Source organism: Bradyrhizobium sp. URHD0069, assembly GCF_000701345.1.
Taxonomy (GTDB): Bacteria; Pseudomonadota; Alphaproteobacteria; order Rhizobiales; family Xanthobacteraceae; genus Bradyrhizobium.
This window is the reverse complement of sequence record NZ_JNIJ01000038.1, coordinates 1-57,671: the sequence shown is the minus strand read 5'-3', so window position 1 is coordinate 57,671 and position 57,671 is coordinate 1. Positions and strand designations below refer to the sequence as shown.

Genomic DNA, 57,671 nt, shown 5'->3' with positions numbered 1-57,671 from the left:
AATCGCGCCGCGCGTGCGCTGGTGCAGGATAGCCAGCGGATTTTGATCGGGCCCGTAATTGACGCCCAGCATGACGACCGAACGCACGCCTGACCATAGCACGCGCGGATCGGCGCGGCGTTCCGGATTGGCAGCGAGCCAGTCCATGTCGCCATGCGCGCCGGCATCAAGGAAGCTGCGGAAATGCCTGGCCGCCTTCGCAATCGCATCCGGATCGGCAACGCCAACGCAATCGAATCCAAGGGCGCGCGCTTCGCTGGCGAGCGCGGTTTTCAGGTCGGCGGGAGAAAGCTTGACAGCTGCGTTCAGAAGTCGAGATCCACGTAGGTGCGCGACGCCGGCACGCCCGCCAGCCACTCGCTCAGCAGCGGACGGAACGACGGGCGGGATTTCACCCGCGCGTACCACGCCTTTGCCGCGTCGTCCTCGATCCATGGCACGTCGCCCAGATAGTCGATCGCCGAAAGATGCGCCGCGGCGGCGAGATCCGCATAGGTGAGGCGGTCACCGGCCAGATAATTCCGCCTCTGCGCCAGCCAGCCGATATAGGCCAGATGATAACGCACATTTGCTTTCGCGGCGCGGATTACATCCGCTGCCGGCGCGCCGCCGCCATGATCCTCCCTCATGAAGCGCTTATAGATGCGCTCGGTGACCAGCGGACTGGAGGCCTCCTCGAAAAATTTTTCGTTGAACCACGCTATCAGCCGGCGCACCTCGATGCGCTCGCTCATCGTGGTGGGCAGCAGCCGCCGGTCACCCATGCCAGCACCATGGGTTTCATCGAGATACTCGGCGATGATTGCGGCGCCGGGAATTGCGGGCTGGTCCTCGGGGACCAGTACCGGTGTGGTGGCCGCGGGATTGAGCGCCAGAAACGCCTCGCGCCGCTCCCAGACCCGCTCTTCCACCAGCCGCACATCGAGACCGTGCTCGCCCAGCGCCAGGCGAATGAAGCGCGAATGCGGACAGAACGAGTGATGAAACAGCGTGAACATGAATCCCTTGGTAGTTTCGCGGTGCTTAAGAAAGCCTCAATCGCCTAAAGCGGCGCCAAACTACCGAAGCACGCGATTCAGGCAACCCGCATCTGATATTTTTCACGTTGCGGCAGAGAAGCGAATAGGCGAGAAGGACCCGGCTTTTTCGGTCGATATCGATCATCACGGGACCGCATCCATAATGGGCCAATGTCATGATGTCTGATGCATTCAGCGCAGTGATTCTCGGCATCATTGAGGGTGTCACGGAATTCCTGCCCGTTTCCTCGACGGGCCATTTGTTGCTTGCAGAACGCTTCTTCGATCTCGGCGAGGGCAGTTTCTGGGAGAGCTTCGCGGTGCTGATTCAGCTCGGCGCGATTCTCGCCATTGTCGCCCTCTATTTTGCCAAATTGTGGCGGATCGCGCTCGACACCTTCAACGACCCCTATGCGCGACGGTTCGTGGTCGGCGTGCTGGTGGCGTTCCTGCCTGCGGCGGTAATCGGCGCCTTGGCCGGCGGTTACATCAAGGCATTCTTGTTCAATCCGTGGGTGGTGTGTTTTTCGCTGATCGTCGGCGGCGCGATCCTGTTGTGGGTCGACCAGCTCGATCTCAAGCCGCACGAACACGAGGCCACGACATTCCCACTGCCGATGTATCTCTACATCGGGTTCGCGCAATGCGTTGCGATGATCCCGGGCGTGTCGCGTTCCGGTGCCAGCATCGTCGGGGCGATGCTGTTGGGGGCCGACAAGCGCGCGGCGGCGGAGTTTTCGTTCTTCCTGGCGATCCCGACCATGGTCGGCGCCTTCGCCTACGATTTTTACAAGAACCGCGCCGATATGACCACCGATCACTTAGGCATCGTCGCGATCGGCTTCGTGGTCTCATTCGTCACGGCGATGATCGTGGTGAAGACTTTTTTGACCTACGTTACCCGCCACGGCTTCACGCTGTTCGCGTGGTGGCGCATCATCGTCGGTACGCTGGGCCTGATCGCACTGGCGATAGGGAAGTAGGCTTCTCTTGGGTCGTCACCGTTCTTGGGTCGTCACCGTGAAGGCGGGGAGGGTTGCACTTCGTTTGTGAACTTAAGGGTACCCAGAAGCCCGGCATTAGTGCAACGGAAGCTATCTGCCACACTGCCACAATGAGAGTTCACGGGGTATGGGTCCCGGCTCGCGCTACGCGCCGTTCCTTTGAAACTGCCCGGCAGCGCGGAAGCGCCAAAGGTATAGCGGCGCGATGGCTTCCAGCGTATCCGCTGCGATTCCCAGTCCTTCGAGGGTCAGGCCGGCGGCTTTCGCCGCGTCCGAGACCACATTGTCGGAGCGCAGCAGCTCTACCTGGTCCGGTGTCAGTTTTAGCGGCCCCGGCGCGAACTGCAGGAACAGCGCCTGGAGTTTAGCCAGCCCAAACGGCAGCGAAATCATCGTGCGCCGGCGTTCGATGGTCGCCAGGATAATTTCCATGATCTCGCGCATGGTCAGCACTTCCGGGCCGCCGAGCTCATAGGTCGCGCCGGGCTTTGTCTTGCCGTCGACGGCGTCGGCAACGGCGGTCGCGACATCGCTGACGTAAACCGGCTGCAGCCTGGTGACGCCGCCGCCGATCAGCGGCAGCACCGGCGAAATTCGAGCCAGCGACGCAAAGCGGTTGGTGAACTGGTCCTCCGGACCGAACATGATGGAAGGCCGCATGATCGTGGCCGAAGGTATAGCCGACAGCACCGCTTTTTCGCCCGCGGCCTTGGAGCGCGCGTAACCCGATAGCGAATTCTCGTCGGCGCCGATTGCGGAAACATGCACCATCCGCGCATCGACCGCGCCGGCGGCCCTTGCCACCGTGCCGGCGCCTACGCCCTGCACCGCGTCGAACCTCTGCGCGCCACCCTCGGTCAGGATGCCCACGAGATTGATGGCAACATGCGAGTCGCGCATCGCGGCCTCGACGGAAGCCGGGTAGCGCAAGTTCGCCTGCACGGCGTGGATCTGGCCGACCTTGCCGAGCGGCTGCAGATGCCCGGCCAGTTCCGGCCGCCGCACCGCGACCCGGATCCGGTAGTCGCGCTTGGCGAGCGCGCGGACCACGTTTCGCCCCAGAAAGCCCGATCCTCCGAAAACCGTGACCAGGGTGTCCAGATTCGATGCCATCGCGTCAATTTCCTAGCGTCAGATTCGAGAGATCACGGCGGTATTTGGTGGTTTCGCGATACGCCAACGTGTCAGCGCTGTACAGCGTATTAGCACGATCCGGAAAAGCGGGGACCGGGTTTTCCGAAAAGATCATGCTCCAATAATAGCTTGGCGGGCATTGAAGCAATTTGACAAGCGCGCAGCCGCTCCGTACTAACCGCCCCGGGCCCAGGTGGCGGAATTGGTAGACGCGCTGGCTTCAGGTGCCAGTGGCTTCACGGCCGTGAAGGTTCGAGTCCTTTCCTGGGCACCACACATTTTTGGATGCCCTCGCGGTCGTCATTGAAGGAAACCGGACGCTCGCCTGTTTGGGGTTTGAGCGGTAGCTTGGTCCGCAGCGATTCGATGAGGTTCTAAAGATTATGACCGTACGCCTGCATCGCGGCGATCTGCCCGATTTCACACGCTATACCGACCAGGTGGCGATCGATACCGAGACCATGGGGCTTAATCCGCATCGCGACCGGCTCTGCGTGGTGCAACTGTCGAACGGCGACGGCAGCGCCGATGTGGTGCAGATCCCTAAAGGTCATACCGACGCGCCGAACCTGAAGGCGCTATTGACCAATCCCAACCTCACAAAAATTTTTCATTTCGCGCGGTTCGATGTCGCCGTTCTCTACAACACGTTCGGTGTGATGCCGCAGCCGGTCTATTGCACCAAAATCGCCTCGCGGCTCTGCCGCACCTATACCGATCGCCACGGCCTGAAAGACCTGGTGCGCGAAGTGCTCAACATCGATTTGTCGAAGCAGCAGCAATCGAGCGACTGGGGTTCGCAAACTCTCAGCGAGGCGCAACTGGCCTATGCGGCATCCGACGTGCTGCACCTGCATGCGCTTCGCGAACGGCTCGATGCCATGCTGGCGCGCGAGGACCGCATGGAGTTGGCGCAGGCCTGTTTCGAATTTTTGCCGACGCGGGCGAAGCTCGACCTGCAGGGCTGGGGCAGCGAGGACATTTTTGCGCATTCGTAGTGAAGGTGCCCCGACAGCGCTGCTGAGCCATGAGATCCGGGATACATGACAAATTGCCGGGTTTCGAGTGATCTTGGCTCAGCGATGTGTTGCCATGTCGCACCGTCCGCCCCGCTTCGGTCACACTCGTCACGCGACTCCGGGCTGCATAATCCCGCGATCCCGGGTAGAATGGTCAGCGAAGCCAGCGCCTTGGAGCAGCGGTGAATTCAGTTCAAAACCCAGCCTATCAAGCCGGTCTAGAGGCGCGCTTTGCCATCGCTGCGCGCCACAGCCGCATGGTGCGGGCGCTGCGCATCGCGGTCCCGACGGCTGTGATCCTGGCGATGGCGGCCATCATTGCGGTGTCGGTCTTCAATCCGTTCCGGATGCTGTTGCCCAAGCTGCCGCTCGACATGGAAAACCTGGTCGTCTCCGGCACCAAGGTCACGATGGAATCCCCGCATCTGTCCGGCTATACGCCCGATCATCGGCCCTACGAACTCTGGGCCAAAACCGCGACCCAGGATCTGACTGATCCGGATCACGTCGATCTCAGGACATTGCGGGCAAAGGTCTTGATGGAAGATCAGACGACAGTCACGCTGGATGCCCAGAACGGCTTGTTCAATACCAAGCAGCAATTGCTGGACCTGCATAAGGACATCTTCTTGCAATCGTCGAGCGGCTATGAAGCGCGCCTGACCCAGGCGTTTGTCGATATGGGCAAGGGTACGGTGACCTCCAATGAACATGTCGATGTCAAATTGCTCAACGGAACGCTGACTGCCGACAAACTCAGGATCACTGGGGGCGGAGAGGTGGTGCGGTTCGAAGGCAACGTCGTGATGAATTTGGACAATCTGCCTGCCGGCGTGTCCGGCCAAGCCGCCGACGAATCCGCTGCACCCGAAGAGCCCGCCCAGCCAGCCCCGCCTGCCAAAACGCGGTCGATCTCGGGCAAGCCCGCAAACCCGAAATGATTTTCATGATGATGTTTTCCCCTGGCAGCATCCGGACCAGTCGGATCGCGCACTGCGCCTGCGCGGTCGCATTTGCAGTTGCCGTGATCGCCGCAGGCGAGGCCGGCGCGCAAAGCACGATGCAGGGTGTGCCCAATGCAATGCAGGGGTTTTCGCAAAATCGCGACCAGCCGATCCAGATCGAAGCGGCCTCGCTTGAGATGCGTGACAAGAAAAAGGAAGCGACCTTTGCCGGCAATGTGAAGGTTGTGCAGGGCGACACCACCATGACCTCGAAGACGCTCGTGGTGTTCTACGATTCGACCGCGGCCCCCGCCGCGGCGCCGGCGGCCAATCCGAAGGCCGCGGCAAAATCGGCGCCGATCCAGTCCGCAAGTCCCGGTCCCGGCGGCAGTTCGTCGATACGCCGGCTCGAGGCGCGAGGCAGCGTGGTGGTCACGCAAAAGGATCAGGTCGTGACCGGCGAGACCGCGGTGTTCGACACCAAGACCAACCTGATCACCATGCTCGGCGGAGTGGTGCTGACCCAATGCAAGAATGTGCTTCGCGGCGATCGCCTGTTCGTGGACATGACCACGGGTGTATCGCGGGTGGAATCCGACAGCGGAAGGGTCCAGGGCCTGTTCATCCAGTCGGGGCAGGCCTGCGGGCCGGCTTCGCCCGGCTCGGGATCGCCCCTGCCGTCATTTGGCGCCCCAAATAAACCGAAATAGTATCAATTACTTGTGCGCTATGCGCGAGCGGCGAGGTTGAAGGCCGCTGCGCGAGCCTGTATCTACGGGAGCGGGCGGCGTGATCCATCCCTCGAATGGAGGGTGTTCCGCTGGGCAGGGGACATCCATTCATTCATGTTGCGCGAACGAATCGCCGCGGCGAGTCGCGGGATCACCGTGAAAGGCTAAGCTAAGCGGGGATGGTGGACTTATTCGGCATGTTCCGTCGACGCCTGGCAAAACGCAGTGCGCCAGGATTTGCGCGCTCGCGCGTGGATATCACCGCGCTCGGCGACTCGCTCGGCGAGATGCTGACGAGCCCGGTGCGTGACGGGCCGCCGATTGTCCGCGGTGCGCCGCCGCCGAAATTGCATGCGCCTGGGACAGCAAAACCACGCGCGCCGCGGGCCAAGGTCACCGGCGCGGCCGCTCGGCAGCGCACGGGCTATCTGGCTGTGCATAGCGTGGAAAAGAGTTTCGGCACCCGCCAGGTCGTGCGCGGCGTCAGCATCTATGTGCGCCGTGGTGAAGCCGTGGGTTTGCTGGGTCCGAACGGCGCTGGCAAGACCACGGTATTTTACATGATCACCGGCCTGATCAAGGCCGATCGCGGCACTATCGAGCTCGATGGGCACGATGTCACCAGGCTACCGATGTATCAGCGCGCCCGATTAGGCATCGGTTATCTGCCGCAGGAAGCTTCAATCTTTCGCGGTCTCACGGTGGAACAGAATATCCGCGCCGTGCTGGAGGTCGTGGAACCCTCAAAGAAAAAACGCGAGGCGGAACTCAATTCACTGCTCGACGAATTCAACATCGCAAGACTGCGCAAATCGCCGTCGATTGCACTGTCGGGCGGCGAGCGGCGTCGCGTCGAGATCGCACGCGCGCTTGCGACCCGCCCCAACTACATGCTGCTCGACGAACCCTTCGCCGGCATCGATCCAATCGCTGTCGGCGACATTCAGGATCTGGTCCGCCATCTCACCAATCGTGGCATCGGCGTGCTGATTACCGACCACAATGTGCGGGAAACGCTGGGACTGACGGATCGCGCCTATATCGTCTACGCCGGCGAAATCTTGACCGAGGGTAATCCAGACGAGATCGTCAACGATCCGGATGTACGCCGTCTTTACCTTGGCGAGGAATTCCGACTCTAGCCCGATTTTCGCGCTCGTCGGGGCGTGTACATCGGCTTTCGACTAGTTTAAGCAAGAATCGGACCAACTTGGGATCGATCTTGCCTCCATGGCGTTGACGCAGAGACTAGAGTTCCGCCAGTCGCAGTCGCTGGTGATGACACCGCAGCTGATGCAGGCGATCAAGCTGCTGCAACTGTCCAATCTCGATCTGTCCGCCTTCGTCGAGGAGGAACTGGAGCGAAATCCGCTGCTCGAGCGCGCCAGCGACGGCACCGAGCCCCCGGTTCCGGGCGAGCCGATGCCGGAGGCAGCCGAATTTTCCGATTCCGAGGATTCCGGTTCCAGCTATGAGGCCGCCGGCGAACGTTCCGAGATGACCGGCGGCTCCGCCGGCGACGGCTTCGAGCCGGTCCAGGAAGAGTGGCTGACGCGCGACCTCGGCAGCCGCACCGAGATCGAGCAGACGCTGGATACCGGCCTGGACAATGTGTTTTCCGAGGAGCCGGCCGAGGCCGCCGCGCGGAATGCGCAGGACGCGGCGCCGACCGCGTACACTGAATGGGGCGGCGGCGCCTCCAACGACGACAGCTACAATCTTGAAGCCTTTGTCGCCGCCGAGATCACGCTCGGCAGCCACCTCGCCGAACAACTGGCGGTGGCTTTCACCGCGCCGGCGCAGCGCATGATCGGCCAATACCTCATCGACCTCGTCGATGAGGCCGGTTACTTGCCGCCGGATTTGGCGCAGGCCGCCGAACGGCTTGGCGCGTCGCAACAGGACGTCGAAGCGGTCGTCGCAGTGCTTCAGAAATTCGATCCGCCCGGCGTCTGCGCACGAAGCTTGAGCGAGTGCCTTGCGATCCAGCTGCGCGAGCTCAATCGCTACGACCCTGCAATGCAGGCGCTGGTCGAACATCTGGATCTGCTGGCGAAACGCGATATTGGCGCCTTGCGCAAACTTTGCGGTGTCGATGATGAGGACATCACCGACATGATCGCTGAAATTCGCCGCCTCGATCCCAAGCCCGGTCTGAAATTCGGCGCGGCGCGGATGCAGACCATGGTGCCGGACGTCTATGTGCGGCCCGGGCCCGACGGCGGCTGGCATGTCGAACTCAACAGCGACACTCTGCCGCGCGTGCTGGTCAATCAGGTCTATTACACTGAGCTGTCGAAGACGATCCGCAAAGACGGCGACAAATCTTATTTCACCGATTGCCTGCAGAACGCGACGTGGCTGGTGCGTGCGCTCGACCAGCGCGCTCGCACCATCCTGAAAGTCGCAACCGAGATCGTGCGACAGCAGGACGGCTTCTTCACCCAAGGCGTGGCGCATCTGCGGCCGCTCAATCTCAAGGCGGTGGCGGACGCCATCCAGATGCACGAATCGACGGTGTCGCGGGTGACTGCCAACAAATTTATGGCGACCAATCGCGGCAGTTTTGAATTGAAGTATTTTTTCACCGCCTCGATCGCGTCGGCCGATGGCGGCGAAGCCCATTCGGCGGAGGCCGTGCGTCACCACATCAAGCAGCTGATCGATGCGGAAGACCCGGCGGTGATCCTCTCGGACGACACCATCGTGGAACAATTGCGCCAATCGGGCATTGATATCGCCCGCCGCACGGTCGCGAAGTACCGCGAGGCCATGCGAATCCCCTCCTCGGTACAACGCCGCCGCGATAAACAAAGCATGCTCGGTAATGCGCTCTCCGCCCCCTCTGTAGCCGCCGACCGGTCGCGGGACACCGCCCCGGCCTGATTGCGCCCCAACCAAATCGGGGTAGTGTCGGCTTCCAGACAAAGCGAGGCATCAAAATGACTCTCCGGATCTCGGGAAAAAGCATCAATGTCGGCGAAGCCCTGCGCGGTCGAGTCAGCGAGCGCACCGACGAAGTCCTGCGCAAATATTTCGACGGCAACTATTCGGGCCACATCACCCTGAGCAAGGATGGTTTCGGTTTCCGCACCGACTGCGCGCTGCATCTGGATTCCGGAATAACGCTGGAGGCCGATTCCAATGCCCCCGACGCCTATGCCAGCGCCGACCAGGCGCTGGTGATGATCGAAAAGCGCCTGCGCCGCTATAAGAGCCGTCTCAAGGACCGCTCGGCCCGCAAAGCGTACGCCGAAGCGGCTGCCGTTGCTGAGCTGACCGCGCCCACCCTTAACGTTCCAAGCTACGTCATCGAGGCGCCGGCGGGAGACGAGGAGCACGATGACACCGGCTACAACCCGGTCATCATCGCCGAGGCGACCACGTCGCTGAAGCGGCTTTCGGTGAGCGAAGCGGTGATGGAACTGGACCTGACCGGCGCCGCCTGCATCGTGTTTCAGCACGGCTCAAGCGGTCGGGTGAACATCATTTACCGGCGGCCGGACGGCAATGTGGGCTGGATCGATCCCCCTGTGGTTAATCCTGCGAGTTAGGCGCCGGTCGGCATTGACGCCCGGGGGCGCCCTCCCTATGGTCCGCCGCCCTTGGCGGGAGAGGTCGTGAACCCAATTCGCCGCAGTTGGCACCGGCCTTGCGTTGGAGTAGAAGCGCCCCAATTAGGATCCGGGTGTAAGCCCGCCTGCCGCCTCACCTTCTTGACGCCGCCCCGCTGAAGCCTATTTCGCAACCTGACGGTCAATTCACCTCGGAACGCCCCATGACGATTACCGATCTGGTCGCACCCGAGGCGATTCTCCCGGCTTTGAAGGTCAACAGCAAGAAACAGGCGCTGCAGGAACTGGCGGCGCGCGCCGCTGACCTGACCGGGCAGAATGAACGTGCGATTTTCGAGGTTCTGCTGCAACGGGAGAAGCTCGGGACGACCGCCGTCGGCTATGGCGTCGCCATCCCGCACGGCAAGCTTCCCAAGCTGGAGCGGCTGTTCGGGCTTTTTGCGCGCCTCGAACGCCCGATCGATTTCGAGGCGATGGACGGCCAGCCGGTAGATCTGGTGTTTCTGCTGCTGGCGCCGGAAGGCGCGGGCGCCGACCACTTGAAAGCTTTGGCACGGATTGCCCGGCTATTGCGCGATCAGGACGTCGCCAAGAAGCTGCGCGCCTCGCGCGATGCACAAGCCATTTATTCGGTGCTGGCTCTGCCGCCGGCGAGTGCGGCGTAGCAGTACAATTGGACCATTGGCTGCGAACCGTCCGCCAGCGTCAGATTAGAAGTTGATATCCCCAGCCTTTGACTCGATCGTGGGACGACCGAATATTCGGAGCGCCAAAAAATTCGGGCGCCTGTCCCCAGCCCTGCTGAGGATAGACGCCCGACTATCGTCAATTCTGCTATGCGGCTCTGTTATGCGGCGTCAGTGCAGCAAGGGCTGTGACGCCTCAAAGGGGCCTTGCGTTCAGTGAACGCTGACCGCCTGCAACTCGTTGCTCCATGCGTTTGCGATCGCCGCTTCGCGGCTGTTGGTGAGCATGATCGGCGTGCCGTCAGCGGCATGTAGTGCGAACAGCTTCAGTCCCGGCGCAATCTTCGGCGCCTGAGGGAACAGCCCCGGGACGTCCTCGGAACGGATCTGCTTCACATAGGCGATATGGCCCTCGCCCAGGGTCGCCAGCGCCTCCAGGGAGACGTTCTTCGGCTCAAACTCAACATTACCTTCAGTCATGGTCTCGACTCCTCTGTCAGACTAAGCGGTCGAGTCCGCTACTCGTTCCATTATTCGTGTTCATTGATAGCAATTGTCTTAACGATCTTTTCCGGCTCAGGCCGGGCCAAATCGATCGACAACAGCCCGTTTTTCAGATCCGCGCCCAGCACCTGCATCCCCTCCGCCAGCACGAAAGTACGCTGGAAGTGGCGCGCGGCTATGCCGCGATGGATGTATTGCCGGGCCTTGTCGTCCTGCTGGCGGCCCCGGATCACGAGCTGGTTTTCCTCAATGGTGACATCGAGTTGGTCGCGGGTAAAACCCGCCACCGCCAGCGTGATCCGCAACCGTTCGGGCTGGCCGTTGCTGCGGTCGCACCTCTCGATATTGTAGGGAGGGTAACCGTCGGCACCCTTGACGACGCGATCGAGCGCACGCTCGATTTCGTCGAATCCAAGCAGGAACGGGCTGGATAACGAGGGAACACGAGACATATTTCTACAAAGCCCTCTCGAAGCGACTTTGACGTTTGAGGGCCCTTGCGGCGCCCCATTTGGCCGGTCGGCGGATTTGCCACCCGGTCGAACCGAATATGGGCATGATTTGGAACGCGTTCAAGCTCCGCGCGGAACCTGCCGAGGTGCTCTCCCCAAGCGTCCTTCCGGGCGGCGCGAAGCGTCGAAGCCCGAAGCTGGAGCGCGTTGGACGAGGTTCCGGGTTCGCGTGCCCCAAAATGGTCAGAGATCGATCCGCTGGCGGCCGTCCGCGCTGAACAAATGCAATTTCTCGCGCGGCGCAGTGGCGCGGATGCGCTCGCCGATGGCGGGTGCGATTGCGCCGGGAACCCGCACGATCACTTCGCCGGGCGGCAGCTCACCCGGTTTGGCGCTGACGGTGGGTGCATCGCCCTGCTGCGAGCGGACGCCATATATATAGGTCTCCGCGCCGACGCGCTCGATCGCCTCCACAGTGAGATTAAGTGCAAGTCCGCCGGCAGGCGCCTCGTTCAAAAGGAGGATATCCTCCGGCCGAATGCCAAGGATGCCGTCGCCGCCTGCGGCTTTGAAGCCGCCTGCGTCGCGCAGCGGCATCAGGTTCATCGGCGGCGCCCCGATAAACGACGCAACGAAGGTCGTCGCCGGTTTCTGATAGATCTCGAGCGGATTGCCGATCTGCTCCACCCGGCCGCCATTCATCACGACCAGAATATCGGCGAGCGTCATCGCCTCCAGCTGGTCGTGGGTCACGTAGATCGACGTCGTCTTGAGCCGCCGCTGCAATTTCCGGATTTCAACGCGCATCGCGATGCGCAGCTTGGCGTCGAGGTTGGACAGGGGTTCGTCGAACAGAAACACTTTCGGCTGCCGCACGATGGCGCGGCCCATCGCGACGCGCTGACGCTGCCCGCCGGAGAGCTGCCGCGGCTTGCGATCCAGCAACGCACCGATTTCCAGAATCCGCGCGGCTTCCTGCACGCGGGTGTCGATCTCGGGCTTGGGCATGCCGCGGTTGCGCAGGCCATAGGCCATGTTGTTGTAGACGCTCATATGCGGATAGAGCGCGTAATTCTGGAATACCATCGCGATATCGCGATCGGCCGGCTCGATCTGATTGACGATGCGCCCGCCGATGTCGATGTCGCCGCCGGTGATGGTCTCGAGCCCGGCGACCATCCGCAGCAGCGTGGACTTGCCGCAGCCGGAGGGGCCGACCAGCACGCAGAACTGGCCGTCGCCGACTTCGAAGTCGATCCCTTTGATGGCCTCGACGCCGCCGGGATAGGTTTTGTGGACGTTGCGGAGGGCGACGTTAGCCATGGGGGTTACCGGCGAATGGCGAATAGCGAATGGCGAATGGGGAAGAACAAGGACGTGCAAGTATTGGCCGACTTTCCATTCGCCATTCGCCACTCGCCATTCGCCCTGACCACTCGCTACTCACCACTCGCCCCCTCATTTTTCCGTCTCTACCAGTCCGCGCACGAACAGGCGCTGCATGAACACCACCACCGCCACCGGCGGCACCATGGCGAGGACGGCGGTCGCCATCGCCAGCTGCCATTCAGCCAATTCGTCCGTCGTGGTCAGCATTTTCTTGATGCCGGTCACGATCGTTTGCATGGAATCCTGCGTGGTGATCAGCAACGGCCAGAGATACTGATTCCAGCCATAGATGAACTGGATCACGAACAGCGCCGCGATGGTCGTCATCGATAGCGGCAATAGCGTATCCTTGAAAAACCGGAAGGGCCCGGCGCCGTCGATGCGCGACGCCTCCAAGAGCTCGTCCGGCACGGTCATAAAGAATTGCCGGAACAGAAGCGTACCGGTCGCAGATGCGACCAAGGGCAGTATCAGCCCGGCATAGGTATCGAGCATATGCAGATCGGATACCACCTTGTAAGTGGGATAGATGCGTACCTCCACCGGCAGCATCAGCGTGACGAAGATGATCCAGAATGCGGCCTTGCGGAACGGAAAGCGGAAATACACCACGGCATAGGCGGACAGGATGGAAATGAAGATCTTGCCCATCGCAATGCCGAGCGCGGAAACAAACGAATTAAACAGCATATGGCCGACCGGCTCGCGGCTGGTGCGCGACCCGCCGACAAAGACGGCCCGGTAGTAGTTCTCAAGAGTATGGCTCCCCGGCAAGAGCGGCATGTTGCCACTGATCACGGTCGCGGCGTCATGGGTCGAAGCGATCAATGCGAGATAGACCGGAAAGGCGACGATGAATACGCCGAGGGTGAGGATGGCGTAGGCGATGATGTCGTTCAGCGGGCGGTGCTCTACCATCAGTATTGCACCTTGCGCTCGACATAACGAAACTGAACGGCAGTCAGCGCGATGACGATGATCATCAGCACCACCGATTGCGCCGCCGAGCTGCCGAGATCGCCGCCGAGCCGTCCGTCCGCATACACCTTGTAGACCATGGTCGTGGTGGCGCCGGCCGGGCCGCCGCCCGTCACCGCATCGATGATGCCAAACGTGTCGAAGAAGACGTAGACGACGTTCACAACCAGCAGAAAAAAGCTTGTCGGCGACAGCAGCGGGAAAATGATGGTCCAGAACCGCCGCATCGGACCGGCGCCGTCGATTGCGCCGGCTTCAATGACGCTTTTGGGGATCGACTGCAGCCCAGCCAGAAAGAACAGGAAATTGTAGGAGATCTGTTTCCATATCGCGGCCATCACCACCAGCGCCATGGCGTGATTGCCGTTGAGCAGCGGATTCCAGTCGAAATTCATCCAGCGTAGCGGCCGCGCCAGGGTGCCGAGCGAAGGATGAAACATGAAAATCCACAGTACGCCGGCAACCGCCGGAGCAACCGCATAGGGCCAGATCATGAAGGTCTTGTAGGCCGGAGCCGCCTTGAGGCTCTTGTCGGCTTGCGTTGCAAACAGCAGAGCGATGGTGAGCGACAAACCCGCGACCAGCGTCGAGAACACCAGTGTTGTCAGCATGGCCTTGTAGTATTCGGGCTGCGCGAACAGGGCTTGATAATTCTCCATGCCGATGAATTCGGACGAGAGGCCGAACGCATCCTCGCGCAGGAACGATTGCCAGAGCGCCTGGCTGGCCGGCCAGTAGAAAAATACGAATGTAATGATGAGCTGCGGCACGAGCAGCAGGTACGGAAGCAGCTTGCTGCTGAAAACGGCAGACTTTTCCATTCAGGGCGTCGTGGCCTTGGTGTGATGCGAGACTTCCTCTCCCGAATGGGAGAGGAAGTCTGCAGAAGGTGGCTTACTTTGCGGTCTTTTCAAACGTTCGCAATATAGCATTGCCGCGCGCCACGGCGGCATCGAGCGCTTCCTTGGCTGTTTTCTGTCCGCCAAGTGCAGCCTCGATTTCCTCGGCCCAGATGTCGCGCATTTGCACCATGTTTCCGAAACGCAGGCCGCGCGAATTCTCCGTCGGCTCCTTGTTGGTGAGCTCCTTGAGAGGGGTCTGCAAAATCGGGTTCTTCTCGTAGAAGCCGTCCGCCTTGGTCTTTTCATAGGCCGCCTTGGTGATGGGCAGGTAGCCGGATTCCTGATGCAGCTTGGCTTGGCGGTTGGTGTCGGAAAGGAAAGCGAAGAACTTCGCGACGCCTTTGTATTCCTCGGGCTTCTTGCCGCCCATGACCCAAAGGGACGCGCCGCCGATGATCGAATTCTGCGGAGCGCCGGCGACATCGGGATAGTAGGGCATCGGCACTGAGGTGAAATCGAACTTGGCGGTGCCTTTAGCGGTTGCGTAATAGCCCGAAGAGGTCAGGAAAATCGCGCATTCTCCAGAACTGAAGCGTCCTTCGCTGGCGCTGGCGCGGCCGGAATAGTCGTAGGTCTTGTCTTTCTGCAGGTCGATCAGGTTCTGCAGGTGCTTGATGTGCAGCGGCGAGTTGAACTTCAGTTCGGTATCGAAGCCGTCGAGTCCGTTCGCCTTGGTGCCGATCGGCACGTTATGCCACGCGGAAAACTGCTCGATATGTGCCCATGTCGCCCAGGCATTGGAGAAGCCGCAGGTCGTGTGTCCCGCCGCCTTCAGCTTTTTGGCGGCATCGAAGACTTCCGGCCAGGTCTTCGGGATCTCGGCGACGCCGGCCTTCTTCAGTTCATCCTTGTTGATCCACATCACCATCGACGAAGAGTTGAAGGGAAACGACAGCATGTCTCCCTTGGAGGTGGAGTAGTAACCGGTAATGGCCGGAAGATACGCCTTAGGATCGAAAGGTTCGCCCGCGTCCTTCATCAACTGATAGACAGGCTTGATTGCGCCGGTGGCACTCATCATGGTCGCGGTGCCAACCTCGAACACCTGCATGATGTGCGGCGCGTTGCCGGCACGGAATGCAGCGATGCCGGCATTCATGGTGTCCGGATAGTTGCCCTTGTACGAGGGCACGACCTTATAGTCCGACTGGCTGGCGTTGAATTCTTCGGCCAGCTTGTTGACGATATCGTTGTTGCCGCCGGTCATCGCGTGCCACCACTGCAGCTCCGTCACCGCATGAGCGGGATTGGCCAGCGCGAGTGTGGCCGCCAGCGTGGTGGCAAGACCGAGGTGTCGAAATGCCATAGGTTTCCTCCAGGTTGAGCCGTCATCTTCAGTACGTTCATTGCGCGCGTTAACAGCGCCGGATGACGTGCAAATGACCGTATAAGCGAAAGGATCGTGTTGGGAAAGCGCGAGCCAAAGGGAAGCGGAAAATGGGGTGAGGCGGGGTTGTCGAGTCGTCCCGCCGAACGCCGGGACCATACGCCGTTGACGACGAGAAGCCGGTGGTTGTGGCGCCGGCGTCGCCGGCACGACTTCGCAACTACAATCTCAGCGCTTTCGTTCGGGCCCGCAGACCACGCCCTCGGCGATCAGCGCATCGATTTCGCCTTTGGAGTACCCGAATTCGCCGAGCACCGCGGTGGCGTGCTCGCTGAATTTTGGCGGGACGCCCCGCAGGCTCGGCTTGGTGCGTTCGAGACGGATCGGAGAGGCGACCCCTTTGTACCAGTCCTTTTCGATGATGTCGCCGCGGTAGGCAGTGTGGGCATTGGTCAGCGCGGTATCGATCGACTGTACCGGTCCGGCCGGCAGTCCCGCGGCGAGCAGACGGTCGCACAATGGCTCGGCGTCATGCTGGCGGAACACCGCGGCGAGTTCGGCGCGCAGTGCATCGCGGTTGGCGATGCGGTCCTTGTTGCGCGCAAACCGGACGTCGCTGCCGAGTTCGGGTTTGCCGATCTCCTTGCAGAGCTTGCGGAAGGTGCCGTCGTTGCCGACGCCGATGAAGATATCGGCGGTACGCGTCGGGAAAATCGCATAGGGCACGAGATTCGGATGCTCGTTGCCGGTGAGCTGCGGCGGTTTGCCGTGCATGAAATAATTCGCGGTGTGCGGATGCATGATGGCAAGGCCGGTTTCATACAGCGTGGTTTCGAGAAACTGCCCGACACCCGATCTTTGCCGCTCCGATAGCGCCATCAGAATGCCGATCGCCGCGTAAAGCCCCGTGGTTATATCGACCAAAGGCACGCCGATGCGCATCGGCCCGCTTTGCGGCGAGCCGGTTGCGGCGATCATCCCGGTCATGGCCTGAATGATCGCGTCGTAGCCGGGATTGCCGCCGCGCGGCCCGTCGGCGCCGAAGCCGGAAATCCGGCAGTGAACCAGTTTCGGGAATTTCGCGCGCAGCACGTCGTTGCCGATGCCCCATTTGTCGAGCGTGCCCGGCTTGAAATTCTCGATCAGGACGTCGGCGCGCTCCAGCATCTTTAGCAGCACGGCGCGCCCGCCCTCGGAGGCGAGATCGAGACCGATCGAACGCTTGTTGCGGTTGATGCCGACGAAATAGGCCGCGTCCTCGCCATGAAAGGGAGGTCCCCAGTCGCGCACCTCGTCGCCGGCGGGAGGCTCCACCTTGATCACGTCGGCGCCGTGATCGGCGAGGATTTGCGTACAGTAAGGTCCACCGAGAACGCGCGTCAGGTCGATCACGCGCAATCCGGCCATTGCGCCGGAAGCAGTTTCAGGGGGCATGGGGCGGTTTCTTGGCGTTTCCGGTGAATGCTTTTGTGGTCTGGAGGTTTAATCACTCCAGACGCTTCTTCGCAAATGCCCGGCCGGAATGGGATTTGAGATATTTCTCGAAAGCCAGCGCTTTGTGTTTGTCCGGAAAGGCGCAGTACCAGACCAATTCCCAGGGCTTGAACTTTGCAGTGTGGGTGGATTTGCCGGCGTTGTGGTCGGGCAGCCGTTGCTTCAAGTCCGAAGTTGCGCCGACATATTCCTGTTCGGGAAAATTGATGCTGCGGATGATGTAGAAGTGCCACATGGGCGCTCACGCGACGGCGAGCCCAGATGGTAGATGAGATCCGATGACCTCTCCAGCCCGTCTTCGCTCAAGAGGGCTACGCCGGGCACGCTTCGCTCTCCGGGCCTGTGCGTGGCTGCGCCACGCGTAGCCCGAAGGGCGAAGCGTGGTGGAGCCAGGCGGGATCGAACCGCCGACCTCTTGCATGCCATGCAAGCGCTCTCCCAGCTGAGCTATGGCCCCTTAACCTGCCGCGCGCCTTGGGCGACGCGCGGAAAAACCCTGAACACAGTTCAGCGCCGATCTCAAGTCTCCTCGTCGCCGCCGACGTCACCGATGATATCGGTCACATCCTCGTCGCCCTCTTCCTCATCGGCGATGAAGGTCGAATCGTCATCATCATCGCCTTCGATGGTCTCGTCGATTTCGATGTCATCTTCGGACTCGGGAACGACGGCCTTGACCTTGCCGGTGTTCTCCTCGGCATCGGCTTCCTCGAGCGGCACCAACTCTTCAGCCTCGGCCGGCTCCGGCGTTGCTTCGGCGGCAGAGGCGGCGGCTGCGGCGCTAGCGCGCGCCGCGGCATCGGCGCGGGTTCGCGGCGGCGGAATCGGCGCAATCGGCACCACCTCGCCGGTGTAGGGCGAGATCACTGGGTTCTTGTTGAGGTCGTAAAATTTCTTGCCTGTCGTCGGGCAAATGCGTTTGGTTCCGAGATCGGATTTGGCCACGTGGGGATCCCTGGGAATTTCTGGAAAACGGTGCTTCACTTGGCTAGTTGCCGCGCCGCTGTCAATAGCGCTCTGCGCGAGAAAGACAGCCGCGTGACGCCGCGCGGCCCATGTGTTACCTGCCGCGCGCGCAGAGGACACAATCTTGACCCATTCAGAAGGCTTCGCCAACCATCCGACGCCGCTTGAAGCACGTTCGAGCGGCCCTCTGACCGGGAAGGTCCGCGTTCCCGGAGACAAGTCGATTTCCCACCGCGCCCTGATTTTGGGCGCGCTGGCGGTCGGCGAAACCCGGGTTTCGGGCCTGCTCGAGGGCGAAGACGTGCTGAATACCGCCAAAACGATGCGGGCGCTGGGCGCACAAGTGGAGCGAACCGGTGATTTCGCCTGGTCGGTGCGCGGGGTAGGTGTGGCCGGCTTCGCGCAGCCCGAGGTTCCGCTCGATTTTGGCAATTCCGGAACCGGCTGCCGGCTGGTGATGGGTGCGGTGGCGGGTTGTCCGATTACCGCAATTTTCGACGGTGACGCCTCGCTGCGCGGCAGGCCGATGCGGCGGGTGCTCGATCCCTTGGCGTTGATGGGCGCGCGGGTCGGGGCGAGCGGCGAAGGCGGCCGCCTGCCGCTGACGCTTCATGGCGCGCGCGATCCGCTGCCGATCCTGTACCGGACGCCGGTGCCCTCAGCCCAGATCAAATCCGCCGTGCTGCTGGCGGGGCTGGCAGCGCCCGGCGTCACCACCGTGATCGAGACCGAGGCCAGCCGCGACCATACCGAGCTGATGTTGAAGCATTTCGGGGCGCAGATCGTCTCGACGCGCGACGGCAGCCATGGGCGCAAAATCGCGCTCACCGGTCAGCCCGAACTGCACGGCGCCGAGGTCGTGGTGCCGGCCGATCCGTCATCGGCGGCATTCCCGATCGTGGCGGCATTGATCGTGGAAGGTTCCGACATCGTACTGTCGGATGTCATGACCAATCCGCTGCGCACCGGCCTGTTCACGACACTGCGCGAGATGGGCGCGTCGATCGAGGAAAGCCAGTTGCGCGGCGATGCCGGCGAGCCGATGGCGCAGTTGCGGGTGCGCGCCTCGAAGCTGCGCGGCGTCGAGGTGCCCCCCGAACGGGCGCCCTCGATGATCGACGAATATCTGGTGCTGGCGGTGGCCGCCGGCTTCGCCGAAGGCACCACAATCATGCGCGGATTGCACGAATTGCGCGTCAAGGAGTCCGACCGGCTGGAAGCCACCGCTGCCATGCTGCGCGTCAACGGCGTCAAGGTCGAGATCTCGGGCGACGACATGATGGTCGAAGGCAAGGGCCATGTTCCGGGCGGCGGGCTCGTCGCCACCCACATGGATCACCGCATCGCGATGTCGGCCTTGGTGATGGGGCTGGCGTCCGACAAGCCTGTGAGGGTCGACGACACCGCGTTCATCGCCACCAGCTTTCCGGATTTCATCCCGATGATGCGCTCGCTTGGGGCGGAGTTGTCATGATCATCGCCATCGACGGACCGGCCGCGTCAGGCAAGGGCACGCTCGGGAAGCGGCTCGCCCACCACTACGGCTATCGCCACCTAGATACCGGGGTGATCTACCGCGCGGTCGCCAAGGCGCTGCTGGATGCCGGCGCCGACCTGACCGACGAGATGCTCGCCGTCTCGGCGGCGCGCGAGCTCGATCCTGAAAAGTTCGGAAATCCTGCCCTGAAGACGCAAGTCGTGGGCGAGGCCGCTTCGGTGGTCTCGGCTTTTCCGAAAGTACGGGAGGTATTGCTGAATTTTCAGCGGCAATTCGCGGCGGATCCGCCGGGCGCGGTGCTGGATGGCCGCGATATCGGTACCGTGATTTGCCCGCATGCCGACGTGAAGATCTTCGTCATGGCCGACCCGAAAGTCCGCGCCCGCCGCCGGACCCTCGAAGCGAGGGCACGGGGGGAGGATGCCGACGAGGCTTTGGTGCTGGCCGATATCCTCAAACGGGACGAACGCGACCGGAACAGGGCCGTTGCACCTTTAAAACCCGCCGCGGATGCTTACTTGCTCGATAACTCGCATTTGGATATAGAAGGCGGCGTCCGGGCCGCCATCGACATCGTCGAGGCCGTCCGAGCGGGCCGGCAGCGGGTTTGAACCCGTAGCCGTCATTGGAGGAAAGCCCGCTCCAGGTCTTGAATGTCGGTACCTCGAACTCGATTTCTCGAGATCGATCCATTCAAAGTCCGGACATCAAAGTCACGCGCATTCTTTTCGCAAGACCGGTTTTCACTTTTGCGGAATGCGCGACATCAACGTATCGAACGTGCAGGCATGCTGCCGGCCCGCTCTTGCGATTTTCGCAATGGGCGGTCGTTAGGGTTTGCGGAGCTCTAACACTTCACGCGCGATACGCCCTTTAACCCGAATGGCCGGCGATACCCGCATCTGGAGAACAAATGGCTTCGACTGCTGCTTCCTATAATCCTTCCCGCGACGACTTTGCCGCGATGCTCGACGAGAGCTTTGCCGGCGGCAATCTGCAGGAAAGCTCCGTCATCAAGGGCATCGTTGTTGCGATCGAGAAGGACATGGCCGTCATCGACGTCGGCCTGAAGACCGAAGGCCGCGTGGCGCTGCGTGAATTCGCAGGACCCGGCCGCGAAAGCGAACTCAAGGTCGGCGATGAGGTCGAGGTGTTTCTCGACCGCATCGAGAATGCGCTCGGCGAGGCCGTGCTGTCGCGCGACAAGGCGCGCCGCGAGGAGAGCTGGGGCAAGCTCGAGAAGGCGTTCAACAATAACGAGAAGGTGCACGGCGTCATCTTCAATCAGGTCAAGGGCGGCTTTACCGTCGACCTCGACGGTGCAGTAGCCTTCCTGCCGCGCTCGCAGGTCGATATCCGGCCGATCCGCGACGTCGCGCCGCTGATGAACAATTCGCAGCCGTTCCAGATCCTCAAGATGGATCGCCGCCGCGGCAATATCGTGGTGTCGCGCCGCACGGTTCTCGAAGAGACCCGCGCTGAACAGCGCCAGGAGCTGGTGCAGAACCTCGAAGAGGGCCAGGTCATCGACGGCGTCGTCAAGAACATCACCGATTACGGTGCGTTCGTGGATCTCGGCGGCATCGACGGCCTCTTGCACGTTACCGACATCGCCTGGCGCCGGGTCAATCACCCGACCGAGGTGCTGACCATTGGCCAGACCGTGAAGGTCAAGATCATCAAGATCAACCACGAGACCCACCGCATCTCGCTCGGCATGAAGCAATTGCTGGACGATCCGTGGCAGGGCATCGAGGCGAAATACCCACTTAATGCGCGCTTCACCGGCCGCGTCACCAACATCACCGACTACGGTGCGTTCGTCGAACTGGAGCCGGGTATCGAAGGCCTGATCCACGTCTCGGAAATGTCGTGGACCAAAAAGAACATGCATCCCGGCAAGATCGTTTCGACCTCCCAGGAAGTCGAAGTGCAGGTTCTCGAAGTCGATTCCGTCAAGCGCCGGATCTCGCTCGGTCTCAAGCAGACCATGCGCAATCCCTGGGAAGTGTTCGTCGAGAAATTCCCGGTGGGATCGACGGTCGAGGGCGAGGTCAAGAACAAGACCGAGTTCGGTCTGTTCCTCGGGCTCGAGGGCGACGTCGACGGCATGGTCCATCTCTCCGATCTCGACTGGAAGCTCCCGGGCGAGCAGGTGATCGACAACTTCAAGAAGGGCGACGTGGTCAAGGCCGTGGTGCTCGACGTCGACGTCGAGAAGGAGCGCATCTCGCTCGGCGTCAAGCAGCTCGAGGGCGATCCCTTCGCCGAGCCGGGCGACGTCAAGAAGGGTGCGGTTGTGACCTGCGAAGTGCTCGAGGTGAAGGAAAGCGGCATCGAGGTTAAGATCGCCGGCACCGATTTCACCACCTTCATCAAGCGCTCCGAACTGGCGCGCGAGCGTTCCGATCAGCGCGCCGAGCGTTTCGCCGTCGGCGAAAAGGTCGATGCGCGAGTGATCCAGTTCGACAAGAAGGCCCGCAAGGTGCAGGTCTCGATCAAGGCGCTGGAAGTCGCCGAAGAGAAAGAGGCGATCGCGCAGTACGGCTCCTCCGATTCGGGGGCGACGCTGGGCGACATTCTCGGCACCGCGCTCAAGCAGCGCACCGACAAGTAAGCCTCTCGATTCTCGGCTTGATCAAATGGGGCCCCGGTTTCGACCGGGGCCCTTTTTTTCCGCTGTTGTCGCCCCGGCGGACGCCGGGACGACCAGAATAGGGTCTTGTTTTCTTCATATTGCATCGCAATTGATGTAATTGGGACACGGTATATTAAGGCTGTGCAGAGAAGACCGTGCGACCCGTCTTAAAGACCGCTTCCGGGGAGAATTTCGATGTCGCTTGATTCCGATGTGATCGTCGATCGCCGCAGGATACGCCGCAAGCTGACGTTCTGGCGCGTGCTCGCCGTGCTGGTCGCGATCGTCGCGATCGTCACGGTTGGCGTGGTTGTAACGCCGGCCGGGCGCGGCGCATTCACGACATCAGGTTCGATCGCTCGCGTCGAAATCGATGGTCTGATACGGAGCGACAATGATCGCGTCGAGGCGCTCGAGCGGCTGGAAAAATCCGGCGCCGCAGCGGTCGTTGTGCACATCAACTCGCCAGGCGGCACCACGGCTGGCTCCGAACAGCTTTACGATGCGCTGATGCGGCTAAAGGCGAAGAAGCCGCTGGTCGTGGTGGTCGAGGGATTGGCGGCGTCGGGTGGCTACATCACCGCGCTTGCGGCCGATCACATTGTCGCGCAGCAAAGCTCGCTGGTCGGCTCGATCGGCGTGCTGTTCCAATATCCGAATTTTACCGAGCTGCTGAAGACCGTCGGCGTCAAGGTCGAGGAAGTGAAATCGTCGCCGTTAAAGGCGGCGCCCAATGGGTTTGAGCCGACCAGCCCGGAAGCGCGCGCCGCGCTTGACGCGCTGGTAAAGGACTCCTACGCGTGGTTTCGCGGTCTCGTGAAAGAGCGCCGCGGGATGGACGACGGGTTGCTCGAAAAAGTCGCGGACGGACGGGTCTTCACCGGCCGCCAGGCGGTCGATCTGAAACTGGTCGACCAACTCGGCGACGAGAAAACCGCCGTGGCGTGGCTGGTGGCGCAGAAAGGCGTCAAGAAAGATTTACCGGTGCGTGATTTCAAGCTGTCGCCCAAGTTCGGTGACCTGACTTTTCTGCGCACGGCAGCTTCCTTTACGCTTGATGCGCTGGGCTTGAGCGCGATTGCGCGGCAGGTGGAGCAGACCGGCGTCGCGCAGGCCGTCGATCGCCTGAGCCTCGATGGGATGCTGGCGCTGTGGCACCCCGCAGGGACAAACTGAACCGCCTAAGTCCGGTTTCCGTGGTGTCCTCCCGCATTGCGGGTATAGTCACAACCCCCGATCCGGCCGATTGTCACGCGTTTTCGCGCCGTCCAAATTTCATTTAGCGTCTTGACAGTTCAAGGCATTTTCACGGAAATGATGTCCGCACGCTCCCGGGTCCCAGTCTCGATGATCAAATCCGAACTTGTTCAGCGCATTGCCGAGCACAACCCGCATCTTTACCAGCGGGATGTTGAGAACATCGTGAACGCGATTCTTGATGAGATCGTCGCCGCGTTAGCGCGCGGCGACCGGGTCGAGTTGCGCGGTTTTGGGGCGTTTTCGGTGAAGCATCGTCCGGCCCGCGCCGGCCGCAATCCGCGTACCGGCGCGCATGTGCCGGTCGATCAGAAGAGCGTGCCGTTTTTCAAGACGGGCAAGGAGATGCGCGAGCGGTTGAACCGCGGCAACGGGACATCCGAGGCCGGCGCGTAGGCGATCCTGGACCGCCCCTTACCGCGGTCGCCAGCCGGCTTTGCGGAATACGCGTCCGCCGATCTCCACCAATGCGAGAGATGGTCATGCGAAAATTTTTCACAGGCCTGGTGCTGGTTCCGCTGGGCCTGATCTTCATCGTCTTCGCGGTGGCCAATCGTCATCTGGTGACGGTGTCGTTCGATCCATTCAATTCGACCGATCCGTCGATCAGCGTCACGCTGCCGCTGTTCGTCGTCATCATCGCGGTGGCGATGCTGGGCGTGGTGGCGGGCGGCTGCGCGACCTGGTTCCGGCAGCGCCATTGGCGGCGCGCCGCGCGGCAGCACGAGGCCGATGCAAGGCAGGCACGGGCGCAACTGGCCGAGCTACGCGGTGGTGCTGCGGCCTCGCGGTATGATCCGCGGCGGCTCCCTGGCCCGGGGCAGGGTGGCGGATATGGGTCCAGCGGGCGAGACAAGCAGGGCGCGACGTTGTAGAACGCGCCGCAAGAGCGTCGCCTTTCCGGCGCTCATCGCCGCCCATAACCTGTGCCCTGAGCCATGTCCCTGATCGTCAAAATTTGCGGCCTGTCCACGCGCGAGACGCTCGACGTCGCGCTGGATGCCGGCGCGGACATGGTAGGATTCGTATTCTTTCCGCCCTCGCCGCGGCATCTCAGCCTTGAGACGGCGCGCGCCCTCGGCAAACAGGTAAAACGCCGCGCGTCAAAAGTCGCCCTTACGGTCGATGCCGACGACGCGACGTTCGCCAATATCGTCGAGGCGCTGCAGCCGGACATGTTGCAATTGCACGGTACGGAAAGCGTGGCGCGGCTGCGTGACCTCAAGCAGAAATTCGGATTGCCTGTGATGAAGGTCCTCGCCGTCGAAGCCACGGCCGATCTCGCATCGCTGCCCGGCTATGCCGCCGTTGCCGACCGCATCCTGTTCGATGCCCGCGCCCCAAAGGAAGCGACGCGTCCGGGCGGTCTGGGCGAGGTGTTTGATTGGCGCGTGCTTGAGAATCTCGACCTCAAACTGCCGTTCATGGTTTCGGGCGGTCTCAATGTCGGCAATGTCGCAGAAGCCGTTCGCGTGACGCGCGCCGGCGGCGTCGATGTTTCCTCGGGCGTCGAGCGCACGCCGGGCCTCAAGGATCCCGAGATGATCCGCGCCTTTATTCGCGCCGCGCGCGCCACTGAAGAGTTGATGGTTCGATGAATCGAAATTTATCTAATTCCTTCCGCAGCGGCCCGGACGAGCGTGGCCATTTCGGCATTTTCGGTGGCCGCTTTGTCGCGGAAACGTTGATGCCGCTGATCCTCGATCTGGAGAAGGCTTACGCCGACGCTAAAGCCGACCCGGCGTTCCAGGCCGAAATGAACGGCTATCTCAGGGATTATGTCGGCCGGCCGTCGCCGCTGTATCTTGCCGAGCGCCTGACCGAACATCTCGGCGGCGCGAAAATCTATTTCAAGCGCGAGGAGCTCAACCACACCGGCTCGCACAAGGTCAACAACGTGCTCGGCCAGATCATGGTGGCGCGGCGCATGGGCAAGCAGCGCATCATCGCGGAAACCGGCGCCGGCCAGCATGGCGTGGCCACCGCCACGCTGTGTGCGCGGTTCGGGCTCGATTGCGTGGTCTATATGGGCGCCGTCGATGTCGAGCGGCAGCAGCCCAATGTCATCCGCATGGAAATGCTGGGCGCCAAGGTCGTTCCGGTGCAGTCGGGCTCGCGCACGCTGAAGGATGCGATGAACGACGCGCTGCGCGACTGGGTCACCAACGTGCACAACACGTTCTACTGCATCGGCACGATCGCGGGCCCGCATCCCTATCCGATGATGGTGCGCGATTTTCAGGCGGTGATTGGCGACGAGACCCGCGCGCAGATGCAGCAAGCCGAAGGCCGTCTGCCGGACTCGCTGATCGCCTGTATCGGCGGCGGCTCCAACGCGATGGGGCTGTTCCATCCGTTCCTCGATGATCCCGGCGTCGAGATTTTCGGCGTCGAGGCGGCAGGCCATGGGCTCACGCAATTGCATGCGGCTTCGATCGCCGGCGGCCGACCGGGCGTGCTGCACGGCAACCGCACTTATCTGCTGATGGACGACGACGGCCAGATCCAGGACGCGCATTCGATTTCGGCAGGACTGGACTATCCTGGCATCGGCCCGGAGCATGCCTGGCTGCATGAAACCGGCCGGGTGACCTATCTGTCCGCCACCGACGACGAAGCGCTGGCGGCATTTCAATTGCTGTCGCGGCTGGAAGGCATCATTCCGGCGCTGGAGCCCGCCCATGCCATCGCCAAAGTGATGGAGCTGGCGCCGAAGCGGCCGAAAGACCATCTGATGGTGGTCAATCTCTCCGGTCGCGGCGACAAGGACATTCCGCAGGTGGGGGACATTTTGCGGGGGAGGAAGAAGTGACCGCCCGAAACGATAGAGCCCCAACCCTAACTCTTCCCCGCAAGCGGGACGCATCATGACCACCCGCATCGACGCACGTTTTGCCGAGCTGAAAAAGCAAGGCCGCTCGGCCTTCATCACCTTCGTGATGGCCGGCGATCCCGATCCCGCGACCTCGCTCGAAATCATCAAGGCGCTGCCGAAGGCCGGCGCCGATGTCATCGAGATCGGCATGCCTTTCACCGATCCGATGGCGGACGGTCCGGCGATCCAGGCGGCGGGATTGCGCGCGTTGAAAAGCGGCATGACGCTCAAGAAAACGCTCGATATGGTTCGGGCATTCCGCCAGGGCGACGCCACCACGCCGCTGGTGCTGATGGGCTACTACAATCCGATCTACATTTACGGCGTCGACAAATTTCTCGTCGATGCAAAAGCCGCAGGCGTCGACGGCCTAATCATCGTCGACCTGCCTCCGGAGGAAGACGCCGAATTGTGCCTGCCGGCGATGAAGGCCGGGCTGAATTTCATCCGGCTGGCGACGCCGACCACTGACGACAAGCGCCTGCCCGCGGTGCTCGCGAATACTTCGGGCTTTGTCTATTACGTCTCCATCACCGGCATCACCGGCAGCGCCGGCGGGGATACAGCGGTGGTCGGCGAGGCCGTCGCTCGCATCAAGCGGCATACCATGTTGCCGGTTTGTGTCGGCTTCGGCATCAGGACGCCGGACGCCGCGCGCGGCATTGCGCAAAACGCCGACGGCGCGGTGGTCGGGACCGCGCTGGTCGATGCTCTGCGCGGCAGCCTCGATGCCGAAGGCCGCGCGACGGCCAAAACCGTCGACGCGGTGGCCGATCTTGCGGCCTCGCTCGCGCAAGGCGTGCGGGGAGCGAAACAGGCCGCAGAATAGGCCACAATTGCGGGCAAGATAGACCGCAAAACGGCGGCTTGCCGGGCACTTCCCCAGCCGCCATATAATCCATGCGATCGCTGCTAGATCGCGATTCGGAGCGAAACATGAACTGGCTCACCAACGTGGTCCGGCCGAAAATCCGCAACATCCTGCGGCGCGAAACGCCGGAGAATCTGTGGATCAAGTGCCCCGATTCCGGGCAGCTCGTGTTCTACAAGGACGTCGAGGCCAACCAGTTCGTCATTCCCGGTTCGAACTATCACATGCGCATGGGCGCGGTGGCGCGGCTGAAATCGATCTTCGACAACGAGACCTGGTTCGACGTGGCGCTGCCCGAAGTAACCGCCGATCCCCTGAAATTCCGCGACGAACGTAAATACGCCGATCGCATCAAGGATGCCCGCGCCAGAACCGGGCTGAACGACGCCATCAAGGTGGGCTACGGCAAGCTCGAGGGCGCCGGCGTGGTGATCGCGGTGCAGGATTTCGATTTCATGGGCGGCTCGCTCGGCATGGCTGCCGGCGAAGCCATCGTGCGCGGGCTGGAACTCGCGGTTGAAAAGAAATCGCCGTTCATCGTATTCGCCGCCTCGGGTGGCGCTCGTATGCAGGAAGGCATTCTGTCGCTGATGCAGATGCCGCGCACCACCGTCGGTGTACAGATGCTGCGCGAGGCGAAACAGCCCTATATCGTGGTGCTCACCAATCCGACCACCGGCGGCGTCACCGCCTCCTATGCCATGCTCGGCGACGTGCAGATTGCCGAGCCGGGGTCGCTGATCGGTTTCGCCGGCGCGCGCGTGATCGAGCAGACCATCCGCGAGAAATTGCCGGAAGGCTTTCAGCGCGCGGAATATCTCAAAGACCACGGCATGGTCGACATGGTGGTGCATCGCCACCATCTGCGCCAGACGCTGGCGCGGCTCTGCCGCTTGCTGACGAAGTCGCCAGCCATCGAAATCCCCTCCAAGCCCGCGCCAGAGGTCGCCACTCCGGCCCCGATCGTATCGGGTGCGGATGTCGCGCCGGCAGCACCCCACGCGTGAACGCGCCTGCGGCCAAGCCAGCGCCACCGCTCGGCGAATTGATCGCGCGGCTGTCTGCGCTACATCCCAAACGTATCGATCTCGGCCTGGAGCGGATGCTCCGATTGCTGGAGCGGCTGAAACATCCCGAACGGATGCTGCCGCCGGTCATTCACGTCGCCGGCACCAACGGCAAGGGTTCGACGATCGCCTATTTGCGCGCCATTCTGGAAGCGGCCGGCCTGCGCGTCCACGTCTACACGTCGCCTTATATGGTGCGGATCAACGAAAGTTTTCGACTCGGCCGGGTCGGCGGCGGCACGCTGGTCGACGATGACGAACTGCGTGCGGCGCTCGAACATTGCGAGCGGGCCAATGCGGGCGCGCCGATCACCATTTTTGAAGTCGAGACCGCGGCGGCATTTTGTCTGTTCGCGCAGCACGCGGCCGATGTGGTGCTGCTGGAAGTCGGTCTCGGCGGGCGGCTCGATGCGACCAACGTGATCGATACGCCGCTGGCGAGCGTGATCGCGCCGGTCAGCATGGACCACACCGAATTTCTCGGCGATACGCTCACCGCGATTGCCCGCGAAAAGGCCGGCATCATCAAGCGCGGCGTGCCGGCGATTTGCGCGGAGCAGCCGTCCGAGGCGATGGACGCGATCGAACAACAGGCCAGGCGGATGCACGCGTTGCTGCATCGGGCATCGCAGGAGTGGCACGTCAATGTGGAGCGCGGGCGGCTGGTGTACCAGGACGATCGCGGCCTGATGGATCTGGCGGCGCCAAAACTGTTCGGCCGGCATCAGTTCGACAACGCCGGCCTCGCGATTGCGACGCTGCGCGCGCAGAACAGGTTCAAGATCGACGCGGCGGCTTTCGAGGCCGGCATCGTCAACGCCGAGTGGCCGGCGCGGATGCAGCGTCTGGCCTCAGGCGCGCTGGTGGACCAGGCCCCGCAAGGTTGCGAGATCTGGCTCGATGGCGGGCACAATGCGGAGGGCGGGCGCGTGGCCGCCGCGGCGCTGGGCGATCTCGAAGAACGGGTATCGCGTCCGCTGGTGGTGATCGTCGGCATGATGGCCAACAAGGATGCCAGCGCGTTTCTCGCCAATTTCGCAGGCCTGACGCGCCACATCATCGCGGTGCAGATACCGGATCGCGACAACACGATGCCGCCGGATCGGCTGGCGGATGCCGCGCGGCAGTTCGGCATGCGTGTGGAAAGTTCAGCCAGCGTCGAAGCGGCATTGCGTTCGCTCGCGCGGCTTGCCTATGAGGTGCCGCCGCGCATCCTTATCGCGGGCTCGCTGTATCTCGCCGGCCATGTGCTCGCCGCCAACGGCACGCCGCCGGGATAGAATACTTGTGTCCCGGACGCGGGCGCAGCGCCTCTTCAGCGGCTCGCCGCGGAGCCTGTGCTCGGTCCGCGGGACGTTCGGACCCGAGTGCGCGGCGTCGCCGTAACGAAGGTTACGCCAGCAGCTTCATCGGATCGGCAGCTTTTTGTTTCAGCTGATCGAAGGTGCATTGTTTTGGCGCCTTGTCCGGACGCCAGCGCAAGATCGAGGTGCCGTGGCGAAACCGCTCGCCGCTGAAATGATCGTAAGCCACCTCGACCACGAGCTTCGGCTTCAACGGGCACCACTGCGCCGAGCGGTCGGTCGACCAGCGGCTCGGGCCGCCCGGCGCGTTGCCGGTAAATCCGGGCTTGGCAATGAGCGGCTCAAGTCTCGCCGTCAGCGCCAGCTTTTCCTGCCGTTTGATCGCCGAGGTGAAGCCGACATGGTGCAATAATCCTTCGCCATCGTAGAGGCCGAGCAGCAGCGACCCCACCACCTCCTTGTCATCGAGCTTGTTGGTCGCGTAGCGGAAGCCGCCGACCACGCAGTCGGCGCTACGAAAGTTCTTGATCTTCTGCATGCCGTCGCGGTTGCCGGATTGATAGGGCAGGTCGACGCGCTTGGCGATCACGCCGTCGCAGCCGCCGCCGGCTTGCGCCAGCCATTTTTTTGCGGTCGCATGGCTCGGCGTCGCCGGCGACAGCCGAAACGTTGGATTGGATTTGAACTGGGTCCTTGCGAAGGCCTCCAGCACCGGACGTCGTTTGCTGAGCGGTTGCGCGGAGAGCGCTTTATCGGCCGTGGTCGCCAAGAGATCGAAGGCTAGAAAAAGCGCGGGCGTTTCCTGCGACAATTTCCTGATCCGGCTCGCCGCGGGGTGAATGCGTTGCAAAAGGTCATCGAAAGAAAGCGCCTTGCCATGCGGCACGACGATTTCGCCGTCGAGCAGGAATGCCGCCGCTTTCAGTTTGAGCGCGGCCTCGACCAGCTCGGGAAAATAGCGGGCGAGGTCTTCGCCTGATTTGGAGCGCAGATCGACGTTGTCGTCATCGCGAGAGAGCAGGCAGCGGAAGCCGTCCCACTTCGGTTCGTACTGCCATTGCGGCCCGCACGGAATGGTATCGACGGAACGCGCCTCCATCGCCGCCAACGGCCTGGAAGATTTCACTGCGGTTGTTCGGCGCGCGGGCGGCATACCCTCTCAACGCAAACGGCCGGCTCTTCGCCGGCCGTGAGAGCAATTTATTTGTACGACGGCGTCAGACCGCAGCCGATATCCACTGCTGCAGCTTCTGCTTCGGCGCGGCGCCGACCTGGCGCGAGGCCATCTCGCCGCCTTTGAAGATCATCAGCGTCGGGATCGACATCACGCCGTATTTGGAAGCCGTCTTCGGGCTCTCGTCGACGTTCAGCTTCACGATCTTGACCTTGTCGCCCATCACGCCGGAAATCTCGTCAAGCGCGGGTGCGATCATGCGGCAGGGGCCGCACCATTCGGCCCAGAAATCGACCACGACCGGGCCGGTCGCCTTGAGTACTTCGGCGTCGAAATCGGCGTCAGAAACCTTGCCAACGGCCATTGGAATACCTCGTTCAGTTCGGGAAAACGCGGCCCTCGGGAATCGCCGCCTTGATCATGCGATCAACCTATGAACGCGGCGTTGCCGGGTCAAGCTCGGTCATCCCTTAGGATAATGGCTGCCTGTTGCGCGTCCAGAGCGGGAGCAGGAATCTCCATCAAGGCAGGCGTTTCCGTCCAAAGTAATGCCGCGCGGACCGGCAGCTGGGGATAAAGTTTCTTCAGCACCGCGCGGTAGAGCGCGAGCTGCCGGACGTAGGTCCAAGGCGCCTCGGCCGGGAGTTTTGGCGGGGCATGATTGGTCTTGAAATCGACGATCAAGACCTCGCTTGGCGTCACCACCAGCCGATCGATTTGCCCGGAAACCAGCGCCGGCGGCCGTCCCGGACGGTCCAGCCGCCCCACGATCGAGATTTCGGCGCGGCTGCCGGGCGCAAACACCAGCGCGAAGCGTGGATCGTCAACTACGGCCAGCACCGCTTCTGCAAGCGCCTCGCGGTCGCCGTCGGTCCAGCCGTCCGTGTTGCGGGCAAGGTATCGCAGCGCCGCATCGCGACGGCGGTCGTCGGCAACGTCGGGCAGGGATTGCAGCAGCCGGTGCACCAGCGTGCCGCGCTGCAACGCGCGCGCACGCAACTCGATGGATTCGCCGGTTCGGATGCTGCGACCTTCATCCTCCGCAGGGCCGGAAGGGCGCAGCAGGTTGTCGGCGGTGGTCTCTGGCGGCGCCGGCGTCCGCAGCCATGACGGCAGTTCGAGCGAGGCGGCCGTCACCGGAGCCGCGGCTTTGCCGATCTGGGCCGTGACATCCTCCGGCCGCGCGTAGCGCTTCACCGGGCCGTCCCGCGTCTCGATGGTCTGCTCGTGCAATCCGGAATTGGCGAGGCCTTTGACGATCAGGTCGTACCAGGAGAATTTGCGCACGGTGCCCATGTTGCCGGGCATGCAGCCGCCGACGATCAGGCGATCGGCCGCGCGCGTCATCGCCACATAAAGCAGGCGGCGGTATTCATCCTCGGTCTCGCCAAGCATTGCCGTGCGGGCCGCTGCGACCGCCGCAGGGTCGTCGGCCTTCTTGCCGGCCCAGACCACGACGCCGGGCGCATGAGGTGCCGCATTGCCTTGCGGCAGATGAATGAGTTTCAGCCGCTGCGTATCCGAAGGCGAGGAAGTGGTATCGACCAGAAAAACCACCGGCGCCTCCAGCCCCTTCGCGCCGTGCACGGTCATGACGCGGACTTCATCGCGCGAAATTTCCATATCGCGCTTCACTTCGGTATCGGCCGCGCGCAGCCACGCCATGAAGCCCTGCAGCGAGGCGGGCGCTTTGCGCTCATAGCCCAAAGCGAGCTCGAGAAACTCGTCGAGCGCGTCATTGGCTTCATGCCCGAGCCGTCTCAGGATTCGGGCCCGGCCGCCCTCGCCGCCGAGCAACCCGGCATAGAACGCAAACGGCGTTTCCGTGGCAAAACGTCGCTCGCATTGTTCAAGACGCTTCAGCGCAGCCGTGAATCGGCTATCCGTCGCGGCGTGCAGGCTCAAGGCATGGCGCAGCGATCCCTTGCGCTGCCACGCCAGCTCAAACAGATCGTCATCGTTAAGGCCGAACAGCGGACTTTTGAGCGCCACCGCCAGCGCCAGATCGTCCTGCGGCAACAACAGCGCGTCGGCGAGATTCATCAGGTCGATGATCGCGATGTGCTCGGTGAGCTTCAGCCGGTCGGCGCCGGCAACGGGAACGTTGGCGTGTTTCAGCGCCTGGATGACTGCGTCGAAGGCGTTGCCGCGCCGCCGCACCAGCACCAGCATGTCGCCATAGCTCAGCGGCCGGCGATTGCCGGCGTGGCCGGTTATGGTGCCGCTGTCGACGAGCCGCTTGATCTCGGCTTGAATGCGCTTGGCGAGCCGAACCTCTGGGCTCGTCTCCGACACCGCATCGAAGGGCGCGCGCCAGCCTTCGATGTTTTGCTTGTCGTCCGGCAGCTGCAATTCCCAGAGATCGATCAGGCTCGGCCCGGCGTCGGTCAGTGCCTCGTGCAGCGGATAGGCGTTTTCCGCATGGATGCTTCGATAGATCGTTTCCTCGCGGAACACGAAATCCACGGATTGCAGGATCGCGGGTCCCGAGCGGAACGAATAGGTGAACGAGAGAGGGTCGAACTTCAGCCCGGCATCGGTAAACTTCCTATGTAGTTCTCTGCGACGGGCATCGAATTCGCGCGGCGCAGCGCCCTGAAACGAAAAGATCGACTGCTTCTCGTCGCCAACCGCGAAGATCGTGCGGATGGCGCCGTCGCGCGCGCCTTCTCCCGACGTGAACTCGGAAATGATATGGGCAACGATGTCCCATTGCCGGGGGCTGGTATCCTGCGCCTCGTCGATCAGTACGTGGTCGACGCCGCGATCGAGCTTGTAGTGCACCCAGCCGGAGGAAACACGATCCAGCATCGCAAGTGTCTTGTCGATCAAATCGTCATAGTCGAGCAGACCGCGCTCCTGCTTCTCGCGCCGATAATTCGCCGCCGCCGCGGTCGCGATTTCCAACAGCGCCTGGGTCCGGTCGCGGATGGTCATCGCCCGGCGCCGCTCGATGAGCGGCTCGATGCGGCGAGCTTCCGCTTCGAACAAGCGCGCAAGCGCCGGGTTGTTGTCGCAGAATTTCTTCGTCACCACAGTTTTGCGCGGCGTACGCTCTTCGGTAAGGAATACGCCGAGATACTCGTCCACTTGCGCGATGCCGGTAAATAGCAACGCCTCGCGAAGCCGCAACGCCTGGTCCTGATCGGATTTGTTGCCGGTCTCGAGGACCACAGCGACTTCTTTCCACCGCGATCGCGGCAAGTTCGGTCCGTCGATGATCTCGCGCTCGACGTCTTCGATGCGCTCGGTGGGATCGACGCCAAGTGCAGCGGACATCTGTGCGGCTGCGGCGCCGGTGCTTCCAGCACTGTCGGTCCACGCCATGAAGTGATCGCGGCTGAGACAAGCCTCGCGCACGACATCCTTGAAGGTAACATCGGCCGCACTGGCCATCGCGATATTGAGCGCACGCCCTGCCGCGCTATCGGGATCGCGGGAGGCGTCGAGCAAGACCGCGAGATTGGCGCGCTCCATCATCTCGTTCTGGTCACGCTCGTCGAGCACCGTGAAGCGCGCCGGCACGTTGGCTTCGAACGGAAATTGCTGCAGCAGCCGGGTGCACAGCGCGTGGATGGTCTGCACTTTCAGGCCACCCGGCGTTTCCAGCGCGCAGGCGAACAGCTCACGGGCGCGCATCCGAAGTTTCGCGTCAGGGCGCGCTATTCCAGCATCGCGGATCGCGGCATCGAGCGCGTCGTCATCGAGCGTGATCCAGTGACCGAGCGTAGAAAATACCCGCTCCGCCATATTGGCCGCGGCGGCCTTGGTGAAGGTGATGCAAAGAACTTTCTCCGGCGGCACGTTGTCGAGCAATAGCCGGATCACCCGCTGCACCAGCACATGCGTCTTGCCCGAACCGGCATTCGCCGAGACGAACGCGGAGGAGGCGGGATCCGATGCGCGCGCCTGCGTGGCGCGGACGGCATCGGGGATAGGGCGCGACGCGGCTACCATTCTTCGATCCCCAGGCCGCCGGCCGCGGACCATTCCTTGATGCGGGCGAGATCATCGTAACTGCCGTAGCGGTTCGACCACATCGAAAGATTGAGCGAGGTATAGGCCTGACTTTCGTCCTCGAAGGCGCGGATCAGCGCCTCCAACTTCCGTCGCGCCTCGTCGGCGGCAACATCAGGCAGCTGCGATTGATCGCTCTTGTTGATCTTCAGCTCCAGCGGCTTTTGCTCGCCCGGCGGGTTGTTGCCGCTAAGCCTGACATAGCTGAGCTCGCTGACGGAAGCGTCTGCCGGAATACCGTCAAAGCCGCCTTCCCGCAAGATCGCCGCCTCCAGCGTGAGCTGCGGCGACAGTCCCATGCGCACCTGCTTGCCGGTCGGCGGCTGCCCGGTCTTGTAATCGAGGATTGCAAACGTGCCGTCACGGCGGCGTTCGATCCGATCGGCGCGGGCGGACAGATGGAAGATGCGCTCGTTGTCGAGAGGAATCGCGATTTCACCTCTGATTTCGGCTTCGATCGCGCTGACATTGTTGCGTCGTGCGATTTCCCATTCCGCGAACCAGGCGGCGATGCGCTGGAAGCGCGGCCACCACAACGCCCGCGCTTCCGGCCGCTGCATCAGCGGCGCGAAATATTTCTCGCCGATGCCGCGCAAGGCGCGCGCGGGATCGTCGGGAAGCGTCGCGGAGAAGGTCTGGGTAAATTCGCCGAGCGCATCGTGGATCGCCGAACCGCGGTCGGCGGCCGACAGCGGCATGTCGACGGGGTCGAGCGGGGCCAGCTTCAAAATGTATTTCGCATAGATCGTATAGGGATCGCGCAGCCAGTCCTCGATCGCGGTTACCGACAGTTTTAGCGGCCTCGTCGCGCGCGGCGGCGTTGGCGCGGGCTGCGGGACCGGCTGAACCTTTTCGGGCCGGTCCAGTTCATTGGCGAAGCGAACGTATTTCTCGCCCGCCGCCTTCGCGGCCTTCCAGCGCTCCTCGCCTGCAACCGCCTCCAGCCGATGTAGGAAACGCGATGCCACCGCCGGCGCACCGCCGACTTTCGCGGCGTGACTGAGGATGACATTGTCGGCGCCGAGCAATTGCGCAAAGTCGTGCGCGGAGAGGCCGATGCGCCGCTCCGGCAGATCGAGCCCGAGCTCGTGCCGCATCGGCCGACTCAGCCACGGATCGACCCGTGGCGCCGGCGGCCAGACGCTCTCGACCAGCCCGCCGAGAATCACGCGGTCGGATTGCGTCAGCCGCGCTTCCAATTGGCCATAGATGTGGAGATGTGCGTTCGCCGATTCCGACCGTCGCACCGGGCGGTCGGCAAACGCGGTCTGAAATACCTCCGGATAGTCACCAAGCTGGACCATCAGCCCGCTTTGCGTCTTGATGCCGAGCAGATCGTCGAACGCGGTGGTTAGCGTTGATCCCTGCGGTCCCTCGAAAGCGATCGCGACGCCGTGCTGGTCGCGAGACAGCGCCGTCAGCACCTCGCGATGGCAGGCCGCAAGCTCGGCGAAATCATATGGTTTCGAGGAGGAAAGACTTTCAAGCGGCGAGAACGCCACCTGCAAAGCAGTGATCAGGGCTTGGGCTCGATCGAGCGCGGGGCCTCCAAGCCGGGTCCTTGGCTCTGAGCCGTGCAGCGAGGACGTCTCGCCATTCCTCAGTTTTGCAAGTTCAGCGCGGAAGCGCCCGAAGTCGTGCGCAAGGCCAGCACTTGCCGCTTGCGGCCGAGTGCCGCGCAACAGCGTCAGTTCTAGGATTTCAACGGCGTCCTTGAACGCACCCTCCGCGCTGCCCAGGCGAAACAGTGGATGCTTCAAGAGCGCCAGCAGCGTCGGCGGCTCAAGCTGTTTTGCCACCGCTTCCGCGGCCAGCCGAGCGAAAACTCCCGCTGACGTGTCCATCAGCGCGTCGCCGCCGGAATCGTCGAATTCGAGGTTCCAGCGGCCGAGCGCCGCCATCACCCGCCGCGCCAGTGCGCGATCCGGTGTCACCAGCGCTGCCGATTTGTTCAGGTGCCGCGCCTCGCGCATCGCGACCGCGATCGCCAGCGCCTCCATCTCGGGGTTGTCAGCTTCGATGACCGCGAGATTTGCCATCCCGAGCGAAATCTTCGCGACGATGTCAGGCTGGGTTAGCCGCCGGTGCCATTGCGCGGTCGCGTTCGAAGGCCGCATCGCCTCGGAGACCAGGACATCGCGTCCCTGCGCCGCCGGCTGTGCTAAGATTTCGACGTCATGGCGCTTGACGCCAAATCGATGCAGCAGCGCATGCATCGCGAATTGCGGATGGTTCGACGCCGGCGGCGTGGTGATTTTCCCTTGCGCGTTCCTGATACCACCGATCAGCTGCCACGCGTCGTCGTCGAGATCGGTGTCGAGCCCCGGCAGCACCACCGCGCCTTGCGGCAGAGCCGCAACGGCTCGCAGGAATTTCGCCGTCGCCGGCATCGATCCGGTCGAGCCCGCCGCGATTACCGGACCGTCGTGATGCGCGCTCAGGCGTGCGGCTTCCGCCTCGATCAACAGATCGCGCCGCGCCGCGGGTTCGATCTTCCCGATTTCGGCCAGATGCGCGGGCCACGCCTGTCGCGCGATCCTCAGGAAGTCGAGCGAGTGCTGCCAGTATTTGTCGAGTTGGTCCGGCACCAGCCCGTCAAGCGCTTCCCAACCGACGCCACGGGTGACCATGTCGTCCATCAGGCGCGCCAGATCGCCGGCCAATGCCAGCGTCGATGCCGGGCCGCCGACGACAAGCGGCGCCGAGACCGGGCTTTTGGCCCAGGCTGCGACCAGTCTTGCCAGCGTGAGTTTTCGTTCAAGTTCCCCGAGCTTCGGCGGAACGTCCAGCGGCGCCGCTCCGCCGTATGGCTCGGCCTCTTGCGCAAACGCCAGTTCGTCTTCGTCGATATCGCCGAGCGCGACGATCCGCGGCAGCACGACTGCGTCAGTCTTCAATTCATCGAGAAAGATTTCCCGCGCCATCCGCCCGGCGCGCCGGGTCGGCAGATAGAGCGTCGCCTGGACTAGTTTTTCCGGATGCACGCGGGCCTCAAAGCCCTCGACCAGCCTGCCATCGACCAGCGCAGCAATGACGGTGCGCAAAAACGGCGCAGATACTGGAACACTGAAAACGCGCATGGGCTTCCTGATTCGCGATCAGGTGCATCATGGCATGGGCAGCATTGAGGAGGGAGTCGCCGAGGATCGCCGTCACTCCGGGGCGCGTCGAAGATCGAACCCGGAAATCTCAAGATTCCCGATGTGCAATGGCACATCTGAGGTCTGCGCCCTACGGCGCATCCCAAAATGACATGGCTTCAGAATGATATGGCTTCAGGCGACGCTGGCGAGAAAGGCCTCTTCCGCCGCGTGCACCGCGTCGGGGGTTCCCACATGCATCCACACGCCATCCAGCCGCAGGCCGAACAGCCGCTCCTGCTCATTGGCGCGATCGAACATCTTGGTCAGCGAAAACTCGCCCGACGGGGCGTCCGCAAACAGCGCCGGCGACATGACCGCCGCACCCGCATAGACGAACGGAACCACCTGATGTTCCCTGCGCTTGCGCAACGCGCCATCCGGCAGCATGGCGTAGTCGCCGCGTCCGCCGTAACCGATGCTGCTTATCGTCGGCGCCATCAAAAGCAGAATATCCATCCGCGCGGGATCGAAGGCTTCGGCGAGCCGCGCCAGATTGGGCCGCACGCCATCGATCCACATAGTATCGGCATTGACGAGGAAGAATGGAGCCTTGCCAAGCAAGGGCAGCGCCTTGACGACGCCGCCGCCGGTGCCGAGCACCTGATCTCGCTCGTCCGAGATGATCACGCGGGGCCGCGTGCGCGGCGCGACGTGATTGATGATCTGGTCGGGCAAATAGTGCACATTGACAACGGCCTCGCCGGTACCGGCGTCGCCGAGCTTGTCGAGCACATGATCGAGCAGGGGGCGGCCCGCCACGGGTACCAGCGGTTTTGGCATTCGGTCCGTCAAAGGGCGCATGCGTACGCCAAGTCCTGCGGCGAGCACCATGGCTTTGGTTGGTTTGACGGACATCTTCAGAGATTTCTCGAACCGTTGTTGGTACGCATTCCGCAAAAGGCGATACCGGTTTGGCGATCAGAATACGCGCAAGTCGTTAACGTGGCGCCGATCATACCACGGTGGATCGCGCCAGCCACCGATCGCTGATGCCATAACCGCCCTGCATGACGGCTGTACGACCAGGACGCCTGCGGGTTCAGGCCTCTGCCGCCTGCGCACGCCGCATCGTCTTTTTCTTCTTGTCGCCGGTTCTGAGGAAATTGACCCCGATCTGGTCGCCGTTGACCCAGGCCAGCTCGCAGCGGCGGTAGGCAAGGCCAGTGGACGACAGCAGCAGGAAGAACTCCTTGAGATGCAGTCCCTCGACGGAGCCTTCCACGGTAAGCTTGGCGCCGGTTTCCGAGACATCGTCCATCGTGCATTCGCGCCGCCAGGTGCCGTCGATACCCATCATATGCGCGCCGATGCCGCGTTCGAACGTGACGCGCTCGCCTTTGCGCCGTTCCGCCACCATGGTTTCGCTCCCGCCCTCCAGCAGCCGCCCACGCGTCAATGTGCTAGATCTACCCTAGATTAAGGCCAGGCCAGCTAACAACCGGTAAATCTACGGAACCGGTGGCGGGACGTTGGCCGCATACCACTCCCGAGCGCGCGCGAGCGCAGGATGAGCCAGTGAGCGGTTGAGATAGGTCCAGATGCGGGGCTGATGACGCAAATATTGCGGCTTGCCGTCGCGCCCGTTGAGCCGCGCAAAGGTGCCGAGCAGCCGCGTGTTGCGCTGCGCCGACATGATCGCATAAAGCTCGGCGAACCCGGCCGGATCGAAGGTACCCTCGGAGGCGCGCCGCGCCTTGATGTAGCGCGTCAGCAGCGCAAGTTCGAGCTGCTCGGGTACGTCGATCCGTGCATCCTGCAACAGCGACACCAGATCATAAGCGGTGGGGCCCAGCACAGCGTCCTGAAAGTCGATGATGCCGACTTTCGCAATATCGGGCCGTCCGTCGAGCCAGATCAGATTGGGGGAATGAAAGTCGCGTAGTACCCAGGTTTTGGGGCCAGACGCGAGCTTGCTCAGCAAATCACGCCAGATCACCGCGAAGTCTGCGCGCATGGTATTGGTCGGTTCGACCCTGCGGTCCGGCAGATACCATTCGAGCATCAATCCGATCTCGACCAATAGCGCATCGATGTCGAAAGTGGGAATCAGGTAGCTGATCTGCGGCGCCACCGGCAGAGATTCGGGCAACGTTTGCCGATGCAGCGCCGCCAGCATGTCGACAGCGCTTTCGTAGCGCGCAACGATCGCTTGGGGCGGATCGCCTTCGACAAAAGCCGCGGTGCCGAAATCCTCCGTGATCAGGAATCCGGCATCGAGGTCCGCGTGATGGATCGCCGGCGCCGAGAAGCCGCGCTCGCGTAAGCCGTTGTCGATGGCGACAAACGGCTTGACGTCCTCGGCCAGATGTACGGCGGCGCTGTATGATTGTCCGTCATAGATCGCCGGCCCGTCGGGCCGTCGCGGCGCGTTCATCAGGATGACCGTGCTGTCGTCGCGGCTGAGCCGGGCATAGGAACGCGTCGAGGCGTCGCCCGGCATGCGCAGGCGTTTTGCCTCCGCATAGCCTGCCTCGGTCAAAAACTGCCCCAGTGCCTTCAGCCTTGCGACTTGCGCGGCGGCTTTGCCGTAGCCGGTGATTTCAGCGGCGCGGGCGGTCGATCCCAGCGCAGGCCGATGGCTCAGGGCGATGTCGATGCGGTCCTGAGGAAGCGCGGCAGGGGCGCGCTCCGGCCATTCGATCAGCGCCACCGTGGCTTCCGGCAAGGGCGACAAGCCGATCTCTTCCAGTTCCGCTGCGTCGTTGATCCGGTAGAGATCCGCATGCACCAGCGGAAACGCCGGCAGATCGTAGGTCTGCGCGAGCGTGAAGGTCGGGCTTGGAACCTCAACCGCATCGTCGCTGGCGAGATATCGGATCAAGGCGCGCGCCGCTGCGGTTTTCCCGGCGCCGAGATCGCCGGACAGCGTGATGACATCGCCGGGGCCGATCAGCAGTGCCAGGTCGGCCATCAAATGCGCCGTTGCCGTCTCGTTTGCCAACGCAAGCGAGAATGTGATGGGAGCGGTCATTCCGCGGCGTTGCGATGTGCGGTCTGATCGACCGGAAAGTCGCATGTCACGGTCGTGCCGTTGCCGACGATCGAATCGACGCGCACCTTGCCTCCGTGCAGTTCGACAAAGGAGCGCACCAGCGACAGGCCGAGGCCGGCGCCGCGATGCCGGGAACCGTGGGAATGGCTCTCGAACCAATCGAACACCTTGTCCTTGACGTCGGGCGGAATGCCCGGACCGGAATCGGTGACGGTGAAAACGACGATGTGGTCGGTTCGCCTGGCGCTCAAACCGATGATCGCATCCTGAGGCGAAAATCCAACGGCGTTTGCCAACAAATTGTAGAGCACCTGGACCACCCGCCGTTCGTCGCCCACGAAGCTTCCGATGTTGGAATCGATGTCAACCCTGAGCTGGATGCGGTCGGTTGCGAGCCGGTCCTGGATGCCTTCGGCCGCGGCCTCGATGGTCTTGCGGATGTCGACGGAGCCGAGATTGAGCGACATCGCGCCGGCGTCGATGGTGGCGAGATCGAGGATGTTGTTGATAATCGCGAGCAGCGCGTTGGTCGAGGCGGTGATGTAGCCCAGATATTCGGCCTGCTTCGGTGTCAGCGGACCGGTGACGGGGTCGCTGAGGAAGTGCGCGAAGCCGATGATGGTGGTCAAGGGCGAGCGCAATTCGTAGGACACATGGTGGACGAAATCGACCTTCATCTGGTCGGCGGTCTCCAGCGCCTCGTTGCGCTCCCGCAGCGCGCGCTCGACGTTCTCGGTATCCGTGATGTCCTGGAATGTCAGCATGGTGGCGCCGTCGGGCAGCGGCATGGTCATGCAGTCCAGCACGCTGCCATCCCTGCGCTCCAGCTTCAGCGGCACCTCGACCCGGTTCTCGATCGCGGTGATGGCTTCGCGGATGGCCCGCCAAATCTTCGCGTCATCGACCAGCGGCGTGCACCAGACTTCCACCGTCTCGATATGCGGCTGCTCCCGCAGCGCCTCGGGCGATAGATTCCACATTTTGGCGAAGGCCGGATTGAACAGCTGCGCGCGGCCGTTGCTGCCGAACACCGCAACCGCTTCGGCGAGATTATCGAGCGTCTCGCGCTGGACGCGGATCAGGCCGTCAAATCGCCGCGCGAGCTCGAGGCTTTCGGTCACATCGTCGAACAGATAAGTGACGCCGCCTTCCGGATTTGGCGTGGTGACAACGCTGACCGCGCGGCCGTCGGGCAAATACCAGGTATCCTTCTCGGGTTCGACCGCGCGATAGGCCTCGTGCAGCTTCGCCTTCCAGGCGCGGAAATCCGGCTGCTCGGGAACTTTGCGCGCGGCGCGCAGCCGATCCAGCACGCTGGAGTCGTCGGGGTTGCTGTCGAGAAAGGCGCGATCGAGGTCCCACAGGCGGCGGTAGGAATCGTTATAGAACGCCAGCCGCCGCTGACCGTCGAATACGGCGACGCCGGACGACAATTGATCGAGCGTACGGCGATGCGCCTCTGCCATCCGCACCAGCGCTGCGCGCAGGGCGGTAGCTTCGCTGGCGTCGATGGCGATCCCCATGCTTCCGCCGGCGACATTGAGTGCGTGCACATCGTGGATGCGCCGCTCGCCGCTGACCACGATCGGCAGCCGCGCATTGAAGGCGGTCGGGCCATTCAAGGCCCGGTCCATATCGCTGCGGTCGCCGCTGTCGAGCAGTTCGAGGTCGCGATCGATCGCATCCGCGGTGCTTACGGCTTCCGTCGCCCGCGCATAGGCGGCGTTGGCGTAGCTGAGACCGCCTTTGGCGCGCTTGGCCCAGATCGGCCAAGGGGCTGCGGCCGCGAAACCGCGCAGCATCTCGGTTTCTTCCAATAGCGCCTTGTGCCGGAGGTTGGTTTCGGCGAGTTCCCGGCGCAATCCAGAGAGTTCGCGAATCCGCACAATGGCTTGGCCGCCGATGGCGCGGCCCATGGCCTCGATCGCCCGTCCATTCGACGTCGTGAGATTGAGTAGAAAGCCCTCGCCGGCCTCGCGCAACGCGTCGACCGCATGATCCATCTGCAGCGCCGGCTCCGGCGGCAGCCAGGTTCCGAAAGCGAGAATGCGCTGCGGCTGATGCTGCTGGAACTCCTGTGGCATCAGAAGCGCCGTGTCGCCGCTGATTTGGGGGCGATTGTCGCCTGCCGGCCACGATATCAGGATCTGTGGCTCCGCGAACAGGAGCGCGCGGAAACGGTCGGCCTGGGCCTGCAACTCCCCGATGTCGGCGCGCAGCCGCGCCTCGTTTCTGGCCGCACCAACGCGGGTGCGCATCAGGAGGATCGCCGCCAGCACCGAAAAGCCGAGCGGAGCCAGCGCCGTCGTCAGCACCGCGATTTCCTGACGGTTGAAATCGAACAACGTCGAAACCGCCTGCAGGAGCGGCAAATCGTCGGCCCGGGCCGGGACGAACGAGGCCAGGGTGCCGCCAAGGACAATCAGGCCGTTGCGTGCCAAGGATGTGCACGACAGCAGGGTCCGACGCATCGCCACGTTCACGCCCGACATGGTTTGCCCCAAACCGCACGACTTTACGCCCGGCGTCTTTCCCGCCCGGCGCGAATCAAATGACAATATCCCCAACGGGACTCGGCCGGTAAGAGTCCAGACCGTGAACGCGAATCCCGGCGCAAAAAAATGCGGTATTAGACTTTATCCGCGCGATTTTGACGAAAATGAATCCGTTCTTTGTTCGACTTTAGCGCCCGGTCGAACCGAAGCCGCCACTGCCGCGATCGGTCGTGGAGAGCTCCGCTGCCGGAACGAGTTCCACCTGGACCACAGGCGCAATCACCATCTGCGCGATACGCTCGCCGCGCCCGATCGAAAACGGCGCGTCACCGTGATTGATCAAGAGCACGCCGATCTCGCCGCGATAATCCGCGTCAACCGTGCCGGGCGCGTTCAGGACGGTGACGCCATGCTTCGATGCGAGCCCCGAGCGCGGACGGACCTGCGCCTCATAGCCTGCCGGCAGCGCCATCGTCAGTCCGGTCGGCACCAGCGCGCGCTGTCCGGGCAAAAGCATCAGAGGAGAATTCTCGGGAACCGCAGCCAGCAGGTCGAGCCCCGCGGCGTGCGCGCTCTGATAGGCCGGCAACGCGAGACCTTGGCCGTGCGGCAATTGCCGGATGTCAGCCTTGACGGTTGTGCTCATGAGGGTTTCTCGACTGTTTCGGTTGTCAAAGCGGTGGCGACGCGCGCCACCAGCGCGGCGGCGACTTGTTCCTTGGTCATTGCCGGCCAGGAGTCGACGCTGATTTCTGTGCCGGCGCGCGTCAGCAGATGAACCGTGTTGCGGTCGCCGCCCATGATGCCGGTGGCCGGCGAGACGTCGTTGGCGACGATCCAGTCGCAACCCTTGCGCTTAAGCTTGGCCTTGGCGTTGTCGATCAGGTTTTCGGTCTCCGCGGCGAATCCGATCACGAGCGGCGGCCGCTTGTCCTGCAACTTTGAGATCGTGGCCAGGATGTCGGGATTTTCGACCAGTTGCAGCTGCGGCATGCCCGCTGAGGTCTTTTTCAGTTTCTGCTCCCCTTCATTGACGACGCGCCAATCGGCGACGGCGGCGGCGAAAATCGCGATATCCACCGGCAGGGTTGCTTGCACCTGGTGCAGCATCGCGCGCGCGGACTCCACATGCTCGACCGTCACGCCGGCGGGATCGTCGAGTTCGACAGGCCCGGAGATCAACGTGACATCCGCACCGGCGGCTTGCGCGGCTGCGGCAAGGGCAAAGCCCTGTTTGCCGGAGGAACGGTTGGCGATGTAGCGCACGGGATCGATCGGCTCATGCGTGGGACCGGCGGTGATGAGGACGCGCTTGCCGGCAAGCGGTCGCGGTTGCGGCGGCTGCAGGAAGCGTTCGGCGGCGGCAGCTATTTCCAGGGGCTCCGCCATCCGGCCGACGCCAGCCTCTCCGGCCTCGGCCATTTCGCCGGCATTGGGTCCGATCATGGCCACGCCGTCGCGTTCGAGCTGCGCGACGTTGCGGCGGGTTGCGGCATTGTTCCACATTAACGGGTTCATCGCCGGCGCCAGCAGGATCGGCCGGTTGGCCGCGAGCAAAATGGCGCTGGCGAGATCGTCGGCGTGACCCTGCGCCATCTTGGCCATAAGGTCCGCGGTCGCCGGCGCGACCACGATCAGATCACAGTCGCGCGCCAGACGGATATGGCCGGCATCGAACTCGCTCTCGGCGTCGAACAGATCAGTGTAGCAGCGCTCGTTTGACAGCGCGCTCGCGGCCAGTGGCGTGACGAATTGCTGCGCGGCCTTGGTCAGCACGCAGCGGACGTGAATACCCCGCTCCTTGAGCCGGCGGATCAGGTCCAGCGCCTTATAGGCGGCGATGCCGCCGCCGATGATCAGGGTGACGCGGGCTTGATCAGTCGCGCTGGCGCGCGCAGGCGTGCGGGACGGCACGTCCGCAGTCGGCAAAGCGGCTTGCGAGGGTGCTGCATCGAAGTAGGGGCGACCCTGTAAAATCTCCCGCAGGATCACCCGGACCTCCTCTTCCACGGAGCGGCCGTTTTTGGCCGAACGCAGCCGCAGATAGGCCTTGATGCCCTCATCGAGTTTTCGGATCGTCAGACTGGCCATGGCTCCACCGACAGACGTGCCAGCAATGCTAGCACATTGTGCAATCATTGCAATCACGTCTACCGGATAGAGACCACAATCGCGATAAACGTCGCGGCGATGACCCAGAGTGCCAGGGTGCGCCAACGGCTCTTCCGGCCCTCGGTCCGGCCCATTGCCGCGATCGTCTCGGGCGACAGCCTGACGCCGTCCCGCGTCATGGTTTCCAGCTGCTCCAGCACCGCCACCGAGCGCGCCGCGATTGCCGGAAGGCCGGACAGCACGCGGCCAAGCTCGCCGGCACCGGACATCGCACCCTGCATGCGTCCGACCGGTCCCAGATTGCGCTCGATCCATTCGCGCACCACCGGCTCAGCGATCTTCCAGATGTCGAGCTTGGGATCGAAACTGCGTGCGACGCCTTCGACCACCACCATCGTCTTTTGCAGCAGGATCAGCTCGGGTCGCGTCCGCATGTCGAACAGGCCGGTGACCTCGAGCAGCAGCGTCAACAGCTTCGCCATTGAAATTTCTTCGGCGGTGCGGTTGTGGATCGGCTCACCGATGGCGCGGATAGCCTGCGCGAAATTCTCCACCGAGTGATGCCCGGGCACATAGCCGGCCTCGAAGTGCACCTCGGCGACGCGGCGATAGTCACGCGTGATGAAACCCAAGAGAATTTCAGCGAGGAAGCGCCGCTCCTTGGCGCCGAGCCGGCCCATAATGCCGAAATCAACCGCGACCAGGCGGCCGGCGTGGTCGAGGAACAGATTGCCGGGATGCATGTCGGCGTGAAAGAAGCCGTCGCGCAGCGCGTGGCGCAGAAAACTCTGAATCACCTTTCGCCCTAGCTCCGGCAAATCGACCTGCGACTGCTCGAGACGCGCATGATCGCTCAGCGCGATGCCGTCGATCCATTCCATCGTCAGCACATTATGCGTGGTGCGGTCCCAATCGACGGCCGGCACGCGAAAATCGGGATCGTCGCGGGTATTCTCCGCCATTTCGGATAGCGCGGCAGCCTCCAGCCGCAGGTCCATCTCGATCGCCACCGTGCGCGACATCGTATTGATGACTTCGATCAGCCGCAGGCGCCGCGCTTCAGCGGAATAGGCTTCGGCATTGCGCGCGACAAAGAAAAAATCGGACAGGTCGCGGCGGAAGCGTGAGGCCACATTGGGCCTCAGCACCTTCACCGCCACTTGCGTTCGCACGCCGTTACGCTCGGTCTCGCCGCGATGCACCTGCGCGATCGAGGCCGCCGCGACCGCCGGCCCGAAGCTCACAAACGCCTGTGCCAGTGGACGTTCCAGCGACTGCGCGATGACGGCTTCGGCTTCGCTTTGCGAAAACGGCGGCAGCCGGTCCTGCAGGCTTTCCAGGTCGCGCGCCATGATGACGCCGACCACATCGGGGCGCGTGGCGAGAAACTGCCCCAGCTTGAGATAGGCTGGCCCAAGCCGTGTCAGGGCGCGCGACAGGCGCGCACCCGACTTAGTGCCGGGACGCTCGATGATTCGTGCAAGCCGCAGCGCAAGCTGTCCGGGCGGCGGCACCAGGCTCGGATCGACGACGCCGAAGACACCTTCACGCGCGAACACGAAGCCGGCGCGGGCGAGGCGCGCGATGTGGGTAATTGCAGAAATCACAAACGCCAGCCCGAATGCAACGCCACGATGCCGCCCGAGAGGCTCTGCCAGTTGACGCGAGAAAAGCCGGCCGCCCGTATCATCTCGGCGAATGTGTAGGGCTTGGGAAATTTGCGAATCGATTCCACGAGATAGCGATAGGATTCGGCGTCGCCGGTCACCACCCCGCCAAGCGGCGGAATAACCTTGAACGAAAACAGATCGTAGATGCGGTCCAGCCCGGGTACGTCGACGGTAGAAAATTCCAGGCATAGAAATCTGCCGCCGGGTCTCAGCACGCGATACGCTTCGTTGAGTGCCAGATCGATCCGCGGCACGTTGCGGATGCCAAAGGCGATGGTGTAGGCGTCGAAATTGCGGTCAGGGAAAGCCAGCGCTTCGGCGTTGCCTTCGACGAACGAAACGCGGTCATCGAGATGCCGCGCGATGGCGCGTGCGCGGCCGACGCTTAGCATGTCTGAATTGATGTCGCAGACGGTCGCCCGAAAGCCGCCGCCGGCCGCCTCGGCGGCGCGGAATGCGATGTCGCCGGTGCCGCCGGCGACGTCGAGCAGCGTGAACGGCGTATCGCCGCACGGCGGGTTGAGCGCGTTGATCATCACGTCCTTCCAGACGCGATGCAGGCCCGCCGACATCAGATCATTCATCAGGTCGTAACGCGATGCCACGCTGTGGAATACATCGTTCACCAGCGTCTGCTTGTCGCCCAGGGAGACGTCCCTGAAGCCGAAATGCGTGGTTTCGTCCGGCTGACCCATGTCTTTGCTCTTTGCACCCTCAAACTAGCAACGCCGGACCATAGCGCGCCCGCCGCAATGTCGCTATCACGTCAGCATCTCAAGGTGAACGCCCCATCCATGCCCGAATTACCCGAAGTCGAAACCGTCCGCCGCGGATTGCAGCCGGTCATGGAGGGTGCGAGGATTGTGAAAGCCGAGGCCAGGCGCAAAGACCTGCGGTTTCCGTTCCAGAAAGATTTCGTGGCGCGGCTGGACGGCCAGACCGTGACCGGTCTCGGCCGCCGCGCCAAATATTTGCTGGCCGATCTTGCCTCGGGCGACGTGCTCCTGATGCATCTGGGCATGTCGGGCTCGTTCCGCGTCATCAACCATGAGGACAAGAAAACGCCGGGCAAATTCCACCATCCGCGCAGCGAGGATCGCGCGCATGACCATGTGGTGTTCCACATGTCGTCAGGCGCGGCCGTCGTGTTCAACGATCCGCGCCGTTTTGGCTACATGAAGATCATTGCGCGCAAGGCGTTGGAGGAGGAGCCTCTGCTGAGAGGCCTCGGCCCCGAGCCGCTCGGCAGTGAGTTCGATGCTGCCATGCTGGCGCGCTCCTGCGCCAATCGAAAGACCAGCCTGAAGGCGGCGCTGCTCGACCAGCGCGTGGTCGCCGGACTCGGCAACATCTATGTCTGCGAGGCGCTGTATCGCGCGCATCTGTCGCCGCTAAGATTGGCCGCGACGCTCGCCACTAAAGCCGGACAACGCAAGGGCGTTGCCGGGGGCGAACCGACCGATCACGCCCGCCGGCTGGTCACGGCGATTCACGCGGTGCTCAATCAGGCCATCAAGGCCGGCGGCTCGTCGCTGCGCGATCATCGTCAGACCACGGGCGAACTCGGCTATTTTCAGCACTCGTTTCAAGTCTACGACCGCGAAGGCGAAAAATGCCAGACCGCCGGCTGCGGCGGCATTGTGAAACGCTTCACCCAGAACGGACGTTCGACATTCTGGTGCCCGAAGTGCCAGAAGTGATTCGAGCCAACAGCGGCTAGTCTTCTGTATTCCTTTCGGCCCGCATTATTGATTGATTATCCTTGACGCCTGATCAAATGCCGGGAAGATCACGCGTGATGCATGACGGCTTCATCACCCGCGAAGACCTTACGTCTTACAGGACCGTCGAGCGCGCTCCGGTGCGCGCGGACTATCGGGGTTGGGAGATTCTCGGTCCGCCGCCGCTCGCGGCGTCCGGCGTGCATATCGCGCAGATGCTGAACATTATCCAGGGCTATGACATCGCGGCAAAAGGCCTCGGCGCCGCTGAGACTATTCATCTTTTCAGCCGAAGCGCTGAAGATCGCCTTTGCCGATCGCGCCGCGGCCAGCGGCAATCCGGATTTCATCAACGTGCCGGTGGAGCGGCTGACCTCGAACGACTATGCCAGCGAGCGCCGCCGCGCGATCGATCCCAGGCGGGCGCAACGTTGGCGCGCGGGTGTGGCGCAGCTCGAAGGCGCCCACACCCGGCATGAATGCGATCCAGTTCCACGATGACGGATCGCTGACTGGCGCCGCATGCTGGCGCGCGGACCGCACGCCGATCGGCCTTGCCGGAGGACTGGCGCGTGCGGGTGTACGATTCGGCCTTGCTTGACAAGCAAGGGATTCCAGTACGAAGCGCGGGGAGCATCGAGCAGATCATTTCGGCAACATCAGATCAAAATTTCCAGGGCGGCTCGTGGCTGGTAGATGGCCAATCGTCGCCAAGGCAAGAATGGCCGGAAGCGAAGCCTTGTTTTGCATCGATGGCGCTTTCGGTAATGCAGTAGAGGGTTCCAACCATCATGCGAATTGGTATTCGCTTGGCGATTTCCGGTCTTGTCCTCGCATCGATCATGGTGAGTGCGATCGGCGTCCACGTGCTGTGGTGGCGGACGGCGGAAGCGAACAGCCACGCGCTTGCCGAAACGATTAACGAGCAGATCGTATCTGCGGTCGAAAAGGAGCTCACCACCATCACCACCGAAGCGCGCGCGGCACATACCGCAATCCGCACGCTATTTGTTCAGCACGTCCTTGAGACCCGCGAGGCAGACAAACGTGAGTTCGTCTTTCTGTCGCAACTGCAGTCACAGCAGAACATATCGTGGGTTGCCTTCGGTTGGCCGGACGGAACATTTTTTGCAGCGCATAAGCTCGGTGATCTGGGCTTGGAAATGATGGAAATCGCGCGCGTCGACGGCGCGATCAAGCGGCGCATCGACCAATATCAGGTGGTGGTCGGAGATATCCAATTCGAGAAGCGCCGATTCGAAAATACCGATTACGTTGTCACCGATCAGGAATGGTACCGGAGCGGAATGCAAACCGACGAACCGCGCTGGTTCAATGTATTGGTTCATCCGGCGGGGTCGCGTCCGTCGATTGCTTATGCCGGTCCGGTCGACGTGTACCAGAAACGGCAAGGCGTTCTCGCAGTCATCATCGAATACACGCGGCTCGCCCAATTTTTGTCACGCCTTTCCGTCGGAAAATCCGGCGCGGCGTTCATTCTGGGTCGCGATGGGACTGCCATCGCCGCGCCAGACCCGGATGCCGATGAAGTCGCTATGCAGCGGTCGGATCAGCCGTTGTTGCCGATCGCCCAAGGTGCGTTGAAACAAGCCGGCAGCTCCTACGACAGCGATAAGAAGATTGCGAGCCAGGTAAGGTTGGTCGCCGCCGGAGATGCATATGCGGTTACTTTGACGCCGCTCGCCTTTCCCAGTTGGACGCTCGCGACCGTCATTCCGGAAGCGGAGTTTCTTGGTCCGATTGAGAGGACGACAAGACAATTGTTCATCGGGCTGGCAATTCTCATTCTTGCGGCCGGCATTGTTTCGGCATGGCTCGCTCGCCGCGTTATCGCGACACCGTTGATCATGGTCGTTGATGAGCTCAAGCATGTCGCACGCTTCGATCTTGAAACGGTGCGGCGGCACGCCTCGCGCCTGATTGAAATTGAAAATCTGTCGAATGCCATCGCCGACATGGCAGGCGGGCTTGCCGCATTTCGCAAATACATACCCGCGGATATTGTGAAGATTCTGGTCAGCGAAGGTATAGAACCACGGCTTGGCGGCTCCATCCGGAACCTGACGGTCTTGTTCGCGGATATTGCCGGCTTTACCGGGCTGTCTGAACGGCTTGGCGATCAGATCATCCCGCTGCTCTCCAGCTATCTCGACACCATGTCGCGCGAGGTCAGCAGCCACGGCGGCACGATTGATAAATTCATCGGCGATGCGGTGATGGCGTTTTGGGGTGCGCCCGCGGCAAACGTTGATCACGCTGTCGACGCCTGCCGAGCCGCGTTGGCCTGCCAGCGAGGCCTCCGGGCGTCGGGACTGACCGATGACAGCGGCCGGCCGCTCCGAGTGCGCATCGGCGTCAATTCCGGCGACATGCTTGTCGGCAATATCGGATCGGAATTCCGGCTCAATTACACGGTGATCGGCGATGCCGTAAATGTCGCGAGCCGGCTTGAAGGCGCCAACAAGGAATATGGCACCGAAATTATCATCGGAGAGGAAACGCGCCGCCTTGCCGGCAATCGCATCCATGTGCGCGAGCTCGACCGGCTGATGGTCTATGGACGGACGGGCGGAATTGCAATCTACGAATTGCTTGACGTGGCCGAACGCGGAGCCAAGCCTCCAGTCTGGGTGGGGCTGTATGATTCCGGCCTTGCGGCCTATCGCACCCGCAATTTCACGGGCGCCACCAGCTTCTTTCAGCAGGTTTTGGATGCAAGGGCATCGGACCAGCCCGCGCGCGTGATGCTCGAACGATGCAGCCAATATCTTAAGTCGCCGCCGGGAGACGATTGGGAAGCGACGAACGCAATGAAGGCGAAGTAGGTCCGCAAGTCAGTCACCCGAATTAGCGTTCTCAGCAATGTAAGGCCATGTTGCCCCAACTATTTGAAACCAGTGGTTTTTGCAGAAGCCCATCTCCATCACGATATTGTGACGCCGTGGCCAGTAATCTAACGACATGCCGCTCGTAACGTCTTCTACCGGGCTGCTTTGAACCCTGCTGTCGCCGGGTTCTCCGGCGAGCCGATGATTAAAGCTGTGTTCATGCCGCCGGCCCCCCCCGCAACGCCCGGTCTTCCGGGGAAAGGACAACTCCCATGAATTCAAAGAACGTCTTCGCCAACGCCACAATCGCCGGCTCCTTCGCTGCCGCCCTCACCATGATCGCGACCCCGGTATTCGCAGCGCCGAAGCCACCGCAGCCCACCATGGACAAATGCTTCGGCATCGCACTGAAAGGCGACAACGACTGCGCAGCCGGCGCCGGCACCACCTGTGCGGGCACTGCGAGTGCCGACTATCAAGGCAACGCGTGGAAGTACGTGGCAAAAGGAACTTGCCAGACCATAAAGACACCGAAGGGCACCGGCTCGCTCGAGCCGATTAAGTCCTGATCTGGGATGAGGCGCGCGCCGCCCGCGCGCGCCTCATATTTCCTCGGCAACACGCAAAGCTGGAGCCTGCATATGTCCAGAGCTTCGAATCTGCCCGCGTGCACCGGCGTCGGCTTCAAACCAGCGCATTTTCGCGACATCCTTGCCGCGGCGGAGCCGATCGGATTCTTCGAGGTTCACGCGGAGAATTACATGGGGGCCGGCGGACCGCCGCATGCACAGCTCGGCGTGTTGCGCGAACGCTACGCGTTGTCGGTACACGGCGTCGGACTGTCAATCGGCTCGATGCGACCGCTCAATCGCGACCATCTCGTACGGCTTAAAATGCTGTGCGATCGCTATGCACCGGAGAGCTTCTCGGAGCATCTCGCCTGGTCGTCGCACGACGATGTATACCTAAACGACCTTCTGCCGCTCCCCTATACACAGCAGACGCTGGGGCGGGTCGCCGAGCACATCGATGAAGTGCAAACGGCGCTCGGACGCCAGATGTTGCTGGAAAATCCGTCTACTTACATCCGCTTTGCCGACAGCACGATCTCGGAGGTCGACTTCCTCACCGAGGTGTCGAAGCGAACCGGATGCGGGTTGTTGCTCGACGTCAACAACGTTTTTGTGTCGGCCAAGAACCAGGGTGCGCAACCTCTGTCATATCTGGACTCGTTTCCGCTCGATCGGGTCAAGGAAATCCATCTCGGCGGGCATGATGAGGAAACCGACGATGTCGGCGCCCCGTTGCTGATCGACACCCACGGATCGCCGGTTGCGGAAGCAGTCTGGGCGCTCTATGCGCACGTCATCGCCCGCACCGGGCCAATTCCGACCTTGATCGAATGGGACAACGACGTTCCCGATTGGCATACGCTGCGCGCGGAAGCGGTCGCGGCACAGGACATTCTTTCCGGCGCGTCGCGCGTGCCGGCAGCATCAGAGAGACCATGATCACATCGTTCGAGGCATCATTTGCAGATGCGTTGCTGAACGCCGATCGGCCGATTCCTGGCGGCATCACTGCTCACAATGCGGCAGTTCCTGCGCGGCGCTTTGCCGTCTACCGCAACAATGTAGTGGTGGGCCTGGGGAAAGCACTCAAGAGCCGCTTCCCTGTGGTCGAGAAAATCGTAGGCGAAGAATTCTTCGCAGCGATGGCGCGGGTCTTCGTGTTGGAGCAGCCGCCGCGCTCGCCCCTGCTCGCCGCCTATGGCGACGAATTTGCCGCCTTCATCGCCGCATTCGAACCGGCGCGTGAAGTTCCCTATCTTGCGGACGTGGCGCGGCTCGATGCGGCGCGCACACGTTCCTATCATGCCGCCGACGCCGCGCCCATCGAAGCAAACCAGCTTGCGACGCTTGATACTCGCGATGTCGGGAGCATCCGCATCGATATGCATCCCTCGATCGAAATTGTTCGCTCACTATCCGATCGTCGCGATCTGGGCGATGAACAGCGGCGAACAGGAGCTCGCGCCCATTCAGAATTGGCGAGGCGAGGACGCGCTCGTCGCTCGCCCGTATCTCGAAGTGGAAGTACGCGCGCTGCCGCCGGGTGGCGCGGCATTCCTGCTCGCGCTCGCCGGAGGCCGGACTCTTAGCGACGCGGCCGAGGCTGCGCTCGCCGATGATCCCAATTTCGACCTCACCGGTAACATCGCGGGCTTGATCGGCTCGGGCCTCGTGCGGGACATCGTTCTTTCGGAGCCGAAGAGCTGCCAGCAAACATGACCAATGTGTCCCCTGCGGCTGCGCACTTCGGATCCGTTCCGGGACGGATCATTCAACGGATGATCGCCGCGATGGATCGCATCCCCTATTGGTTCATCGCGCTTGCGGCTCGCATTTTTCCGGCCGCGGTGTTCTGGCAGTCCGGTCAGACAAAGGTTGCGGGTTTGCATCTCAAGCCCAGTGCTATCGCGCTCTTCGCGAATGAATACCAGCTTCCGTTGATCAACCCTACGATCGCCGCTTATGCATCGGCCTTCTCCGAGCATTTCTTCCCGATCCTGCTCGTTATCGGGCTCGCGACGCGATTTTCGGCGTTGGCACTGCTGTTTATGACGGCAGTGATCGAGATTTTCGTCTATCCCGGCGCCTGGCCGACCCATGGAGTGTGGGCCACTTGTTTTCTTGTGCTGATCGCACGGGGCCCCGGTTTACTATCGCTCGACCATTTGATCGCACGCAAATACCGGTAGATCGAGGCACGCTCTACATATGGCCGCCGACGAAGCGATGGAAGTCACCAACGACTACAAGGGCGGCTATTGGGAAGACCAGGGCTACAATTCGTTCAGCGGGAGTTGAGGGCTGTCCTCAGGGTGAGGAGGGCGGTGAAAGCCGTCTCTGAAACGCCGCAGCGATCGCGCCCACCGCCAGCATCGCCGCGGAGACATTCAATGCATAGGACAGGCTGCCCAGCGCGTCGGTGACCGCGCCGACCGCGATCGGTCCGAGCATCTGGCCTATTCCGAACGCGATCGTCATCGCCGCAATTCCCGCCGGCCATTCCGCCGGCGGATAGTTGAGGCGCACGAAGACGGTGGTCGATGCCACCACGGCAAAGAACGCGACACCAAACACCAGCGCCGAAACGGCAAGCAACGCCGCGGAATGCCCGAACAGCGGCAGCGCGGCGCCCAAGGCGTTGAAGCCGAGAATGATCGCGGTGCTGATGCCGCCCTTGTTGAGCGCCAGCACGCTGCGCCACACCCACGGCGTCACGAACGCGCTTAGGCCGATCAGGCACCAGAACCCGCTCTGCGCCGCGGCGCCGCCGCCGGCGTCGCGCACATAGGCGATCATGAAAGTCATGTAGGCGATGTATCCGGCGCCGAACAGAAAGTAACCGGCGAGATAGATCCATACCGGCCCGATCTCGAATTTGGTCGGCGCCGCCTCGGCGATCCCGGCGTGGGTATCGATCGGCGTCAGCATCAGCGGAATGATCATGACGATCGAAAGCAGCGTCATCGCCCACCACACGATCCACCATGATCCCGGGCCGAAAGCCTGCAGCACGAATGGCGCGATCAGGCCGGATAACAGGATGCCGAGTCCGGGCGCGGCATAAAACAGGCTGATCAGAACGTTGGCCCGTGCCGGGCGCGATTGCGCGATGGTCGTCGCCAGCGCGCCGCCGGCGACGAATCCGGCCGCAGCGCCCAGCCCCGCGAGCAAGCGCGCAAAACTCAAAACGACAAAATTGCCGGATATCGCGAACAGCGCCAGCGACACCACGCAGGCCAGCGTTCCCCAGCGCACCACGGCCGACAATCCAAATCGCTTGACGAGCCTTGAGGCGATCAAGGCGCCAGCGAGGTAACCGGCGGCATTGATGGTGTTCATGAAGCCTGCGGCCGAATACGACCAGCCAAGCGCATCGCGCATGTCCGGCAGCACCAGCGCATAGGCGAAGCGGCCGATGCCGAGAGCGACCGTGGGCGTGAGCGACAGGATGAGGATCAAACGCGCGGGATGCGCGTAAGTCGCCGGACGGTCGGGGGCGTGCAAGGGGCTGCTCCGGGTGAGCCGCATGTTAGCAAGGCAAAGCGGCGGTTGCACAGGCGCACTACCAGTAATGGTGCCTTGCCAATCACGCAATGCCCCTCTAGCACTCCGCCATCCACGGTCATTCCGGGCCGCGCCAGCGCGAACTTGGAACCTTCTCACCGCTTCTGCGCCTGATCGATCGGGGCGGGGTGGAGATTTCCGGATCGCCTCGCGATGCTCGCGTCCGGCATGACGAATAGAGAATACAGCGCAAGGATCTTTCAATGGCGACCCATAGACTGCTGCTTCTCCCCGGCGATGGCATCGGCCCCGAAGTGATGGCCGAGGTGAAGCGCCTGATCGACTGGCTCAACGCGCAAGGCATCGCGCAGTTCGAGACCGAGCTGGGTCTGGTCGGCGGGGCGGCGTACGACGCGCACAAGGTCAGCATCACCGACAACTGCATGGCTCAGGCGAAGTCCGCCGACGCCGTGATCTTCGGCGCGGTGGGTGGTCCTAAGTGGGACAGCATCCCCTATGACGTGCGGCCGGAGGCAGGGTTGCTTCGCTTGCGCAAAGACCTGGGCCTGTTCGCCAATCTGCGCCCGGCGGTGTGTTATCCCGCGCTCGCGGATGCCTCGAGCCTGAAGCGCGAAGTGGTCGAGGGTCTCGACATCATGATCGTGCGCGAGCTCACCGGCGGGGTGTACTTCGGCGAACCTAAAACCATCACCGATCTCGGCAACGGCCAGAAGCGCGCCGTCGATACGCAGGTTTACGACACCTATGAGATCGAGCGGATCGCGCGCGTCGCGTTCGATCTGGCGCGCAAGCGCCGCAACAAGCTGACCTCGATGGAAAAGCGCAACGTCATGAAATCCGGGGTGCTTTGGAACGAAGTGGTCACCCAGGTCCATGCGCGCGAATACAAGGACGTCCAGCTCGATCATCAACTCGCTGATTCCGGCGGCATGAATCTGGTGAAATGGCCGAAGCAGTTCGACGTCATCGTTACCGACAATCTGTTCGGCGACATGCTCTCCGATATCGCGGCGATGCTGACGGGTTCGCTTGGCATGCTGCCGTCGGCGTCGCTCGGCGAAGTCGATGTCAAAAGCAAGAAGCGCAAGGCGCTGTACGAGCCGGTGCACGGCTCGGCGCCCGACATCGCCGGTAAGGGATTGGCCAATCCGATCGCGATGATCGCCTCATTCGGAATGGCGCTGCGCTATTCCTTCGATATGGGCGCGCTGGCCGACAAGGTCGATGCGGCCATTGCGGCGGTGCTCGCGAAGGGACTGCGCACTGCGGACATCAAGTCCGAGGACGCCACGGCGGTGTCTACGACGCAGATGGGCGAGGCGATTTTGAAGGAATTGCAGAAGCTGCACGCGTGAGGCTCAACACACTCGGAGTCGTCCCGGCCTTGCGCCGGGACCTATAACCACAACCGATTGTGTTGAGCGAAAGTCATCGAACAGCGCTCTTAAAACGAGGGCCGCGGAGCTGATGGGGTGGACGGCCCCCTACGGCATCAGTGTGCCAGAATGAGGTTGTTGCAAATCTCAGACAAGGGAGCCGTCCGTGGACCAGATTATCCGCATTGGAATGGATACGTCGAAGCATATTTTTCAGCTGCATGGGGTCGATGCCGCGGAGCGGCCGGGGTTGCGCAAGCGGCTTCGGCGCAACGAGGTGTTGGTGTTTTTTGCCAAGCTGCCGCCGACGGTGATTGGAATGGAGGCGTGCGGCGCAGCGCATGACTGGGCGCGGAAGTTACGCAAGCTAGGCCATGAGGTGAAGCTGATG

Annotated in this window: 51 protein-coding genes, 2 tRNA genes and 4 pseudogenes (1 of these 57 running past the window's edge); 31 read left to right on the top strand and 26 right to left on the bottom strand. The window is 62.6% G+C overall.

From position 1 onward, the window contains the following. Together queG and N554_RS0122390 are read right to left on the bottom strand one after the other, a co-directional pair. Positions 1-357, bottom strand: partial view of a tRNA epoxyqueuosine(34) reductase QueG gene (gene queG, locus N554_RS0122395; protein WP_029585519.1) — the start only. It extends 846 nt beyond the left edge of the window; only the first 357 of its 1,203 coding nucleotides appear in the window; the start codon lies at positions 355-357; the stop codon falls past the left edge of the window. After that, a complete protein-coding gene (locus tag N554_RS0122390; protein WP_029585518.1) occupies positions 306-998 on the bottom strand; it encodes a glutathione S-transferase family protein in 693 nt (230 codons plus the stop codon). Before N554_RS0122390 ends, queG begins: the two co-directional genes overlap by 52 nt. 197 nt (positions 999-1,195) lie before the next feature. On the opposite strand from N554_RS0122390, the gene N554_RS0122385 reads away from it, so the two are divergent. Beyond that, complete coding sequence (locus N554_RS0122385) at positions 1,196-2,002, top strand: undecaprenyl-diphosphate phosphatase (protein ID WP_029585517.1); 807 nt, start codon at positions 1,196-1,198, stop codon at positions 2,000-2,002. 165 nt (positions 2,003-2,167) lie between these two features. On the opposite strand, the gene N554_RS0122380 is transcribed toward N554_RS0122385, so the two are convergent. Then, complete coding sequence (locus N554_RS0122380; protein ID WP_029585516.1) at positions 2,168-3,136, bottom strand: complex I NDUFA9 subunit family protein; 969 nt, start codon at positions 3,134-3,136, stop codon at positions 2,168-2,170. A 208-nt stretch (positions 3,137-3,344) separates the two neighbouring features. Here N554_RS0122380 and N554_RS0122370 point away from each other — a divergent pair. From N554_RS0122370 to ptsN, 8 genes are all read left to right on the top strand, one after another. Then, positions 3,345-3,431, top strand: a tRNA-Leu gene (locus tag N554_RS0122370). Positions 3,432-3,540: 109 nt separating this feature from the next. After that, positions 3,541-4,155, top strand: coding sequence for a ribonuclease D (locus N554_RS0122365; RefSeq protein WP_029585515.1), 615 nt, complete (start codon positions 3,541-3,543; stop codon positions 4,153-4,155). Between the two features lie 203 nt (positions 4,156-4,358). Continuing rightward, positions 4,359-5,117 (top strand): LPS export ABC transporter periplasmic protein LptC, encoded by a 759-nt coding sequence (lptC, locus tag N554_RS0122360; RefSeq protein ID WP_029585513.1) that lies wholly within the window; start codon positions 4,359-4,361, stop codon positions 5,115-5,117. Then, positions 5,114-5,830 carry an LptA/OstA family protein gene (locus N554_RS0122355; RefSeq protein ID WP_029585512.1) on the top strand — a complete coding sequence of 239 codons (717 nt, stop codon included), beginning with the start codon at positions 5,114-5,116 and terminating at the stop codon, positions 5,828-5,830. The genes lptC and N554_RS0122355 overlap by 4 nt, the downstream gene beginning before the upstream one ends. Before the next feature lie 200 nt (positions 5,831-6,030). Continuing rightward, positions 6,031-6,993 (top strand): LPS export ABC transporter ATP-binding protein, encoded by a 963-nt coding sequence (lptB, locus tag N554_RS0122350; protein WP_029585511.1) that lies wholly within the window; start codon positions 6,031-6,033, stop codon positions 6,991-6,993. Positions 6,994-7,081: 88 nt separating this feature from the next. Beyond that, positions 7,082-8,737: an RNA polymerase factor sigma-54 gene (gene rpoN, locus N554_RS0122345; protein ID WP_029585510.1), complete on the top strand. Its 1,656-nt coding sequence runs from the start codon at positions 7,082-7,084 to the stop codon at positions 8,735-8,737. Positions 8,738-8,793: 56 nt separating this feature from the next. Continuing rightward, positions 8,794-9,405, top strand: a complete 612-nt coding sequence (hpf, locus tag N554_RS0122340; protein ID WP_029585509.1) for a ribosome hibernation-promoting factor, HPF/YfiA family — start codon at positions 8,794-8,796, stop codon at positions 9,403-9,405. A gap of 224 nt (positions 9,406-9,629) precedes the next feature. Next, positions 9,630-10,091 (top strand): PTS IIA-like nitrogen regulatory protein PtsN, encoded by a 462-nt coding sequence (gene ptsN / locus N554_RS0122335; RefSeq protein ID WP_029585508.1) that lies wholly within the window; start codon positions 9,630-9,632, stop codon positions 10,089-10,091. A 234-nt stretch (positions 10,092-10,325) separates the two neighbouring features. Here ptsN and N554_RS0122330 read toward each other — a convergent pair whose 3' ends face one another. From N554_RS0122330 to N554_RS0122285, 10 genes are all read right to left on the bottom strand, one after another. Then, the gene (locus N554_RS0122330; protein WP_029585507.1) at positions 10,326-10,592 is read right to left on the bottom strand and encodes a BQ00720 family protein; all 267 of its coding nucleotides are present in this window, start codon (positions 10,590-10,592) and stop codon (positions 10,326-10,328) included. 50 nt (positions 10,593-10,642) lie between these two features. Then, the gene (locus N554_RS0122325; RefSeq protein ID WP_029585506.1) at positions 10,643-11,068 is read right to left on the bottom strand and encodes an Hsp20 family protein; all 426 of its coding nucleotides are present in this window, start codon (positions 11,066-11,068) and stop codon (positions 10,643-10,645) included. Between the two features lie 243 nt (positions 11,069-11,311). Then, positions 11,312-12,391, bottom strand: a complete 1,080-nt coding sequence (locus tag N554_RS0122320; RefSeq protein ID WP_029585505.1) for a sn-glycerol-3-phosphate import ATP-binding protein UgpC — start codon at positions 12,389-12,391, stop codon at positions 11,312-11,314. 135 nt (positions 12,392-12,526) lie between these two features. Then, the gene (gene ugpE, locus N554_RS0122315) at positions 12,527-13,375 is read right to left on the bottom strand and encodes a sn-glycerol-3-phosphate ABC transporter permease UgpE (RefSeq protein WP_029585504.1); all 849 of its coding nucleotides are present in this window, start codon (positions 13,373-13,375) and stop codon (positions 12,527-12,529) included. Beyond that, the gene (ugpA, locus tag N554_RS0122310) at positions 13,375-14,256 is read right to left on the bottom strand and encodes a sn-glycerol-3-phosphate ABC transporter permease UgpA (protein ID WP_029585503.1); all 882 of its coding nucleotides are present in this window, start codon (positions 14,254-14,256) and stop codon (positions 13,375-13,377) included. The genes ugpE and ugpA overlap by 1 nt, the downstream gene beginning before the upstream one ends. A 73-nt stretch (positions 14,257-14,329) precedes the next feature. Further along, the gene (ugpB, locus tag N554_RS0122305; RefSeq protein ID WP_029585502.1) at positions 14,330-15,643 is read right to left on the bottom strand and encodes a sn-glycerol-3-phosphate ABC transporter substrate-binding protein UgpB; all 1,314 of its coding nucleotides are present in this window, start codon (positions 15,641-15,643) and stop codon (positions 14,330-14,332) included. Between the two features lie 249 nt (positions 15,644-15,892). Then, positions 15,893-17,098 (bottom strand): CaiB/BaiF CoA transferase family protein, encoded by a 1,206-nt coding sequence (locus N554_RS0122300; RefSeq protein WP_029585501.1) that lies wholly within the window; start codon positions 17,096-17,098, stop codon positions 15,893-15,895. A gap of 52 nt (positions 17,099-17,150) precedes the next feature. Continuing rightward, positions 17,151-17,393 (bottom strand): GIY-YIG nuclease family protein, encoded by a 243-nt coding sequence (locus tag N554_RS0122295; RefSeq protein WP_029585500.1) that lies wholly within the window; start codon positions 17,391-17,393, stop codon positions 17,151-17,153. Between the two features lie 146 nt (positions 17,394-17,539). After that, positions 17,540-17,615 (bottom strand) — tRNA-Ala (locus N554_RS0122290). Positions 17,616-17,677: 62 nt separating this feature from the next. After that, complete coding sequence (locus N554_RS0122285; RefSeq protein ID WP_029585499.1) at positions 17,678-18,103, bottom strand: TIGR02300 family protein; 426 nt, start codon at positions 18,101-18,103, stop codon at positions 17,678-17,680. Between the two features lie 145 nt (positions 18,104-18,248). On the opposite strand from N554_RS0122285, the gene aroA reads away from it, so the two are divergent. The 11 genes from aroA (at position 18,249) to N554_RS0122230 (ending at position 29,610) form a co-directional block, all read left to right on the top strand. Continuing rightward, complete coding sequence (gene aroA, locus N554_RS0122280) at positions 18,249-19,598, top strand: 3-phosphoshikimate 1-carboxyvinyltransferase (protein WP_029585498.1); 1,350 nt, start codon at positions 18,249-18,251, stop codon at positions 19,596-19,598. Next, positions 19,595-20,233, top strand: coding sequence for a (d)CMP kinase (gene cmk / locus N554_RS0122275; RefSeq protein ID WP_029585497.1), 639 nt, complete (start codon positions 19,595-19,597; stop codon positions 20,231-20,233). The genes aroA and cmk overlap by 4 nt, the downstream gene beginning before the upstream one ends. Before the next feature lie 302 nt (positions 20,234-20,535). Then, on the top strand, positions 20,536-22,239 hold the full coding sequence (rpsA, locus tag N554_RS0122270; protein ID WP_029585496.1) for a 30S ribosomal protein S1: 1,704 nt from the start codon (positions 20,536-20,538) through the stop codon (positions 22,237-22,239). A gap of 216 nt (positions 22,240-22,455) precedes the next feature. After that, positions 22,456-23,436, top strand: coding sequence for a signal peptide peptidase SppA (gene sppA, locus N554_RS0122265; RefSeq protein WP_029585495.1), 981 nt, complete (start codon positions 22,456-22,458; stop codon positions 23,434-23,436). A gap of 141 nt (positions 23,437-23,577) precedes the next feature. Next, a complete protein-coding gene (locus tag N554_RS0122260) occupies positions 23,578-23,913 on the top strand; it encodes an integration host factor subunit beta (RefSeq protein WP_197033688.1) in 336 nt (111 codons plus the stop codon). 86 nt (positions 23,914-23,999) lie between these two features. Continuing rightward, a complete protein-coding gene (locus N554_RS0122255; protein ID WP_029585493.1) occupies positions 24,000-24,392 on the top strand; it encodes a LapA family protein in 393 nt (130 codons plus the stop codon). A gap of 63 nt (positions 24,393-24,455) precedes the next feature. Continuing rightward, positions 24,456-25,115 (top strand): phosphoribosylanthranilate isomerase, encoded by a 660-nt coding sequence (locus N554_RS0122250; protein ID WP_029585492.1) that lies wholly within the window; start codon positions 24,456-24,458, stop codon positions 25,113-25,115. Continuing rightward, positions 25,112-26,329 carry a tryptophan synthase subunit beta gene (gene trpB / locus N554_RS0122245; RefSeq protein ID WP_029585491.1) on the top strand — a complete coding sequence of 406 codons (1,218 nt, stop codon included), beginning with the start codon at positions 25,112-25,114 and terminating at the stop codon, positions 26,327-26,329. The genes N554_RS0122250 and trpB overlap by 4 nt, the downstream gene beginning before the upstream one ends. 55 nt (positions 26,330-26,384) lie before the next feature. Then, positions 26,385-27,221, top strand: coding sequence for a tryptophan synthase subunit alpha (trpA, locus tag N554_RS0122240; protein WP_029585490.1), 837 nt, complete (start codon positions 26,385-26,387; stop codon positions 27,219-27,221). Positions 27,222-27,328: 107 nt separating this feature from the next. Next, complete coding sequence (accD, locus tag N554_RS0122235; RefSeq protein ID WP_029585489.1) at positions 27,329-28,270, top strand: acetyl-CoA carboxylase, carboxyltransferase subunit beta; 942 nt, start codon at positions 27,329-27,331, stop codon at positions 28,268-28,270. After that, positions 28,267-29,610 (top strand): bifunctional folylpolyglutamate synthase/dihydrofolate synthase, encoded by a 1,344-nt coding sequence (locus tag N554_RS0122230; RefSeq protein WP_029585488.1) that lies wholly within the window; start codon positions 28,267-28,269, stop codon positions 29,608-29,610. Before accD ends, N554_RS0122230 begins: the two co-directional genes overlap by 4 nt. Positions 29,611-29,722: 112 nt before the next feature. On the opposite strand, the gene N554_RS0122225 is transcribed toward N554_RS0122230, so the two are convergent. From N554_RS0122225 to ubiE, 12 genes and pseudogenes are all read right to left on the bottom strand, one after another. After that, positions 29,723-30,760, bottom strand: coding sequence for an ATP-dependent DNA ligase (locus N554_RS0122225; protein ID WP_256378752.1), 1,038 nt, complete (start codon positions 30,758-30,760; stop codon positions 29,723-29,725). A gap of 91 nt (positions 30,761-30,851) precedes the next feature. Beyond that, a complete protein-coding gene (trxA, locus tag N554_RS0122220; RefSeq protein ID WP_029585486.1) occupies positions 30,852-31,172 on the bottom strand; it encodes a thioredoxin in 321 nt (106 codons plus the stop codon). A gap of 67 nt (positions 31,173-31,239) precedes the next feature. Continuing rightward, positions 31,240-34,765: pseudogene (gene addA / locus N554_RS36235) on the bottom strand (double-strand break repair helicase AddA). Beyond that, positions 34,759-37,905, bottom strand: a complete 3,147-nt coding sequence (gene addB, locus N554_RS0122210; protein ID WP_029585485.1) for a double-strand break repair protein AddB — start codon at positions 37,903-37,905, stop codon at positions 34,759-34,761. The pseudogene addA and the gene addB overlap by 7 nt, the downstream one beginning before the upstream one ends. Before the next feature lie 195 nt (positions 37,906-38,100). Then, on the bottom strand, positions 38,101-38,823 hold the full coding sequence (locus N554_RS0122205) for a nucleotidyltransferase family protein (RefSeq protein WP_029585484.1): 723 nt from the start codon (positions 38,821-38,823) through the stop codon (positions 38,101-38,103). Positions 38,824-39,007: 184 nt separating this feature from the next. After that, positions 39,008-39,325, bottom strand: a complete 318-nt coding sequence (locus N554_RS0122200) for a PilZ domain-containing protein (RefSeq protein ID WP_197033686.1) — start codon at positions 39,323-39,325, stop codon at positions 39,008-39,010. Between the two features lie 90 nt (positions 39,326-39,415). Then, complete coding sequence (tsaE, locus tag N554_RS0122195; protein WP_029585482.1) at positions 39,416-40,939, bottom strand: tRNA (adenosine(37)-N6)-threonylcarbamoyltransferase complex ATPase subunit type 1 TsaE; 1,524 nt, start codon at positions 40,937-40,939, stop codon at positions 39,416-39,418. Beyond that, the gene (locus N554_RS0122190) at positions 40,936-43,452 is read right to left on the bottom strand and encodes a sensor histidine kinase (protein ID WP_029585481.1); all 2,517 of its coding nucleotides are present in this window, start codon (positions 43,450-43,452) and stop codon (positions 40,936-40,938) included. The genes tsaE and N554_RS0122190 overlap by 4 nt, the downstream gene beginning before the upstream one ends. 190 nt (positions 43,453-43,642) lie before the next feature. After that, a complete protein-coding gene (dut, locus tag N554_RS0122185; protein ID WP_029585480.1) occupies positions 43,643-44,101 on the bottom strand; it encodes a dUTP diphosphatase in 459 nt (152 codons plus the stop codon). After that, positions 44,098-45,546, bottom strand: a complete 1,449-nt coding sequence (gene coaBC, locus N554_RS0122180; RefSeq protein ID WP_029585479.1) for a bifunctional phosphopantothenoylcysteine decarboxylase/phosphopantothenate--cysteine ligase CoaBC — start codon at positions 45,544-45,546, stop codon at positions 44,098-44,100. The genes dut and coaBC overlap by 4 nt, the downstream gene beginning before the upstream one ends. 59 nt (positions 45,547-45,605) lie before the next feature. Then, positions 45,606-47,174, bottom strand: a complete 1,569-nt coding sequence (ubiB, locus tag N554_RS0122175) for a 2-polyprenylphenol 6-hydroxylase (RefSeq protein ID WP_029585478.1) — start codon at positions 47,172-47,174, stop codon at positions 45,606-45,608. Beyond that, on the bottom strand, positions 47,171-47,932 hold the full coding sequence (gene ubiE / locus N554_RS0122170; protein ID WP_029585477.1) for a bifunctional demethylmenaquinone methyltransferase/2-methoxy-6-polyprenyl-1,4-benzoquinol methylase UbiE: 762 nt from the start codon (positions 47,930-47,932) through the stop codon (positions 47,171-47,173). Before ubiE ends, ubiB begins: the two co-directional genes overlap by 4 nt. 99 nt (positions 47,933-48,031) lie before the next feature. Here ubiE and mutM point away from each other — a divergent pair, with 99 nt between their 5' ends. The 9 genes and pseudogenes from mutM to N554_RS0122130 all read left to right on the top strand — a co-directional run bounded on the left by mutM (position 48,032) and on the right by N554_RS0122130 (position 54,568). Further along, positions 48,032-48,937, top strand: a complete 906-nt coding sequence (mutM, locus tag N554_RS0122165) for a bifunctional DNA-formamidopyrimidine glycosylase/DNA-(apurinic or apyrimidinic site) lyase (RefSeq protein WP_029585476.1) — start codon at positions 48,032-48,034, stop codon at positions 48,935-48,937. A gap of 77 nt (positions 48,938-49,014) precedes the next feature. Then, positions 49,015-49,188 (top strand): annotated as a pseudogene (locus tag N554_RS43090) (gamma-glutamyltransferase); the annotation flags it as partial. Positions 49,189-49,195: 7 nt separating this feature from the next. Continuing rightward, positions 49,196-49,459: a gamma-glutamyltransferase gene (locus N554_RS43085; RefSeq protein WP_029585475.1), complete on the top strand. Its 264-nt coding sequence runs from the start codon at positions 49,196-49,198 to the stop codon at positions 49,457-49,459. 290 nt (positions 49,460-49,749) lie between these two features. After that, a complete protein-coding gene (locus tag N554_RS0122150) occupies positions 49,750-51,804 on the top strand; it encodes an adenylate/guanylate cyclase domain-containing protein (RefSeq protein WP_029585474.1) in 2,055 nt (684 codons plus the stop codon). A 275-nt stretch (positions 51,805-52,079) separates the two neighbouring features. Next, positions 52,080-52,376 carry a BufA1 family periplasmic bufferin-type metallophore gene (locus tag N554_RS0122145; protein ID WP_029585473.1) on the top strand — a complete coding sequence of 99 codons (297 nt, stop codon included), beginning with the start codon at positions 52,080-52,082 and terminating at the stop codon, positions 52,374-52,376. Between the two features lie 72 nt (positions 52,377-52,448). Continuing rightward, positions 52,449-53,318 (top strand): MNIO family bufferin maturase, encoded by an 870-nt coding sequence (locus tag N554_RS0122140; protein WP_029585472.1) that lies wholly within the window; start codon positions 52,449-52,451, stop codon positions 53,316-53,318. Further along, positions 53,210-53,542 (top strand): annotated as a pseudogene (locus tag N554_RS43080) (DNA-binding domain-containing protein); the annotation flags it as partial. The gene N554_RS0122140 and the pseudogene N554_RS43080, both read left to right, overlap by 109 nt. A 238-nt stretch (positions 53,543-53,780) precedes the next feature. Beyond that, positions 53,781-54,098, top strand: a complete 318-nt coding sequence (locus N554_RS43075; RefSeq protein WP_371259512.1) for a hypothetical protein — start codon at positions 53,781-53,783, stop codon at positions 54,096-54,098. Further along, positions 54,095-54,568 carry a DoxX family protein gene (locus N554_RS0122130; protein ID WP_029585471.1) on the top strand — a complete coding sequence of 158 codons (474 nt, stop codon included), beginning with the start codon at positions 54,095-54,097 and terminating at the stop codon, positions 54,566-54,568. Before N554_RS43075 ends, N554_RS0122130 begins: the two co-directional genes overlap by 4 nt. A 118-nt stretch (positions 54,569-54,686) precedes the next feature. Here N554_RS0122130 and N554_RS0122120 read toward each other — a convergent pair whose 3' ends face one another. Then, entirely contained in the window at positions 54,687-55,883 is a 1,197-nt protein-coding gene (locus tag N554_RS0122120) for a YbfB/YjiJ family MFS transporter (RefSeq protein WP_029585470.1), read from the bottom strand. A gap of 263 nt (positions 55,884-56,146) precedes the next feature. Between N554_RS0122120 and leuB the strand changes: the two genes are divergently transcribed. Further along, positions 56,147-57,259: a 3-isopropylmalate dehydrogenase gene (leuB, locus tag N554_RS0122115; RefSeq protein WP_029585469.1), complete on the top strand. Its 1,113-nt coding sequence runs from the start codon at positions 56,147-56,149 to the stop codon at positions 57,257-57,259. A gap of 187 nt (positions 57,260-57,446) precedes the next feature. Beyond that, positions 57,447-57,671 (top strand): annotated as a pseudogene (locus tag N554_RS0122110) (IS110 family transposase); the annotation flags it as partial.

Coding starts and splice junctions, on each gene's coding strand:
- N554_RS0122390 (WP_029585518.1), bottom strand. CDS start 998: ATGTTCACGCTGTTTCATCACTCGTTCTGTCCGCATTCGCGCTTCATT.
- N554_RS0122385 (WP_029585517.1), top strand. CDS start 1,196: ATGATGTCTGATGCATTCAGCGCAGTGATTCTCGGCATCATTGAGGGT.
- N554_RS0122380 (WP_029585516.1), bottom strand. CDS start 3,136: ATGGCATCGAATCTGGACACCCTGGTCACGGTTTTCGGAGGATCGGGC.
- N554_RS0122365 (WP_029585515.1), top strand. CDS start 3,541: ATGACCGTACGCCTGCATCGCGGCGATCTGCCCGATTTCACACGCTAT.
- N554_RS0122355 (WP_029585512.1), top strand. CDS start 5,114: ATGATTTTCATGATGATGTTTTCCCCTGGCAGCATCCGGACCAGTCGG.
- lptB (WP_029585511.1), top strand. CDS start 6,031: ATGGTGGACTTATTCGGCATGTTCCGTCGACGCCTGGCAAAACGCAGT.
- rpoN (WP_029585510.1), top strand. CDS start 7,082: ATGGCGTTGACGCAGAGACTAGAGTTCCGCCAGTCGCAGTCGCTGGTG.
- hpf (WP_029585509.1), top strand. CDS start 8,794: ATGACTCTCCGGATCTCGGGAAAAAGCATCAATGTCGGCGAAGCCCTG.
- ptsN (WP_029585508.1), top strand. CDS start 9,630: ATGACGATTACCGATCTGGTCGCACCCGAGGCGATTCTCCCGGCTTTG.
- N554_RS0122330 (WP_029585507.1), bottom strand. CDS start 10,592: ATGACTGAAGGTAATGTTGAGTTTGAGCCGAAGAACGTCTCCCTGGAG.
- N554_RS0122325 (WP_029585506.1), bottom strand. CDS start 11,068: ATGTCTCGTGTTCCCTCGTTATCCAGCCCGTTCCTGCTTGGATTCGAC.
- N554_RS0122320 (WP_029585505.1), bottom strand. CDS start 12,391: ATGGCTAACGTCGCCCTCCGCAACGTCCACAAAACCTATCCCGGCGGC.
- ugpE (WP_029585504.1), bottom strand. CDS start 13,375: ATGGTAGAGCACCGCCCGCTGAACGACATCATCGCCTACGCCATCCTC.
- ugpA (WP_029585503.1), bottom strand. CDS start 14,256: ATGGAAAAGTCTGCCGTTTTCAGCAGCAAGCTGCTTCCGTACCTGCTG.
- ugpB (WP_029585502.1), bottom strand. CDS start 15,643: ATGGCATTTCGACACCTCGGTCTTGCCACCACGCTGGCGGCCACACTC.
- N554_RS0122300 (WP_029585501.1), bottom strand. CDS start 17,098: ATGCCCCCTGAAACTGCTTCCGGCGCAATGGCCGGATTGCGCGTGATC.
- N554_RS0122295 (WP_029585500.1), bottom strand. CDS start 17,393: ATGTGGCACTTCTACATCATCCGCAGCATCAATTTTCCCGAACAGGAA.
- cmk (WP_029585497.1), top strand. CDS start 19,595: ATGATCATCGCCATCGACGGACCGGCCGCGTCAGGCAAGGGCACGCTC.
- rpsA (WP_029585496.1), top strand. CDS start 20,536: ATGGCTTCGACTGCTGCTTCCTATAATCCTTCCCGCGACGACTTTGCC.
- sppA (WP_029585495.1), top strand. CDS start 22,456: ATGTCGCTTGATTCCGATGTGATCGTCGATCGCCGCAGGATACGCCGC.
- N554_RS0122260 (WP_197033688.1), top strand. CDS start 23,578: ATGTCCGCACGCTCCCGGGTCCCAGTCTCGATGATCAAATCCGAACTT.
- N554_RS0122255 (WP_029585493.1), top strand. CDS start 24,000: ATGCGAAAATTTTTCACAGGCCTGGTGCTGGTTCCGCTGGGCCTGATC.
- N554_RS0122250 (WP_029585492.1), top strand. CDS start 24,456: ATGTCCCTGATCGTCAAAATTTGCGGCCTGTCCACGCGCGAGACGCTC.
- trpB (WP_029585491.1), top strand. CDS start 25,112: ATGAATCGAAATTTATCTAATTCCTTCCGCAGCGGCCCGGACGAGCGT.
- trpA (WP_029585490.1), top strand. CDS start 26,385: ATGACCACCCGCATCGACGCACGTTTTGCCGAGCTGAAAAAGCAAGGC.
- accD (WP_029585489.1), top strand. CDS start 27,329: ATGAACTGGCTCACCAACGTGGTCCGGCCGAAAATCCGCAACATCCTG.
- trxA (WP_029585486.1), bottom strand. CDS start 31,172: ATGGCCGTTGGCAAGGTTTCTGACGCCGATTTCGACGCCGAAGTACTC.
- addB (WP_029585485.1), bottom strand. CDS start 37,905: ATGCGCGTTTTCAGTGTTCCAGTATCTGCGCCGTTTTTGCGCACCGTC.
- N554_RS0122205 (WP_029585484.1), bottom strand. CDS start 38,823: ATGTCCGTCAAACCAACCAAAGCCATGGTGCTCGCCGCAGGACTTGGC.
- N554_RS0122200 (WP_197033686.1), bottom strand. CDS start 39,325: ATGGTGGCGGAACGGCGCAAAGGCGAGCGCGTCACGTTCGAACGCGGC.
- tsaE (WP_029585482.1), bottom strand. CDS start 40,939: ATGACCGCTCCCATCACATTCTCGCTTGCGTTGGCAAACGAGACGGCA.
- N554_RS0122190 (WP_029585481.1), bottom strand. CDS start 43,452: ATGTCGGGCGTGAACGTGGCGATGCGTCGGACCCTGCTGTCGTGCACA.
- dut (WP_029585480.1), bottom strand. CDS start 44,101: ATGAGCACAACCGTCAAGGCTGACATCCGGCAATTGCCGCACGGCCAA.
- coaBC (WP_029585479.1), bottom strand. CDS start 45,546: ATGGCCAGTCTGACGATCCGAAAACTCGATGAGGGCATCAAGGCCTAT.
- ubiE (WP_029585477.1), bottom strand. CDS start 47,932: ATGGGTCAGCCGGACGAAACCACGCATTTCGGCTTCAGGGACGTCTCC.
- mutM (WP_029585476.1), top strand. CDS start 48,032: ATGCCCGAATTACCCGAAGTCGAAACCGTCCGCCGCGGATTGCAGCCG.
- N554_RS43085 (WP_029585475.1), top strand. CDS start 49,196: ATGACATCGCGGCAAAAGGCCTCGGCGCCGCTGAGACTATTCATCTTT.
- N554_RS0122150 (WP_029585474.1), top strand. CDS start 49,750: ATGCGAATTGGTATTCGCTTGGCGATTTCCGGTCTTGTCCTCGCATCG.
- N554_RS0122145 (WP_029585473.1), top strand. CDS start 52,080: ATGAATTCAAAGAACGTCTTCGCCAACGCCACAATCGCCGGCTCCTTC.
- N554_RS0122140 (WP_029585472.1), top strand. CDS start 52,449: ATGTCCAGAGCTTCGAATCTGCCCGCGTGCACCGGCGTCGGCTTCAAA.
- N554_RS0122130 (WP_029585471.1), top strand. CDS start 54,095: ATGACCAATGTGTCCCCTGCGGCTGCGCACTTCGGATCCGTTCCGGGA.
- leuB (WP_029585469.1), top strand. CDS start 56,147: ATGGCGACCCATAGACTGCTGCTTCTCCCCGGCGATGGCATCGGCCCC.